This window comes from Mucilaginibacter sp. UYNi724, from assembly GCF_054057495.1.
Genome location: NZ_JBSRZI010000003.1, coordinates 228,709 through 286,379 on the forward strand (window position 1 = coordinate 228,709; position 57,671 = coordinate 286,379).

Annotated in this window: 53 protein-coding genes (2 of these 53 only partly in view); 28 read left to right on the forward strand and 25 right to left on the reverse strand. The window is 43.0% G+C overall.

Annotated features, from left to right (window positions below):
* From gltB to ACVW0P_RS06370, 3 genes are all read left to right on the forward strand, one after another.
* A protein-coding gene (gene gltB / locus ACVW0P_RS06360) for a glutamate synthase large subunit (protein ID WP_457131331.1) crosses the window boundary here: on the forward strand, window positions 1–3,033 show its 3' portion. 1,491 nt of this gene lie to the left of the window's left edge; only the last 3,033 of its 4,524 coding nucleotides appear in the window; its start codon lies off the left edge, out of view; it ends in the stop codon at window positions 3,031–3,033.
* A gap of 8 nt (window positions 3,034–3,041) precedes the next feature.
* On the forward strand, window positions 3,042–4,523 hold the full coding sequence (locus ACVW0P_RS06365; protein WP_354429674.1) for a glutamate synthase subunit beta: 1,482 nt from the start codon (window positions 3,042–3,044) through the stop codon (window positions 4,521–4,523).
* Between the two features lie 188 nt (window positions 4,524–4,711).
* The gene (locus ACVW0P_RS06370) at window positions 4,712–5,761 is read left to right on the forward strand and encodes an acyltransferase family protein (RefSeq protein WP_457131332.1); all 1,050 of its coding nucleotides are present in this window, start codon (window positions 4,712–4,714) and stop codon (window positions 5,759–5,761) included.
* A 4-nt stretch (window positions 5,762–5,765) separates the two neighbouring features.
* On the opposite strand, the gene ACVW0P_RS06375 is transcribed toward ACVW0P_RS06370, so the two are convergent.
* The 4 genes from ACVW0P_RS06375 to ACVW0P_RS06390 are packed head-to-tail and all read right to left on the reverse strand — an operon-like array spanning window position 5,766 to window position 11,732.
* Window positions 5,766–6,428 carry a YdeI/OmpD-associated family protein gene (locus tag ACVW0P_RS06375; protein ID WP_457131333.1) on the reverse strand — a complete coding sequence of 221 codons (663 nt, stop codon included), beginning with the start codon at window positions 6,426–6,428 and terminating at the stop codon, window positions 5,766–5,768.
* Between the two features lie 3 nt (window positions 6,429–6,431).
* On the reverse strand, window positions 6,432–9,947 hold the full coding sequence (locus ACVW0P_RS06380) for a TraB/GumN family protein (RefSeq protein WP_457131334.1): 3,516 nt from the start codon (window positions 9,945–9,947) through the stop codon (window positions 6,432–6,434).
* A 60-nt stretch (window positions 9,948–10,007) separates the two neighbouring features.
* Window positions 10,008–10,538 (reverse strand): RNA methyltransferase, encoded by a 531-nt coding sequence (locus tag ACVW0P_RS06385; RefSeq protein ID WP_457131335.1) that lies wholly within the window; start codon window positions 10,536–10,538, stop codon window positions 10,008–10,010.
* 24 nt (window positions 10,539–10,562) lie between these two features.
* Window positions 10,563–11,732, reverse strand: a complete 1,170-nt coding sequence (locus tag ACVW0P_RS06390; protein WP_457131336.1) for a galactokinase — start codon at window positions 11,730–11,732, stop codon at window positions 10,563–10,565.
* A gap of 148 nt (window positions 11,733–11,880) precedes the next feature.
* Here ACVW0P_RS06390 and ACVW0P_RS06395 point away from each other — a divergent pair, with 148 nt between their 5' ends.
* The gene (locus ACVW0P_RS06395) at window positions 11,881–12,174 is read left to right on the forward strand and encodes a YciI family protein (RefSeq protein WP_354429686.1); all 294 of its coding nucleotides are present in this window, start codon (window positions 11,881–11,883) and stop codon (window positions 12,172–12,174) included.
* A 113-nt stretch (window positions 12,175–12,287) separates the two neighbouring features.
* On the opposite strand, the gene ACVW0P_RS06400 is transcribed toward ACVW0P_RS06395, so the two are convergent.
* The 3 genes from ACVW0P_RS06400 to ACVW0P_RS06410 all read right to left on the reverse strand — a co-directional run bounded on the left by ACVW0P_RS06400 (window position 12,288) and on the right by ACVW0P_RS06410 (window position 16,546).
* Window positions 12,288–12,677 carry a hypothetical protein gene (locus ACVW0P_RS06400; RefSeq protein ID WP_457131337.1) on the reverse strand — a complete coding sequence of 130 codons (390 nt, stop codon included), beginning with the start codon at window positions 12,675–12,677 and terminating at the stop codon, window positions 12,288–12,290.
* 74 nt (window positions 12,678–12,751) lie between these two features.
* A complete protein-coding gene (locus ACVW0P_RS06405; RefSeq protein WP_457131338.1) occupies window positions 12,752–13,624 on the reverse strand; it encodes an aldo/keto reductase in 873 nt (290 codons plus the stop codon).
* A 207-nt stretch (window positions 13,625–13,831) separates the two neighbouring features.
* Window positions 13,832–16,546, reverse strand: a complete 2,715-nt coding sequence (locus ACVW0P_RS06410) for a carboxypeptidase regulatory-like domain-containing protein (RefSeq protein WP_457131339.1) — start codon at window positions 16,544–16,546, stop codon at window positions 13,832–13,834.
* A gap of 176 nt (window positions 16,547–16,722) precedes the next feature.
* Between ACVW0P_RS06410 and ACVW0P_RS06415 the strand changes: the two genes are divergently transcribed.
* Window positions 16,723–17,202, forward strand: coding sequence for a CYTH domain-containing protein (locus ACVW0P_RS06415; protein WP_457131340.1), 480 nt, complete (start codon window positions 16,723–16,725; stop codon window positions 17,200–17,202).
* A gap of 57 nt (window positions 17,203–17,259) precedes the next feature.
* Here the strand turns inward: ACVW0P_RS06415 and ACVW0P_RS06420 are convergent, their stop codons facing one another.
* Window positions 17,260–17,469 carry a hypothetical protein gene (locus ACVW0P_RS06420; RefSeq protein ID WP_354429694.1) on the reverse strand — a complete coding sequence of 70 codons (210 nt, stop codon included), beginning with the start codon at window positions 17,467–17,469 and terminating at the stop codon, window positions 17,260–17,262.
* A gap of 476 nt (window positions 17,470–17,945) precedes the next feature.
* Here ACVW0P_RS06420 and ACVW0P_RS06425 point away from each other — a divergent pair, with 476 nt between their 5' ends.
* The gene (locus ACVW0P_RS06425; protein ID WP_457131341.1) at window positions 17,946–18,455 is read left to right on the forward strand and encodes a hypothetical protein; all 510 of its coding nucleotides are present in this window, start codon (window positions 17,946–17,948) and stop codon (window positions 18,453–18,455) included.
* A 93-nt stretch (window positions 18,456–18,548) separates the two neighbouring features.
* Here ACVW0P_RS06425 and ACVW0P_RS06430 read toward each other — a convergent pair whose 3' ends face one another.
* The 9 genes from ACVW0P_RS06430 to ACVW0P_RS06470 all read right to left on the reverse strand — a co-directional run bounded on the left by ACVW0P_RS06430 (window position 18,549) and on the right by ACVW0P_RS06470 (window position 20,568).
* Window positions 18,549–18,722 carry a hypothetical protein gene (locus ACVW0P_RS06430; RefSeq protein WP_354429698.1) on the reverse strand — a complete coding sequence of 58 codons (174 nt, stop codon included), beginning with the start codon at window positions 18,720–18,722 and terminating at the stop codon, window positions 18,549–18,551.
* Between the two features lie 13 nt (window positions 18,723–18,735).
* The gene (locus ACVW0P_RS06435) at window positions 18,736–18,909 is read right to left on the reverse strand and encodes a hypothetical protein (protein ID WP_354429700.1); all 174 of its coding nucleotides are present in this window, start codon (window positions 18,907–18,909) and stop codon (window positions 18,736–18,738) included.
* Window positions 18,910–18,950: 41 nt separating this feature from the next.
* On the reverse strand, window positions 18,951–19,172 hold the full coding sequence (locus tag ACVW0P_RS06440) for a hypothetical protein (protein WP_457131342.1): 222 nt from the start codon (window positions 19,170–19,172) through the stop codon (window positions 18,951–18,953).
* Window positions 19,173–19,244: 72 nt separating this feature from the next.
* Window positions 19,245–19,472, reverse strand: a complete 228-nt coding sequence (locus ACVW0P_RS06445) for a hypothetical protein (protein ID WP_457131343.1) — start codon at window positions 19,470–19,472, stop codon at window positions 19,245–19,247.
* A gap of 72 nt (window positions 19,473–19,544) precedes the next feature.
* Window positions 19,545–19,772: a hypothetical protein gene (locus tag ACVW0P_RS06450; RefSeq protein ID WP_354429705.1), complete on the reverse strand. Its 228-nt coding sequence runs from the start codon at window positions 19,770–19,772 to the stop codon at window positions 19,545–19,547.
* A gap of 72 nt (window positions 19,773–19,844) precedes the next feature.
* Entirely contained in the window at window positions 19,845–19,991 is a 147-nt protein-coding gene (locus ACVW0P_RS06455) for a hypothetical protein (RefSeq protein WP_354429706.1), read from the reverse strand.
* 72 nt (window positions 19,992–20,063) lie between these two features.
* Complete coding sequence (locus ACVW0P_RS06460; protein WP_457131344.1) at window positions 20,064–20,186, reverse strand: hypothetical protein; 123 nt, start codon at window positions 20,184–20,186, stop codon at window positions 20,064–20,066.
* Window positions 20,187–20,236: 50 nt separating this feature from the next.
* Complete coding sequence (locus ACVW0P_RS06465; protein WP_354429710.1) at window positions 20,237–20,380, reverse strand: hypothetical protein; 144 nt, start codon at window positions 20,378–20,380, stop codon at window positions 20,237–20,239.
* 41 nt (window positions 20,381–20,421) lie between these two features.
* Window positions 20,422–20,568 carry a hypothetical protein gene (locus tag ACVW0P_RS06470; protein WP_457131345.1) on the reverse strand — a complete coding sequence of 49 codons (147 nt, stop codon included), beginning with the start codon at window positions 20,566–20,568 and terminating at the stop codon, window positions 20,422–20,424.
* A 332-nt stretch (window positions 20,569–20,900) separates the two neighbouring features.
* Here ACVW0P_RS06470 and ACVW0P_RS06475 point away from each other — a divergent pair, with 332 nt between their 5' ends.
* Entirely contained in the window at window positions 20,901–22,340 is a 1,440-nt protein-coding gene (locus tag ACVW0P_RS06475) for a tetratricopeptide repeat protein (RefSeq protein ID WP_354429713.1), read from the forward strand.
* Between the two features lie 4 nt (window positions 22,341–22,344).
* Here ACVW0P_RS06475 and ACVW0P_RS06480 read toward each other — a convergent pair whose 3' ends face one another.
* From ACVW0P_RS06480 to ACVW0P_RS06500, 5 genes are all read right to left on the reverse strand, one after another.
* The gene (locus ACVW0P_RS06480; RefSeq protein ID WP_457131346.1) at window positions 22,345–22,638 is read right to left on the reverse strand and encodes a hypothetical protein; all 294 of its coding nucleotides are present in this window, start codon (window positions 22,636–22,638) and stop codon (window positions 22,345–22,347) included.
* Window positions 22,639–22,863: 225 nt separating this feature from the next.
* Window positions 22,864–23,238, reverse strand: coding sequence for a helix-turn-helix domain-containing protein (locus ACVW0P_RS06485; protein WP_457131347.1), 375 nt, complete (start codon window positions 23,236–23,238; stop codon window positions 22,864–22,866).
* A gap of 156 nt (window positions 23,239–23,394) precedes the next feature.
* Entirely contained in the window at window positions 23,395–25,683 is a 2,289-nt protein-coding gene (locus ACVW0P_RS06490; RefSeq protein ID WP_457131348.1) for an ATP-dependent helicase, read from the reverse strand.
* Window positions 25,684–25,766: 83 nt separating this feature from the next.
* Window positions 25,767–26,342, reverse strand: a complete 576-nt coding sequence (locus ACVW0P_RS06495) for a DUF4166 domain-containing protein (protein ID WP_457131349.1) — start codon at window positions 26,340–26,342, stop codon at window positions 25,767–25,769.
* Window positions 26,343–26,355: 13 nt separating this feature from the next.
* Window positions 26,356–26,739, reverse strand: a complete 384-nt coding sequence (locus ACVW0P_RS06500) for a hypothetical protein (RefSeq protein WP_457131350.1) — start codon at window positions 26,737–26,739, stop codon at window positions 26,356–26,358.
* Window positions 26,740–26,996: 257 nt separating this feature from the next.
* On the opposite strand from ACVW0P_RS06500, the gene ACVW0P_RS06505 reads away from it, so the two are divergent.
* A complete protein-coding gene (locus ACVW0P_RS06505; RefSeq protein ID WP_457131351.1) occupies window positions 26,997–29,018 on the forward strand; it encodes a thioredoxin domain-containing protein in 2,022 nt (673 codons plus the stop codon).
* Between the two features lie 79 nt (window positions 29,019–29,097).
* On the forward strand, window positions 29,098–29,598 hold the full coding sequence (locus ACVW0P_RS06510; RefSeq protein WP_354429724.1) for an FKBP-type peptidyl-prolyl cis-trans isomerase: 501 nt from the start codon (window positions 29,098–29,100) through the stop codon (window positions 29,596–29,598).
* Window positions 29,599–29,722: 124 nt separating this feature from the next.
* Here ACVW0P_RS06510 and ACVW0P_RS06515 read toward each other — a convergent pair whose 3' ends face one another.
* Genes ACVW0P_RS06515 through ACVW0P_RS06525 form a run of 3 tightly spaced genes read right to left on the reverse strand, consistent with a single transcriptional unit; the run spans window position 29,723 to window position 33,661 of the window.
* The gene (locus ACVW0P_RS06515) at window positions 29,723–30,439 is read right to left on the reverse strand and encodes a hypothetical protein (RefSeq protein WP_457131352.1); all 717 of its coding nucleotides are present in this window, start codon (window positions 30,437–30,439) and stop codon (window positions 29,723–29,725) included.
* A gap of 3 nt (window positions 30,440–30,442) precedes the next feature.
* The gene (locus ACVW0P_RS06520; protein ID WP_457131353.1) at window positions 30,443–30,868 is read right to left on the reverse strand and encodes a PH domain-containing protein; all 426 of its coding nucleotides are present in this window, start codon (window positions 30,866–30,868) and stop codon (window positions 30,443–30,445) included.
* A gap of 27 nt (window positions 30,869–30,895) precedes the next feature.
* Window positions 30,896–33,661: an outer membrane beta-barrel protein gene (locus ACVW0P_RS06525; RefSeq protein WP_457131354.1), complete on the reverse strand. Its 2,766-nt coding sequence runs from the start codon at window positions 33,659–33,661 to the stop codon at window positions 30,896–30,898.
* Between the two features lie 242 nt (window positions 33,662–33,903).
* On the opposite strand from ACVW0P_RS06525, the gene ACVW0P_RS06530 reads away from it, so the two are divergent.
* The 19 genes from ACVW0P_RS06530 to kduI all read left to right on the forward strand — a co-directional run.
* A complete protein-coding gene (locus ACVW0P_RS06530; protein WP_457131355.1) occupies window positions 33,904–34,992 on the forward strand; it encodes a fatty acid desaturase in 1,089 nt (362 codons plus the stop codon).
* 154 nt (window positions 34,993–35,146) lie between these two features.
* The gene (locus tag ACVW0P_RS06535; RefSeq protein WP_457131356.1) at window positions 35,147–36,682 is read left to right on the forward strand and encodes a TolB family protein; all 1,536 of its coding nucleotides are present in this window, start codon (window positions 35,147–35,149) and stop codon (window positions 36,680–36,682) included.
* Window positions 36,683–36,705: 23 nt separating this feature from the next.
* Complete coding sequence (locus tag ACVW0P_RS06540) at window positions 36,706–37,620, forward strand: sugar phosphate isomerase/epimerase family protein (protein ID WP_457131357.1); 915 nt, start codon at window positions 36,706–36,708, stop codon at window positions 37,618–37,620.
* Between the two features lie 70 nt (window positions 37,621–37,690).
* On the forward strand, window positions 37,691–38,245 hold the full coding sequence (locus ACVW0P_RS06545; protein ID WP_457131358.1) for a gluconate 2-dehydrogenase subunit 3 family protein: 555 nt from the start codon (window positions 37,691–37,693) through the stop codon (window positions 38,243–38,245).
* Complete coding sequence (locus ACVW0P_RS06550; protein WP_457131359.1) at window positions 38,245–39,960, forward strand: GMC oxidoreductase; 1,716 nt, start codon at window positions 38,245–38,247, stop codon at window positions 39,958–39,960. The genes ACVW0P_RS06545 and ACVW0P_RS06550 overlap by 1 nt, the downstream gene beginning before the upstream one ends.
* A gap of 179 nt (window positions 39,961–40,139) precedes the next feature.
* A complete protein-coding gene (locus tag ACVW0P_RS06555) occupies window positions 40,140–41,819 on the forward strand; it encodes a GMC oxidoreductase (RefSeq protein ID WP_457131360.1) in 1,680 nt (559 codons plus the stop codon).
* Window positions 41,820–41,841: 22 nt separating this feature from the next.
* Window positions 41,842–43,281, forward strand: a complete 1,440-nt coding sequence (locus ACVW0P_RS06560; RefSeq protein ID WP_457131361.1) for a Gfo/Idh/MocA family protein — start codon at window positions 41,842–41,844, stop codon at window positions 43,279–43,281.
* 30 nt (window positions 43,282–43,311) lie between these two features.
* Window positions 43,312–43,884, forward strand: coding sequence for a gluconate 2-dehydrogenase subunit 3 family protein (locus ACVW0P_RS06565; protein ID WP_354429745.1), 573 nt, complete (start codon window positions 43,312–43,314; stop codon window positions 43,882–43,884).
* A gap of 124 nt (window positions 43,885–44,008) precedes the next feature.
* On the forward strand, window positions 44,009–45,178 hold the full coding sequence (locus ACVW0P_RS06570) for a Gfo/Idh/MocA family protein (protein WP_457131362.1): 1,170 nt from the start codon (window positions 44,009–44,011) through the stop codon (window positions 45,176–45,178).
* 3 nt (window positions 45,179–45,181) lie between these two features.
* Window positions 45,182–46,234 (forward strand): sugar phosphate isomerase/epimerase family protein, encoded by a 1,053-nt coding sequence (locus tag ACVW0P_RS06575; RefSeq protein ID WP_457131363.1) that lies wholly within the window; start codon window positions 45,182–45,184, stop codon window positions 46,232–46,234.
* 34 nt (window positions 46,235–46,268) lie between these two features.
* Complete coding sequence (locus ACVW0P_RS06580; protein WP_457131364.1) at window positions 46,269–46,703, forward strand: c-type cytochrome; 435 nt, start codon at window positions 46,269–46,271, stop codon at window positions 46,701–46,703.
* Between the two features lie 40 nt (window positions 46,704–46,743).
* A complete protein-coding gene (locus tag ACVW0P_RS06585) occupies window positions 46,744–47,994 on the forward strand; it encodes a nucleoside permease (RefSeq protein ID WP_457131365.1) in 1,251 nt (416 codons plus the stop codon).
* Between the two features lie 2 nt (window positions 47,995–47,996).
* A complete protein-coding gene (locus tag ACVW0P_RS06590) occupies window positions 47,997–48,881 on the forward strand; it encodes a hydroxypyruvate isomerase family protein (protein WP_457131366.1) in 885 nt (294 codons plus the stop codon).
* A gap of 54 nt (window positions 48,882–48,935) precedes the next feature.
* Window positions 48,936–49,811, forward strand: coding sequence for a sugar phosphate isomerase/epimerase family protein (locus ACVW0P_RS06595; RefSeq protein ID WP_457131367.1), 876 nt, complete (start codon window positions 48,936–48,938; stop codon window positions 49,809–49,811).
* 25 nt (window positions 49,812–49,836) lie between these two features.
* Window positions 49,837–50,601 (forward strand): 3-keto-disaccharide hydrolase, encoded by a 765-nt coding sequence (locus ACVW0P_RS06600; RefSeq protein ID WP_457131368.1) that lies wholly within the window; start codon window positions 49,837–49,839, stop codon window positions 50,599–50,601.
* 168 nt (window positions 50,602–50,769) lie between these two features.
* Window positions 50,770–54,915 carry a two-component regulator propeller domain-containing protein gene (locus ACVW0P_RS06605; protein ID WP_457131369.1) on the forward strand — a complete coding sequence of 1,382 codons (4,146 nt, stop codon included), beginning with the start codon at window positions 50,770–50,772 and terminating at the stop codon, window positions 54,913–54,915.
* A gap of 116 nt (window positions 54,916–55,031) precedes the next feature.
* Window positions 55,032–55,775 carry an NIPSNAP family protein gene (locus ACVW0P_RS06610; protein WP_457131370.1) on the forward strand — a complete coding sequence of 248 codons (744 nt, stop codon included), beginning with the start codon at window positions 55,032–55,034 and terminating at the stop codon, window positions 55,773–55,775.
* Window positions 55,776–55,783: 8 nt separating this feature from the next.
* Entirely contained in the window at window positions 55,784–57,235 is a 1,452-nt protein-coding gene (locus tag ACVW0P_RS06615; protein ID WP_457131371.1) for a phytoene desaturase family protein, read from the forward strand.
* A 68-nt stretch (window positions 57,236–57,303) separates the two neighbouring features.
* A protein-coding gene (gene kduI, locus ACVW0P_RS06620) for a 5-dehydro-4-deoxy-D-glucuronate isomerase (RefSeq protein WP_457131372.1) crosses the window boundary here: on the forward strand, window positions 57,304–57,671 show its beginning. It continues 463 nt past the right edge of the window; 368 of the gene's 831 nt are visible here — the first part of the coding sequence; the start codon lies at window positions 57,304–57,306; its stop codon lies beyond the right edge, outside the window.

Consider the following 57,671-nt stretch of genomic DNA (forward strand, 5'->3'; position numbering starts at 1 on the left):
CCAATCGGCTCTATGGGTACAGATGTGCCGTTGGCGATATTGTCTGATAAACCACAGCACCTTTCCAGCTACTTTAAGCAATTTTTCGCCCAGGTTACCAACCCGCCGATAGACCCTATCCGCGAGCGTTTGGTAATGAGTTTGGCTACCTTTATAGGTAACAATGGTAACTTGCTTGACGAGGATAAAATGCACTGCCATTGCGTTGTGCTTAACCACCCGATCTTAAAGAATCACCAGTTGGAGAAACTGCGGTCGATAGATACCGGGATGTTCCACGCTAAAACGCTGCAAACCTATTACAATGCAGACGGTAACGCCGGGTCGATGCAAAAAGGTATTGCCAGGCTTTGCCGCTATGCCGAAGATGCCGTTGATGATGGCTTTGAGGTATTGATATTGAGCGACCGTGCAATCGATTCCGAACACGCGCCTATCCCGATGCTTTTAGCGGTATCTGCAGTTCATCACCACCTGATCAAGAAAGGCCGCCGTGGCGCGGTAGGTATCGTAGCAGAAACCGGTGACGTTTGGGAAGTACACCATTTCGCTACTTTGCTGGCTTTTGGTGCTACGGCCATCAACCCGTACCTGGCACTGTCAACCATAGAAACGTTAAAGAACAACGGACAGTTAGAAACCAGCCTTGATATCAAAACGCTTAACAAAAACTATGTAAAATCGGTTAACGATGGCTTGCTGAAGATTTTCTCTAAAATGGGGATCTCTACATTGCAATCATACCACGGTTCGCAGGTGTTCGAGATCTTGGGATTGAACAAAGAGGTGGTAGACCATTACTTTACCGGTGCGGTTACCCGCATAGAAGGTTTAGGACTGGACGAGATCGCTAAGGAATCTCTTTGCAAACATAAAATTGGCTTTAACAGCCCTAAAACAGATAACCATTTATTACCCGAGGGTGGTATTTACCAGTGGAAACGCCGAGGCGAAGCCCACTTGTTTAATCCAACCACGGTCCATTTGCTGCAGCATGCAACCCGCAGCAATAGCTACAATGTATATAAGAATTATGCTGCCGCGATAAACGAGCAGTCAGATAAGCATTACACCATCCGTGGTTTGCTTGATTTTGCCCATCACCGCGAGGCCATTAGCATTGACGAGGTTGAACCGATAGAAAACATCATGACCCGTTTCGCGACTGGTGCCATGTCGTTTGGGTCTATCTCGCACGAGGCACACAGCACCATGGCTATTGCCATGAACCGCATTGGCGGCAAAAGCAATACCGGCGAAGGTGGCGAAGACGAGATGCGCTACGAGAAAATGGCTAACGGCGATTCGATGCGCTCGGCTATTAAACAAGTAGCATCAGCCCGTTTTGGGGTAACCTCAAATTACCTGACCAATGCCGATGAGTTACAGATAAAAATGGCGCAAGGCGCAAAGCCGGGCGAAGGTGGGCAATTGCCGGGCCACAAGGTTGACGACTGGATAGCTAAAACGCGCCACTCTACACCGGGTGTAGGTTTGATATCGCCGCCGCCACACCACGATATTTACTCTATCGAGGATCTGGCACAATTAATTTTCGATCTTAAGAACGCCAATCGTGCCGCACGTATCAACGTTAAGCTGGTATCAAAAGCAGGGGTAGGCACCATAGCAGCGGGGGTTGCAAAAGCACACGCGGATGTTATTTTAATTGCTGGATATGATGGCGGTACAGGTGCATCACCAATAAGTTCGGTTAAACATGCCGGCCTACCGTGGGAACTTGGCCTTGCCGAAGCACACCAAACATTGGTACGCAATAAACTGCGCAGCCGCGTGGTGTTACAAACAGACGGTCAGTTGAAGACAGGCCGTGATTTGGCTATCGCCACCTTAATGGGTGCCGAGGAGTGGGGTGTTGCAACCGCTGCCCTTGTTGCCGGTGGCTGTATCATGATGCGTAAATGCCACTTGAACACTTGCCCGGTTGGTGTGGCCACACAAGACCCTGAACTGAGAAAGTTATTCAGCGGTAGCCCGGATCACGTCGTAAACTTGTTCCGCTTTATGGCCGAGGAGTTGCGCGAGATTATGGCCGAGCTTGGTTTCCGTACCATTAACGAAATGGTTGGCCGCGTACAGTTCCTGAAGGTTAAAGAAAACTTAAAAAGCTGGAAAGCGAAAACCATCAATTTGTCGGCGATACTGCACCCGGTTACGGTAAGCAAAGGCAGCACGCTTTATAACAGCGAAAAACAAGACCACGGAATGGATGAGATCATCGACTGGGAATTGTTGAAAGCGGCTAAAGCAGCTCTGGAAGATAAAACACCGGTGTTCGCTACGTTCGATGTCATCAATGTAAACCGTACCATCGGCACGCTGTTATCAAACGAAATTTCGAAACGGTATGGTTCTGCAGGCTTGCCCGACAATACAATCAACTATAAATTTAAAGGATCGGCAGGGCAAAGCTTTGGTGCTTTCGCTGCAAAAGGGATCTCTTTTGAGCTGGAAGGCGAAGCGAACGACTACGTAGGTAAGGGGCTTTCGGGCGCGCAATTAGCCATCTATCCATCCGCAAACGCGACTTTTAAACCTGAAGATAATATCCTGATAGGTAACGTTGCCTTATACGGCGCAACAAGCGGCGAGTTGTATGTAAGAGGTATGGCCGGCGAACGTTTCGCGGTTCGTAACTCGGGCGCCACAACGGTTGTAGAAGGCATTGGCGACCATGGTTGCGAATATATGACCGGCGGCCGCGCGCTTATCCTGGGCGAAACCGGAAGGAACTTCGCGGCAGGTATGAGCGGTGGTTTAGCATGGATCTATAACCCTAACGGCACCTTTGCAGAAAACTGCAATACCGAAATGGTTGACCTTGATCCGTTATCCTTAAAAGACGAGGAGCAGATAACTACCTTGCTGAAGAAACACGTTAGTTTAACCGGCAGCAAGTTGGCGCAAAGCATCCTTAAGAACTGGGGTAAGGCATCAACGCAGTTCGTGAAAGTATTCCCTAAAGAGTACAAAAAAGTGTTAGAAAAATTAGAATATCAAACCGTAAGCTAAATATCATAATGGGAAAAGTTACAGGATTTCAGGAATTTAACAGGGAGCTTCCCCAAAAAACGCCTGTTGTTGAAAGGGTAAAAAACTATAATGAGTTTGTTGGTTTGTATTCTGATGAAAAACTAAACCAGCAATCGGCGCGCTGCATGAACTGCGGCATCCCGTTCTGCCACTCGGGCTGCCCGCTTGGCAATGTTATCCCCGAGTTTAATGATGCGGTGTACCGCAAAAACTGGGACGAAGCGTACCAGATCTTATCGTCTACAAATAACTTCCCGGAGTTTACCGGTCGTATTTGCCCCGCGCCATGTGAATCTGCATGTGTACTGGGTATCAACAAGCCACCGGTAGCTATCGAGGAAATTGAAAAACATATCATAGAGGTTGCCTACTCTAAAAACATGGTTAAACCCGTTGCCCCGTTAATTAAAACAGGTAAAAAGGTAGCTGTGATAGGTTCAGGCCCTGCAGGTTTGGCTGCAGCCGCGCAATTGAGCAAAGCAGGCCATGCCGTTACTGTTTTTGAACGTGACGACCGCCCGGGTGGTTTATTACGTTACGGTATCCCCGATTTTAAACTGGAGAAATGGGTGATTGACCGCCGCATCCAGATCATGGAAGAGGATGGCATCGAATTTAAATGCAACGCCGAAGTGGGCAAAAACGTAGCTGCCGATGAGGTGTTGCGTAACCACCACGCGGTAGTATTAGCAGGTGGTTCAACCATCCCACGTAACTTACCTATCCCCGGCCGCGAGTTTAAAGGTGTTTACTTCGCCATGGACTTTTTGAAACAACAAAATAAACGTGTAAGCAGTATAGCTGTTGAAGTTGAAGATATTTTTGCTACAGATAAAGATGTGGTTGTGATAGGTGGTGGCGATACCGGCAGCGATTGCGTGGGTACATCAAACCGCCAGGGCGCACGGTCTGTAAGGCAGTTTGAGGTGATGATACAGCCACCGGAGCAGCGCACAGCGCACATGCCTTGGCCAACTTACCCAATGGTGTTAAAGACCACCAGTTCGCACGAGGAAGGTGTTGAGCGTTCATGGGGCATCAACACTAAAGAGTTTTTAGGCGACGCTGACGGCAACCTAAGGGCGCTTAAAGTGACCGATGTAAGCTGGGAGATAGATGTAATGGGCCGCCCCATCAAATTTAACGAGGTGGAAGGCAGCGAGCGAGAGATTCCTTGCCAGCGCGTATTCCTGGCTATGGGTTTTGTGAACCCGCAGTTTGAAGGTACGCTTGAGCAGTTAGGCGTCGAGCTGGATGAGCGTAAGAACGTTAAAGCTAAAGAAGGTGTTTACCGAACCAACATAAGCAAAGTATTTGCAGCAGGTGACATGCGCCGCGGCCAATCGTTAGTTGTATGGGCAATATCTGAAGGCCGCGAGGCTGCCCGCAAGGTAGATGAGTTTTTAATGGGCCACTCTAATCTGGAGAGTAAAGACGCCGTAAACCAATTTGACCAGGTATTTTATTAAGAATAAATCAGTTATAAACCCGGGCCCTTGTCAGTTAATTCTGCAAGGGCTTTTTTGTTTAAAGTGATTAGCGGGCACGTACGCGCTACCAACGGGAATTGTTGAATTTGAACGATTTTTATTAACATTCGGTGATTTTTTTAAATTATTTATGAGAACGTATAAATTGATTTCCATTTTCAAACACAATGACTAAGTTTACACAAAAAACAACCGTGCTTCATACTCGAGATAATTTATTAAAGAGCAGACTTTTATGGATTGATTATTCAAAAGGAATTGGAATTATATTGGTTGTTTATGGCCATGTGCTTAGAGGTCTATATGAAAGTAAAATTATAAAAAAAAGCTACTTTTATTACTCAGACAATTTTGTTTATAGCTTTCATATGCCGCTTTTTTTTATATTGTCTGGCTATTTTTTTTTAAATTCTTTCAAAAAAGACAACTCCAAATTTTTAATAAATAAGGCAAAATCGCTGCTTTATCCTTTTGTAATATGGTCTTTGTTACAAACACTTATCGAAGTTTTATTAAATAAATTTACAAACGCTAAAACACCCGCTACTGCTTTACTTACTTGCCTGGTAATTCCCCGCGCTCAGTTTTGGTTTTTGTATGCGTTATTTTTTATTAACTGTATAAGTTTCGTGTTTTATAAAATTATTTTCCGGTATGCGCTGATTTTCTCATGTTTATTTTGGTTGGCTATGTTTTACCTCAACGTTGAACTTGATCCATTTAAAAATATATTTAAATACTTAATATTTTTTAATATCGGCATATTCTTTTCAGAATGGAAAGATAGATTTTTACCCTTAATAACTCAAGGTAAGTGGTTACTGTTCGTAATATTACTGTTCGCAGCTGTCGAATACTTTTATTTGGCAGAGCAGCCTGGGCTAACCTATTTATCAAATATATTATTTGTATTTACAGGTGTTTTAGGGTCGTTGGTAGTAATGCAATTCGCAAACAAACTATCGAATTTTAATGGGTTTAACGTTTTTAATGATTTAGGAAAAGCATCTATCGGTATTTACCTGATACACATCATTGTTGGTAGTGGGACAAGAATAGCCCTTATTAAAATATTAAAAATACACGACCCTGTGATCAATGTTATCCTGGGGACCGTGTTAGGAGTAACTATTTCTTATTTTGTTTACTTAATTTGTATGAAACGATCTTACCTTTCTTTGTTGTTTAAATTCCCGGAGAAAAAAATCCTTAATTGATAGGCTATTTTTCAGACGGGTTTTTCTTTCCTGCCGAGAGCATTTCTATCATTTTAGCGATGCGGTTTGCGCGGGTTTGTTCCTGTTTGGCACTCAGGATCCAAATCAAATACTCCTTACGGTGCGACCATGCAAACTTCTCATACAAGGCCATCGCGGCAGGCTCGTGGGCCAAGGCTTGGTGCAGGTAGGGCGGTAGGGTAATCAATTTTTTATCTACGTCGATGTAGACAGAATAATCGTTTTCGTTACGGATGGATTCCTTGCTGGCACCCGAATGTTTAACCAGATGCTCGGGGCGGAAACGGAGGGTGGTCCACACATTATTGATGGCTGCAGATGCCACCGGGCGCAGGCCGTAGGGTTTTGCTACTTCCCAACCGCTCATCATTTCAAGGTCGCTATCTATGCCGGAATTTTTCTTGGGGTAGATAACCCATAAAACCGTTTCATCATTTAAAAAAGGGTTTAAATCGGCAAAAGCAATGGCCAGTTCGGTGCTGTTCTTTACAAAAACTTGGAGGCCATTGAAGTTTCCTTCGGCCGCAAAAGATAGGGTAGTGCCATTTGGTAATGGCTCAAGGGAAGCAAGGTATTCTTCGGGCGAGTTCAAGATCAGCCAATGCTGACCCGGCTTCATAAGCAGTTTTTTGGCAAGGGGACTCATTGGTTAATTTGTTATGTTGTCCACGCTTTCTTTATTGGCCTTTTTTAATTTCGGGATCATTTTTTTCGCGTGAATCCTCCAGTCCGATTTTTTGTCTTCCCAGTCTGTATAAGCGCGATAAATATCGAAATCTAATTTAGTAGACCCTGTTTTGTATGGGCCACATACAGCCGTATAATGGGAATCACTATCATAGCCCGAATCAAATTTAAAAACAAAATACTGGTTTTCCTTTTCGGGAATAATACCTAATAGCTTAATATTGTTGGCACTTCCTTCATCTTCGTTTTGTACATATTGGTATAAGGATAATTTTGCAAATTCTTGCTGTGTGCGGTATCTTACCGGTGCCATGGCAAGTTTGCCGCTTTTATTTAAGGCATCTAAAATATTATATCTTGCATCAATGCTGTCAAGCAACCTGTTAATAACTAATTGACTTACCGGCAGGTTGTTGTCTAAACGGGTAACTGCTGCGTAACTTACCTCGCCATTATAGTTGTCTTTTTTTATGATGGCTGCAGTGAAATTATCGGTAACGGGCTTGCCTTTAATATCACTCATCAGTTGAAGATAAATGTTTATACCGTACTTCCATTTATACATAGCTGTATCCGCCAGGTAGGTTTTAAGGTCCTGGTTGGCATACCGCGTAAGATCGTTAAAATGCGATGTTACCAATGATGTGTATTTGTTTTTGTGCGATCTGCCAAGCATGTTTTGAGATAGCGACAGTATATTTCGGCGATATTCCGGATAACGAAGTAGCGGTAATATTTGCGTGTAATTTGCTGCAACATATTCCAACGAATCTGTAAGCGGCATAAATATTTGATAATTAAGCCCGGTATTAGAAATAGGCTCTTTTTTTAACAGATCCAGATAGGCGTCGTAGCCTTTTAAGCTGTCCACCTTTACCACAGCACCAAGTACCGATGCTTTTATGTAATCACTTTTAGTGCTGTTAAAAACACTTATCAGCGTATTTAATGCTACCGGATCTTTAACTTTTGCTATCGCTTCTATTAGTTCTGTACGTGCGCCATTATCGGTTGTGTCGTCGCTGTAAGTCTTTTGAACGGCGGCTAACAGATCATTTATTTCGGTTTTATCAAACTTATAGTATGACAGGGCACCTAATGCATATTTGTATGTTGCAGAATCTGTGCTCAGCAGGTCATTAACAATAAGTTTGGACTTAGACGTGCTTAATGATGCGGGAGGGCCGGTTGTAGTTGCTTTTAGTGAATTATAAAATCTGTTTGCATCGCCTGAGAAAAGTTCTTCGCCGGCAGTATGGCTCATAAATGTAAATACATCATTGTTGTTGATGAATAAGCGGGTACGGGATTTTTCTTTGTTAACTTTACCTTGGGTAACCAGTTCCCATCCTTTAATACCATTAACGGTTACGGTATCTTTTTTTGTAAGGCTATCGGTGTATCCAACAAAATTGTGCAGGAGTTTACTATAAACCGAATCGATGTTTGGTGACCTAAAGTACTTGCTGAAAGTTGCATGTTCTATGCCAAACACCCCACCCGATAGCACATTGGTAGAAAATACCGACTCGACCATGCGCAGGTAAGAATTATAATTTTTTGAAGAATCTGTGGGGGTAATGATATGGTTGAAAATTTTGGTGGTGTACCTGCCGCCGCCAAATTTATAGGTGCCGGGTTCAGATTTTGCGTATGGTGTGAATTTAAGCGTTTTAAAAAAGTCAAACCCTTTGCCGATATCGGCACCATCAAGATTTTGCTTTAGTATCAGGTAAATACGGTTCCCCCTAACAAAAAGCTGCGATTTGCAGTTATAATCTTTAAGGCTGAACTCAAATTCGCGCCCCTCTACTCCCTGTAAAAAAACAGTGCGGATCTTTTTTATGACCGCGCCTTTTGATTTCAATTCAGTAGTTACGCTCTCAAATGCCTTGCTTTTATCTGCCAGGTACGTCCCCTTGGGATAATCGTTGTACCGCACCAAGTAATTGATGAGATTTACACTATCGGTAGCAAGATAAATACTTAGTTCAAAAGTGTTATCGGGGTTATTAGGGCTTTGGATATTTTGCTTTACTACAATTGGCTTCATTGGCAGGTCTATACTAAAGGCAGCGGTATCGTTTTTATAGCTTATCCACTTTTTATCAGGCAATATTGCCGGCTTGAAAGTTTTAAAAGAGTTAAAAAATTTATTTGCGTAGGCCGAATTGACGCTGGCCGGGTCGTTACCTGCGTAAATACAATACAAGAAATTATTATCAGATATAAAACGATAGCGAACGGTAATGTGCTTTTTATTTTCTACAACTATTTCGGTTGTTTTTAAACCGTTGGTCAAAAATACTTTGTTACTTATGAGGCGCTCTTCCTTTTTACTGATATTTTTTATGATACGGGCAATAGCCTCATTAGCTGTAGATTTTCCATTGAGGAGGGCATAGGTCCCCAAAAACATATCATTACCCATATCCGGAAATATTACAGCTTTTATATCATATGAGGGGCTCGCTTTAATGGGTTCGAATGGGAAGTCAATCGAGTAACCCTGTTCTCGGTTCATGTATGTTTTCCATTTCAGGTTGGTATAGTCCGCATTAAATTTGTTGGCAACCCCTGTAAAGGTAGCGGTTACCGGGGTAACCATATAACCGGCTGCCCTTAATAATGCAATTAGCCCGTTATCACCTGGTAAATGCGCTACACCCACGGCCGAAAAAATAGCATCGGTTGCCATACGTCTTATTATGCTGTTAAGCATTACGTTGTTCCTTATTACAAGAATAGAATCCTCGAGGTGATCCTCGCCCAGGTAATTCACAATTTTGTCGATATCGCCATCGCTGTAAAGCTTTATCATATCTTCTGTCTGCTCAAGCTCTTCCTGCTCGTCGCCATCAATTACATCCTGCAGCCTCGTTTTTAACTTGTTGGTTTCGGATAGCCCTTTTAATTGTTCCCTGCTATCTTCTAAACCGTATATGGTTTTGCCCATTCCCCTTGCAACACCAAAAAGGTAAGCATCAACAAAGGCCTTTTTATCATCTGGTTTTTCTTTTACCGCCTGCATCATAGATTCGGCTTGTATTGGGTCAATATCGCCCGGCGGATAGCCATTTTTTGCTTCAAAACGTTTGGCAAACTTTGCGTAGTCGTCTTTACTTAATAGTTGGCGCAAGCTACCTGTGGTATCTTTATTGCTTATGGTTTCAAACATTTGTTTGATCACTGTATCAGGGTGTATCTCCAGCGCAAACAACGGGCAATTTTGTATCGCAAGCATTACCGAATCGCTAAAGCCAAAAACGCGTTTATCTTTTACATGCATGGTGCCGAAAAGATAAGACGGTTTAGCCATCCCTTTCCCGTTGATTTTCCAGAGCAGGCTGTAATGTGGTTTTTGCTGAGCAAAAGAACCTGCCGCAATCATGATAAACAGGATTGTGAACGTGAATTTTTTAAGAGTAAAAAAGAAAGTTGGGTTTTGTTGTAGCGGGGAGGTGTAAAAGTTTGTCATTAAAATTTTATAAGGTACGGTCCCTATAAAAATATAACATTTTTTTTATCCGCAGTAAAATTACACGACTATCTTCGAGAAAAAATCCCAAAGGACTATCCCTGCGGATACTACGATATTGAAGGAGTGTTTTGTGCCAAACTGGGGGATCTCGATACAGGCATCGATGCTTTTCATTACCTCGTCGCTTACACCGTTTACTTCATTACCGAAGATAAGCGCATACTTTTCATTTGGGGCAGGGATAAAGGTGTTGAGCATAATGCTGTTTTCTGCCTGTTCGATAGCAATTATCTTATAACCATCTGCGCGCAGGGTTTCAACAGCTTGCAGGGGTGTTTCAAAATACGTCCAATTGATGGATTGCGTAGCGCCGAGGGCAGTTTTTTCAATTTCGCGGTGAGGTGGTTGGGCGGTTATACCACAAAGGCAAACCTGCTCCACCGCAAACCCGTCAGATGTACGGAAAATGGAGCCGATATTATGCATACTGCGCACGTTGTCCAGCACAACAGCCACAGGTAATTTATCCTGGGCTTTAAATTCATCTACGGTAGCACGGTTTAATTCGTCGAGTTTTAGTTTGCGCATAACATTGAATAGTAAACCGCGAAATTACGATTTTACTACTTCATTCAATATACCCACGCCATCGCCAATTAGTGAAGCATAAACAGATGGTGCGTAACCGATTTTGTTGGTGTAATATTCGGTCACTTCTTCGCTAAACTTATCAAAGGCTTCTTTTTTTACCAATGCAATGGCACAACCACCGAAGCCTGCACCCGTCATCCGTGCACCGGCAACATCGGGGTTGGTTTTGGCGTAGTCTACAACAGTATCCAGTTCCACGCCGCTTACCTCGTAAAGATCGCGCAGGGATTGGTGCGATGCGTACATCAGCCGGCCAAACTCAGCAAGGTTATTATTGCTTAGTGCTTTCGCGGCCAGTTTTACGCGGTCATTTTCTTCTACCACATGTTTGGCGCGGCCTTGTACGGTGGCATCGGTTATGAGGTGTTTGTATTTTTCGAAGGTTTCGCTGTCAATATCGCAAAGGTGATTAATGTCCAGTTGCTGCTTTAAGGCGTCAAGGGCGGTTTGGCATTCCTGCACGCGCTCGTTGTATTTAGATTCGGCCAGTTTCCGGGGTTTATTTGTGTTGATGATAGCCAGCAAGTAATCGCCAAGGTTACTGTCAACCGCCTGGTATTCCAGCGTGTCGCAGTTTAGCATAAGAGCTTTGTCCTTTTCGCCAAAGGCAACGGCAAACTGGTCCATAATGCCGCAGTTTACACCAATGAATTTATTCTCTACAGATTGCGATAGCTTCACCAAATCTAACCGGCTATAGTCGGCTGTAAAAAGGTCGTTCAAAGCAAATGCGGTAACTACCTCAATAGAAGCCGATGAAGAAAGCCCGGATCCAATAGGGATATCGCCATAAAACAACATATCCAATCCTTGCAGTTTTTTGCCATCATTTAAAAAATGGGCAATTACGCCAACAGGATAGTTGTACCAAAATTCACCATTTTTTTTATGGTCGCCATTTAGCGATACTTCGGCTTGTTCGCTAAAATTGAGGCTTTTAAAACGGAACACATTTTCGTTATTGGGAGATACCAACAAGTAAGAACCGAAAGTGATAGCACACGGCATAACCAAGCCACCATTATAGTCAATATGCTCGCCAATAAGGTTTACCCGGCCGGGCGAAAAATAAGTTTCGGTTGCTTCTTTACCGTATTGCCTAACAAATTCTTGTTTCAGGTCAGCTCTCATAAATTGGTTTTATAGTTGGGGAAACAAATATTGTAAATTATACAGTTATTCCGTAACGATAAGCAAAAGTTTTTTATCTCTATAATTTGCTTGCTAAACCAAACTTGCGGTTATTTGTTAAATAACCCATAAATAAACACATTAGAGCATGAATCAATATCTTGTTACCGGCTACGATCATACAGACGAAGGCGCGCTTGAACGCCGCATGAACATCCGCCCGCACCACCTTGATGGCGCCAAAAGTTTAAAAGAAAGCGGTAATTATGTTTTGGGCGGAGCGATATTGAACGACGAGGGCAAAATGATAGGTTCGGTAATGGTGCTGCAATTTGAAACCGATGAGCAACTGGAGGCTTGGAAACAAAGCGAACCATACATCACCCAAAAGATATGGGAAACGGTGGATGTAAAGCCGTTTAAAGTGGCAACCGTTGGATAAGGTGAAGAGTTAAAGTCAAAAGTTTAAAGTCAAAAGTTAGAAGTCGGAAGCAAAAAGCTTAAAGTTGTTTTGCGGTTTAGGCAAGGCTCAATAACCTATCTTTTAACTTTTGACTAAATTTTCCCTTCATATTCCCAATTGCCTGTGGAGTTTCTTTTATAGATCACAGTCTGGTTGGTGCCTTCGGCTTTAAAGTTAAATTCAAATGTTTGTTCGGACGGGTCATCTGGCAGGAATTGTTCTATGATGCTATCGGCAACTAAACGTGCCGTATCTTCCCTGGGTTGCTGCTCGATTTTATTTTGCAGGGTAGCCTGATAATCTGCAAAGGTGGCAAAGACGGGCGCGTTGCCATTAAATTCGCGTGCGGCATTAAAAGCGGCTTTTTCGGCTTGTTGGCGGTATTCTTCCATTGCTTGTAGTAAGCTATCAGCGGCTATTTCTGGTGTGCCATCTGCAGCATGCGAATAATAACTGTTCAATATTTCCTCTTTGCTTTTCATCGGCACAAAAATACGTATTAACAAAAAAGGATGCTGATTAATTTCAGCATCCTTTTTGTTAATATTCAAATAGATTATCCGACCGGTGGCGAAATGCCGTCCAGTTCGTCAATGTCCTCTGCATCTAAGACCACGTTGGCTGCTTTCATGTTTTCTTCTAAGTGGGCTACGCTTGATGTACCGGGTATCAGCAGGATGTTTTTAGAATGGTTTAATAACCAGCTTAAAGCCACCTGGTGTACAGTTGCGCCATGTTTTTCGGCCACTGCCTGCAGTTTTTCCTGTGCAGCCACATTGCCCGCATTTAACGGAAACCATGGAATGAAAGCGATATCGTTATCCTCGCAATAGTTTAATACGCCTTCCCATTTGCGGTTGTCAACGCTGTACATATTTTGTACCGATACCACTTCAAAATAGTCTTGCGCTTTTTTAATATCGTCGATACCAACCTCTGATAAACCAATATGGCGAATTTTGCCGTCGGCTTGCGCTTGTTTTAGAAATTCAAAGCTTTGCTCGGCAGGTATATTGGGGTCTATACGGTGCAGCTGGTAAAGATCTATCTGGTCAAGTTTCAGTCGTTTTAAACTGCCGTCTAAAGCTTCTTTCAAATGCGCCGGACTTGAATTTACGGGCCATTGGTCGGGCCCGGTGCGTAGCAAACCGCCTTTTGTGCCAATTATAAGATCGGCAGGGTACGGATATAAAGCTTCTGCTATCAATTCTTCAGAAATATGGGGGCCGTAGCTATCTGCTGTGTCTATAAAGTTTACACCAAGCTCTACCGCGCGTTTTAAAACACGGATGGCCTCATCATTGTCTTTGGGCGGCCCCCAAATGCCTTTGCCTGTAATGCGCATAGCGCCGTAGCCTAAGCGGTTAATCTCAAGATCACCGCCTATGCTAAATGTTTTAGGGAATGTTATTGTTGTTGCGTCACTCATAATGTTAGTTCTTATGGTAAAATGAATAAACGCTAAGTAAGGCTTATTGTTCGGTGCAGGGGTTCACGGAAGTGTCATATCCAACTTAAAAGCCGGAAACTGTAGTTAATCACAGCGGGCGGATTAATTATTTATCGCCCCATAATTTGGGATTGGTTACCCATAATATGAAAATATATTTCGATTTTACCAGTTTAAAGTGCCAATCTATTTTACAGTATACCTAAATATATAGCGACCGAGGTTTCCTTCGGCATCCATGCCTTCAATAACCGCGCGGTAGCTGCCTTTGCTATCCGAATTGAAATATTCGAAGGATGTTAAGCCGGTTTTGTCTGTTTTTATCTTAGGGCTCCAAAAAATAGTGCTGCGCAGATCGCCACCAAAAGCACCTTGTTTAAGCGGGTCGTATTTTGGCGAATAAAATTCGCGCGGAATGCTATACCCCTGGGCGTTATAACTTAGTAAGTTGCCTTTTGGAAGCATTTCCTGCAATTGCGCAAAGGTTATTTTTGATTTCTCTATTTTGCGGGTGATGATAGAAATAATACCATCAGACATGTAATTGCGGTTTATATTGCTCAATCCATCAGATTTAAACACCTCTATGGTTTCTACATCGTCACCACGGTAGCCGTTAAGTGTTTGGTAATCTACCGGGCTGCCATTCAAAAATACCTGCATAGGTTGTTTATTTTGATTGGAAATGTTTTTGGTGAAAAAGAGTTGGTTGTTCTCGGCGGTGACGCCTAACAGCATTGCAGGTAAACATATGTACAGGTTAGGGCAATCTTTAAACCTTGCGCCGGTAAGCTGCTGATCGGCCATGACAGGCAGGGCAGATAGCGTACCATAATCATTATGGGTTGGCTTTTTTACCAATGAGGTAGAGCGGATGGTAACCTCTTTTAAAATGTGCAGGTTTTCATACTGGCGTTTGCTGTTTAGCATCAATGGCTTGTAAGCGCTATCAATGTTAGTTACCTCATCTAAAGCGTTCACGTTTTTTGTTGCGGGTTGATAGCTGTCGCCATTTACCGATATCATTAGGTTTTTACTACTAGGGTTGTTGCGCGCGCTTATAATTACCTGTGCCGAATCAGGAAAGGTTAACTTAGGGAACCTGAAATTACCCGACATATCGGCAACTGTTTCGGCAAAATAATTTTTAGCCGGGATCTGGATGCGTAGGTTGCCTTTAGAAATTGGCATCCCCGTGTTATTACGTAAGATTCCGTTAACCTCAAGGCCCTGTTGCTCTGGCGTAAGGTAAACCTGCGGGAATTTGCCGGTTATGATGTTACGATAGGAGATGCGGCGGTAACCTTGAGTAAGCATCAATATATCGAGGTTGGCATCTACGTTAGGGTCTTTACTTATAAAATAATAGTTCGGTTTTTCGATGTAGCCTTTAATTTCTGAGGTAAGCAAAAGGTTGCTCATAATAGTGGTTTCGCTTTCTTCGTCAACCGGCACTTTGGTTTCATCAGTAACAGCTACCGAAAACTCACCCTCTACAGGTGTTGCATTGTTTTTTGCTGATACAGCAAACTTTACTCTTTGCCTTACTGAAAACGCCTTACGATCTGGCGCTATAGTCAGGTTAAGCATGTCGTTACGTTTGATGAAAACAATACGTTCGGCAAGTGCAATGCCACGTTCGCTGAACAAAGTAAGCTGTAAGAGCCCTGTTGGGAACTTGCTTTTTGGGATAGCCGCGCTGTACGTTGCTGTTTGTAAAGCTGTTTGTGCTGCAAAATAGATTGCCCCACCGCTTTGTGCTGCTACGTAATATATTTTGCCCTCGTTTGCCTTAAAGTAAGGGTCGTTGGCTGATAGCTTAATGTTTATATTATCGGGATCGTTGCTATATACAGACAGTGTAATGCCGGCTGGTTTTATACGCGGAATATCATACGCTGTGGTTACCCCATCGGCGAAGGTGATATTGGCTTTATAGGTTTTACCATCTTCGGGCATTAGCGCAAAAACACCCATGCCCAGGTGCGCAGTTTCTAAATTAGTAACCACCGTACCGGTATTATCAGTAATTGTACCTTTAATATTTACGCCAAATCCATCTGTATTAATGGCTTTAAACGCAACTTTTGAGCGTACGCCCAAGGTGAGCTCACCCCCCTCTGGGAAAAACTGCACGTCGCGGTCAGCACTTGCTGCCGTTAACGGGAATTTGTTAAGTGTTTCTTTTTTATTGGCAAGTTCTATATTGGTTGTTAAGGTGGCGTTCTTTAAAGCGGCAGCAGATGTTTCGGTAAGTACCACATTCAATACACCGTTAGCATCGGTAGTACCCTTGCCTTTGCTCAGCTCATCACCGGTGGGGTTGGTTATAGTCCAGTTTACTCTTTTGTTGGCTAATGCCTCGCCGGGCTGTTTGTAAATAATTGCCGCGCTAACTTTGGGCTGGCCTGCTACACGGTTAAATGAAATGCTGGTATTAACCTGGGCTTGTATAGCATTGCCAATAGCAATATTTTTATTGTAGTAATAATCTGTTTCAAAGTTGCGCATCCAGGCGGTGTAGGCCCTTAAATGGTAGTTACCTTGTTTATAAACATCGGGCGATAGGATGATGTTGCCATGCGCCACACCATTTACCACAGGCAATTTAACCAGTTTCATGATAGAATCCTGCCCGGCGATATCTATATACACAATATTACTGAGGTTTGATGGTTGGTGTTTGTCGAGCGTTACATAGGCTTTAAACCAAATGGTATCGCCCGCGGCGTAATAAGGTTTATCTAAATGCAGGTAAACCTTTTCTATAGGGAAGTTGGTAATATAGTTGGCCGTTTTGGTAATAATGGTACTAAGGGCAACGGTATCACGTTGGGCAAAGGCGGGGGCAAATAAACAGGTGGCCAGCAATATGGTCAGCGCAATTTTTTTCAGGCTCATTATAATAATTAAAGTAGCGTGGCTAATATAAACATTTAGCTTTACCGCATGTTAGGCGGTATTTGGTTTTAACATTTCATTAACGTTTTAGCCAACGAAGTGCCGATAAATGTACCGTATAATCGGATTTTTAAAAATAGTATTATTGTAAATTAAGTGCTACAAACTATAAGCGTATGCCAATAGAAATAGAACGGAAGTTTTTGGTAAACCATACCAAGTGGGAGCAGGTTGTAAAACCACAGGGCAAATTATATAAGCAAGGGTACATATTAAGCGAAGAAAAGCGGACGGTAAGAATCCGTGTTACAAATACAGCCGCTTACATCACGCTAAAAGGTGCATCAACAGGCATCAGCCGCAGCGAATATGAATATACAATCCCCGTTGATGAGGGTAACGATATACTGCAAAACTTTGCCACATCGGCCATTGAAAAAATACGTTACAATATTAATTACGCAGGGCATGTATGGGAGGTAGACGTATTTAGCGGCGTAAACAACGGGCTTATTGTTGCCGAAATAGAATTAGATAGTGAAAACGAACCGTTTGAAAAACCCGGTTGGGTAGCAGAGGAAGTAAGCCATGACAGCCGTTATACTAATGCAAGCCTGTCTGTACACCCATATATAGGTTGGCAACAGCTAACCTAAAATTACGGCATAAAAAAACCTGCCTCTGTAAGGCAGGTTTTTTTATTGGAGATAATATTATTCCCAGCCAGAACCTTTTTTTGCATTACCTGCTTTAACGTGTTCTTCTGCTGTTGCTTTGCCCATGATAGCTGCCATTTTGTTACCTTCTGCATCTTTACCTGTAGCAATGTATCTGCCAGATTTGATGTCGATAACCGGATCGATCATTGGAACATTTTTAGTTTTAGTCTTTACTGAATACGCGGTGATTCCTGAAGCTGCCATGTTTAGTTTTTTTTAAGTTTTAATTGTAACTGGATTAATTATGTTTTGTTTTTATTATCTGTCAGTTTGTTTAGCACCCTAACAGGCAATGTTTATAATAATGAAGGCAATATATGTATTTATACTTAACTAACAAATTATACAAAAGGTGATTTTTTTGCACATATTAGCGGATAAACGTCCGAATAGTGGAATTTACGGCTATAATTGAAACTCCGTTTAAAGTAAGCGTATCTCACAAAGTCTGTTTATCTAACACAGCTATAGCCACCTGGTTGGCCAATACTACGTCGCCTCTACCGAATTTAACTTAATTATTAAAGGCAGAGCGCGTTAAACTGTTTATGGCTTAGTTAATGAGCCCTTTACCTTGAAATTTAAGTATCAGTATATTTCAACTAAAATGATGCTTATATTAGTATGTATCGAACTTTTTACCAAGTATGGCGTTTATCAATCAAACAATAATATTTAGCATGAAACCATACACTATATTAAGTATGTGCGCGCTGGCCCTGGCTTCGTGTACAGGCAACGGAAACAAAGTGACAGACACTACTAAAACTGTGGCAGAAGACACTTCTAAAGCGACTACGCTAAACGCACCGGCGCAAAACATGGAGTATTGCTTTTTGCGTACCGAGGGTACGAGTAACCAGGATACCACAGCGGTACATTTAGTTATTAATTCAGAAAAAGTAAGCGGCGAAATGCAATGGCTGCCAAAAGAAAAGGACGCACGTAAAGGCACCCTTGAGGGTACAATGAAAGGTAACGATATTAAAGCGGTGTGGACGTTTACGCAGGAGGGGATGAAAGATACAATGGCTATTGCTTTTCAACTATCTGCGCAGCAACTTGGCCAAAAACCATTTAAGGTTGTTAAAGATGGCCGCCAGGAAACTGACGGTGCCGCGGGTTATACTATAATATATAAGCTTGATAATTGCAGCAAGTTTAAAACTGCTGATAAGCCGGCGCTATAATATAAACTGATTTAAGTACTCTTACTTTATTGTATGCCTCGTTATTTATAGCGGGGCATTTTTATTTATGTTGATGCCTGGGTATTAAAAAACTTAGTCGGCAGTGCCTATGTCTGATTTTGGTGCATTGCTGCTTTTAACAGAAGCTGTTACCGCATCTTGCTGCAATTTATTAGCCTCGGTTTTGGTATCAGTTTTAACTGTAAGCGAAAATGCGGTTACTGCTGATGTTAATATTAATGCTGCGGCTATGATGATTTTTTTCATGATATGATTATAATTAATCGGCTGAGCCTACGTCTGATTTTGGTGCTGCTGTGTTTTTAACAGATGTAGTAATAGCGTCTTCTTGTAATTTGTTAGCGTTTACTTTGTTATCCGTTTTAGTAGTAAGCGAAAATGCAGTTACTGCTGATGTTAATACTAATGCTGCGGCTATGATGATCTTTTTCATGTTTGTTGTATTTGTTGGTGAACAGTGTTGATGGTAAATAATTAGTCTGCGGTGCCTACGTCTTTTTTGTTATCGGCAGTACCAACGTCTTTTTTGTTTTTAGCATCTGCTGTGCCTACGTCTTTCTTGTTATCAGCTGTACCTACATCTTTTTTATTGTCTGCAGTACCAACGTCTTTTTTGTTTGTGAAAGTTGCTGCGTTAACTGTAGTTGCTGTTACTGTACTGAATATGATTACTGCTGCTATGATTAATTTTTTCATGATCGTTATATTTTGTGGTTGTATTATTTGTTTTTATGTGTGGTTGTTATTTAATTCTGTGGTTGTTGTTAATTAGTCTGCAGTGCCTACGTCTTTTTTGTTATCGGCTGTGCCTACATCTTTTTTGTTTTTAGCATCTGCAGTGCCTACGTCTTTTTTGTTATCAGCTGTACCTACATCTTTTTTGTTTTTAGCATCGGCGGTGCCTACATCTTTTTTGTTTGCTAGAGTTGTTGCGTTAACTGTAGTTGCTGTTAAAGCACTGAAGATGATTGCTGCTGCTATGATTATTTTTTTCATGATCGTTATATTTTGTGGTGGTATTATTTGTTTATATGTGTGGTTGTTATTTAATTCTGTGGTTGTTGTTAATTAGTCTGCGGTGCCTACGTCTTTTTTGTTATCGGCAGTGCCTACATCTTTTTTGTTTTTAGCATCTGCAGTGCCTACGTCTTTTTTGTTATCAGCTGTACCTACATCTTTTTTGTTTTTAGCATCGGCGGTGCCTACATCTTTTTTGTTTGTTAGAGTTGTTGCGTTAACTGTAGTTGTTGTTAAAGCGCTGAAGATGATTGCTGTAGCTATGATTAATTTTTTCATGGTGGTTATATTTTGTGGTGGTATTATTTGTTTATATGTGTGGTTGTTATTTAATTCTGTGGTTGTTGTTAATTAGTCTGCGGTGCCTACATCTTTTTTGTTGGCTACTGTGCTTTTTTCAAAAGTTGCAGTTGGTTTAACCTCGGCGTTTTTTGTGCATGATGGTAGTACGCCTGCGCTTAAAATGATGATTGCTGCTGCTATGATTGATTTTTTCATGTTCGTATTTTTAATTAGGGGTGTTTAATGTTATGATGTTAATTAATTAATCGGCAGTACCGATGTCTTTTTTTACAAGGGCAAGGCTTGGGTCAATTGTATGATGGCGGTAGGCTTTACACTAACCTGTTTTGTGTATGATGGTAAAACCGCTGTTGTTAAAATGATTGCTGCTGCTATTATTATCTTTTTCATAACTGTGTTATTTTTATCTATTAGGGGTATTTATAATTTGAAATGGTTAATTAATCGGCGGTACCAACATCTTTTCTAAATGTGATGTTGTTTTGCTCAATTGTTGCAGTTGGTTGTACATTAACCTGTTTGGTGTATGATGGTAAAACCCCTGTTGCCAGGATCAATACCGTGGCGATAATTAACTTTTTCATGTTTTGTGTTTTAATATTTTTTTATTACTGCTTATCTAAAATTAGTCTGCGGTACCAATATCTTTTCGGATACCTGTCGTCGCCTTTAAAAACATATCCATTGTTGTGCGCATGCTTGTTGGTTTAACGCAACTTGATATTAATATCCCACTAAGTAGAAATACGTATGCCAGTACTGTCTTTTTCATATTATTTTATCCCGTTAATTAGCCAATTTTATTTAGCCTTTAAGCAACTTTTAATTATACAACCATTTGCTATAGTTTAACTATTTTTTACTAACTATTAGTTAATGAAATAGCTATATTTTAGCGGTTATCGTATATTACAATAACGTGTTAATAACTGTGTAACTTCTTAAGAATCAGTAAATTAACATCACAAATATAATTATGTTTTTTAATTATCACGCAATGTTGATAAAAAAAAATCTTGCTGTTTTTTACTAACTTTAACCCAATGAAACATAGTTTGTAATTATTTTATAACTTTCACCATTATATCAACGTATAGAGCCCTAATGAATAAAATTTTTACGCTGCTTGTTGTGTTTCTTATTAGCTGTACTGTTGCACGCGCCGTGGATAAAAACGACGTTGCCGCGCAGGATACTAATGAGGTGAATAAGCTTAATAAGTTGGCTTATGATAACCGTGGTACCAACCCCGAGCAAACGGTTGCCTTTGCTACCAAAGCACTGGCCATTGCCGAAAAGGCAGGTTACGAAAAAGGCATGGGCGAAGCTTACCGCGTGAGGGGGATAGGTAATTTTTATTTAAACCAGGCAAGTGCCGCTATTCGCGATTATTTACAAGCACTTGCAAGTTTTGCAAAAATTAAAGATCTGCGCAGCGAGGCTAAGGTTTACAATAACATCGGCAACCTATATCTCGACAATAATTACACGAGTTCGTTAGAATATCTGAAAAAAGCGCTCGCAATAGGCCAAAAACTAAATGATCAGCAACTTATTGGTTCAACGTATCTAAACATTGGTAACGTTTATTACCGTAAGAAGATTTTTCACCAGGCATTAAGTTATTATGATAAGGGTAACAGTATATTTTTAGCTATAAAAGATACTTTTAATACTATACAAGCCTTACAAAACAGAGGGGTTATTTATTTCAACCTTAACCAGTTTGATAAAGCCGAGCAGCTTTTGTTAGCAGCCAATAAAGCAGCGAAGGAAAAAGACCTGAACAAACCGGTAGCCAGTACTAACCTTACGCTTGCATCGCTATATATAGCACAAGGCCGCTTTGACGAGGCTAATAAAGTAGTATTAGAGGGGCAAGCTTACTCTAAAGCTCTAAAAGATGAGAAGTTGGAATCTGACTACAATTATACCAATTACCAGTTGCAAGCTAAGCAAAAGCATTACGAAAAGGCCCTCACATATTTACAAACGATATTTCGGCAGGATAGTACCATTTACGCATCTAACGAATCTACTCAGATAAATATGCTGCAGGAACAATTTAAGCAGCAGGCAAGGCAGCGAGAGAATGAACTAACCATTCAACGCCAGCAAAATGACCGGATCAAGTTTTGGGCCGTTACAGTAGTAGCAGGCCTTTTAATGGTGGTAATAGTATTGCTGGTGAGCAACGTTAAACGCAAAACGGTAACCAATACAAAACTTACTGAACTGAATGAAGAGGTATCGCGGCAGAAAGATAACCTGGATAGGGTAAACCATCATCTTGAAGAAATTATTGATGAGCGTACTAAAGATTTGCAGATTAAAAATAAGAAACTCTCCGAGTATTCATCTTACCTCTCGCACCAGATCCGAGGCCCAATCGCAACGCTGCGTGGTTTAATGAATCTGGAAAAAGAAGGCCTTGTTGATGAGAAAGAGTGTATAAATATGATGGACAAGTGCGTTTCAGATATCGACCAAAAGATAATTGAAATGAGCGAAATGCTTAATGATACCAGCAGGACCACAGTTTAACTTGCTACTGTAACCCTGGGTAGGTGCTGTGGATCTGCGCCTCAAACAATCCCAAATACATACAATACCTTGATATCATTTGTAATATAAGCAATTGCCTGTGCCTTTTGTAACCTTCAGTTTCAAACGCTAAGGTTTCGTTACCGGCAGTAACAAAAAACCTAACCTCGCCCTCGCGCGGTTTTAAATGCGAACGGAATAGCCCGAATGCTTTAACTTTTAACTTGCTGCGGCGGTCATGTATAGTTCCAACTGTTTGCTGGTCGGCGTTGGCAATAGATATCATGTAGTTTGACATAGTAGATCTGCTTCTGTGTTTACCTATGCCTGTACAATTATAAATCCAATTGAGGTAATTGGGTGAGTATTAAATAGAAAACGGCAATAAATCGAACTTAATTTTCATTTAACGTAATTAATTAAGATTAGCTTAAAATAATTAAACAAAAGTCAAGGGTTTTCGATTTATTACCGTAATAAAACAGCTACTAACTGTTGTATATATTGAACAGTACCTAATTAATTAGATTGCTATATTGCCTTTGCTCAGCAATTCTTCATAAAGTAAAATTACTTTACGTTGCAAATTGGTGATCTCAGCTTCCCTGTCAACCAGTTTTTTCTGGATGATGCTCAGGCTTACATCTTGTGTGCTTGGCTCTTCGGTATACTCAAGCGACAACAGGTTAACAACACTCACCTCAAAAATATTGGCAATTTGCTCCAGTCTCGATAGGTTGATATCCGTGACACCCGTCTCTATTTTCGAAAACGCGGGGATAGATATACCTAAACGGTTTGCAACATCTTCCTGGCTCCAGCCATGCTCGTGGCGCAGGGTACGGATGTTTTTACCGGCCGATTTATTTGTCTTCTTTTTTATAGTCTCGCTCATCATATACATAATAATAGTTAATTAAGGAAAAAGGGTATTAACTATTAACCAAACGTAATGCCAATATTAAATAAGTGCTTATTGTGTACAATTAACGCATAGTTAATGTTTCGCCAAAAAAAACTGTGGAATTAAATCTACAAAAAGTGGGAATAAAGGTTATTCCACCCCACTTATTATACTGAGTTTGGCAAACTTTAAAAGCAATTGTTTCTGGCCTATCTCCTTAAAAAAGATAGTTGCCTTAATGTCTGGCTTGCTGCCTTCAAGTGTAAGCACCTTGCCAAAACCAAAACGCTCATGTTCTACCTGCATGCCTACTTGTAAGTTTGAGGTATCCGACGGCTTAAAATCAGCAGATGGCACGTGTGCCTTAGCTAATATAGAAGTGGTTTTAACAGGTGGCGCGGCAGCAGGTTTGGGCTTGGCATAGGTGTCGTTTTTTCGGCTCCAGGTGGTACGTTCGTCATCGTATGCCGAGCCCCCTGCAGAAGCTGCCGGCCTTGCAGTAAAGTCCAGTTCCAGGTACTTGGCATCTATTTCATCTAAAAACCTGCTGGGCTCGCAACTAATAAGCGTGCCGAATTTAAAACGCGACGTGGCATAACTGATGGTTAATTTAGATTCGGCACGGGTGATGGCCACATAAAATAGGCGGCGCTCTTCCTCAAGATCACTGCGCGAGTTAAGTGACATTTGCGATGGGAACAGATTTTCCTCTAACCCCACAATATGCACTTGTGGAAATTCTAACCCCTTGGATGAGTGGATGGTCATCAACGATACGGTGTCGGCATCTTTGTTTTTGTCCTTGTCATCATTAGTTAAAAGTGCCACATCCTGCATGAAAATATCCAGGCCTTTTTCTTCAATATCTTCCCGTTCAGAGAACTCTTTGATCCCGTTCAACAGCTCCTGGATGTTTTCGTATCGGTTAAGTCCCTCAACAGATTTGTCCTCATAGAGGTCTTTAAGTAACCCCGAGTGTTTTGCGATATGTAATGCAGCCTCATAGGCGCTTTGATTTTTGGTGATCACCTGGAAGCTTTGGATCAACGTGGCAAACGTGTTTAGCGATGCCGGTGCCTTCTCAACATAGCGGTTTGCCTCCAGTATAACATCGAAAGGGGTAAGGCCGTTGCGGTCTGCCGCTACGATTATCCTATCCATGGTGGTATCGCCAATACCACGTTTTGGGTAGTTGATAACACGCTTTAGCGCTTCCTCATCATTGGGGTTAAAAGTAAGCCTGAAATAGGCTATCAGGTCTTTGATCTCTTTACGCTGATAAAACGACAGGCCACCATATATTTTGTATGGGATGCCGTTTTTACGCAAGGCTTCCTCCATAGAACGCGACTGCGCATTGGTACGGTACAGGATGGCAAAATCGTGCCAGTTAAGCCCATTTGAGGTGCGCTGGTACATAATTGCATCAGCAACCTGCTTGCCTTCCTCGTTATCGCTAAAGGCGCGCATCACCTTTATTTTGTCCCCGGTTTCCTTTTCAGAGAAAACGTTTTTCTTTAGCTGCTCTTTATTGTTGGCAATAATGCTGTTGGCAACATTTACAATATTTTGAGTAGACCGGTAGTTTTGCTCCAGCTTAAATATTTTAAGGTCGGGGTAATCTTTCTCAAAATTGAGTATGTTTTGGATGTTTGCCCCACGGAAAGCATAGATACTTTGCGCATCATCGCCCACCACACAAAGGTTTTCGCTAACGGCGGCAAGCGTTTTTACAATTTTGTATTGCGAGTGGTTGGTATCCTGGTACTCATCCACCATTAGGTACTTAAACTTGTGCTGATATTTGTTCCTTACATCCGCATGGTCTCTCAGTAATTCGTTGGTTTTCAACAGCAAATCATCAAAATCCATGGCCCCTGCGCGGTAGCAGCGTTGCGCGTAAGTTTCGTATATCTTACCTATTAGCGGTCGTTTGGACGATTCATCGTCGGCCTGTATTTGCGCGTTGTTTTGGTATTCGGCAGGGGTGAGCAAGCTGCTTTTTGCTGCCGAGATACGGTTTAAAACCGAATTGGCGCTATACAGCTTATCATCCAGCTGCATCTCTTTTAAAATAGCACGCAATACGCTTTTGCTATCATCGGTATCGTAAATGGTGAAGTTGCTTGGGTAACCAATTTTATTGGCCTCCACCCGTAAAATTTTGGCAAATACCGAGTGGAAAGTACCCATCCAGATGTTTTTAGCTTCGGGGCCAACCATCTGTGTGATACGTTCGCGCATCTCTTTGGCGGCCTTGTTGGTAAACGTAAGTACCAGTATATTAAAGCTATCTACCCCCTTGCGTATGAGGTGCGCCACCCTAAATGTGATAACCCTTGTTTTACCCGAACCCGCGCCGGCAATGATCATTACCGGGCCATTGACCTGTTCTACAGCTGCCTTTTGTTCGGGATTTAACCCTGCTAAATAATCCAAATCCTATTCCTCTTTTCTTGTACCGCGAAATTAGTTATTTGCACGGGAAAGCTAAATAAATTGGCAAGGCAATTTTTAAACAATTAACAAAATAACTGTTCCATGTTTTTCATTGGAACTACCTTTACCATGCCCTGGTAATTAATCATACGCCCAAATGGTTTAAATCCTATTTCTACATTTACATGAACGCTATCACCAGAATCTGTACCGATGGCAAGCACAGTAGGGGTGAAAAATGGAGGAAGTGAAATGCCCAAAACGGTTGCGGCTACATCGTAAATGACAAGGGTGCCGCCTAAGACTTCGGCGCTGAGATAGATGTTGATTATTTTAAACCGTTCTACCAATAGTTCGCCGTCCATCCATTGTTTAGAAATCACTCTTTTATTGTCCAACCGCCTGCTCCAAACTTCGTTATTCGCAAACGGAGTTACTATCAATTCGGCCTTGGCTGCTTCAGAACTTTGAGGGAGATCGGCAATTTTGCCGAACAATTTATTTAAAAGTCCTTCACCACGCGTTACTTTAAATTGCCCTAAGGCGCGGGTGTTTGTTTGGGCCCGGTGAAACGCGTGCAAGTTTGGAGCTAAGTCATCATAAGCATCACCAAGCAATTTTTGATAGAGGCTTTTGTTGCCTGCATATACTTTGCTCATTGATAATTGCCCTTTAATAGTAGCATGAATGATCCAGCCAAATGGATAAAGCCAAATAATATCGTTCCATAAATTTACCCATAAAAAAATCAGGTATTAATTTGCCTTGCGTGATGTAATAGACGGAACCGAAGGGCCCTAAAATCTTGCCGAGCCAGCCCACGAAAATAAGCGGCCAGTAAGCAGTTGGGTTTAATGATGCAAAGTAATAGGCAATGCCATAAACGCCAACCAGCATGCCCACGCAACGTAAAGTGATAAGCAGGAAGTTAGTAGGCGTGTTGCCAAATAGGATAATCTGCGGATAGAAGGAAATGGCAGCGCCCCAAAAGATGTTATAGACAGCGGCAAGAAACATTATGAATTTCGCCCATTTAAGTTTGGTAGTAGGTTGCATACTTAACGTATTAAATTATCAGTCAAAGTTAAAACATAAATATTGAATTTTCAATATTTACTGAAAGATAATTACATTACTTAAGCTTTTTTTTATTCCGTCAACTTTTAAAGAGGTTAAAAGCAAATCCGTTACCTTTTTTTCGCTGCGAAGAGAGGGTGGTCGAGCGAAGCAATGACCGGGTGAGTAAATATCGAAGCCCCACTCCATTTGCACATCCTTAAAACAATTATCAATTTAGCCAATTATCTAAGTACATGAATAAACTCGCCAACTCTACCTCGCCATATCTACTGCAGCATGCCAATAACCCGGTTGACTGGTACCCATGGGGGGCAGAAGCGCTGCAAAAAGCTAAGGACGAGAATAAATTGATACTGGTGAGTATTGGCTACTCGGCTTGCCATTGGTGCCACGTGATGGAGCATGAGAGTTTTGAGGACGAGGCCGTAGCCGGGGTGATGAACGAGTATTTTGTTTGTATAAAGGTGGATAGGGAGGAGCGCCCCGATGTAGACCAGATCTACATGAGCGCCATTCAACTCATGAGCGGCCGCGGTGGCTGGCCCCTTAACTGCATTTGCTTACCCGACCAAAGGCCTATTTACGGTGGTACGTACTTCCGTAAAAACGACTGGACAAGCCTGCTGTTTAACCTGGCCGATTTTTATAAAACCAAACCCGAAGAAGCCGAAGAATACGCTGTACACCTAACCGATGGCATCAAACAATACGAATCGGTTGCTTTTGTTACCGAGCAGCCGCAGTACACAAAAGCCGACCTGGAAACCATATTGGCAACATGGCGCAAATATATCGACCCGGTTGAAGGTGGCTTTGGTGGCGCGCCCAAGTTCCCCATGCCGAACAATTCGCTGTTTTTGATGCGTTACGCGCATTTGATGAAGGACGAGGCACTGGCCCAAAATGTTAACCTTACGCTAAAGAAAATGGCCTTCGGTGGTATTTACGACCATATTGGCGGCGGTTTTGCCCGTTACGCGGTTGATGGGGTATGGCATGTGCCGCACTTCGAGAAAATGCTGTATGATAACGGCCAGTTGCTTAGCCTTTATGCTGAGGCCTACACCTGGAACCCCGATCCGCTTTATGAAACGATAGTTGACGAGATCATCACATTCATCAGCCGGGAATTAACATCGCCCGAAAATGGCTTTTACTCAGCTTTAGATGCCGATAGCGAGGGTAAAGAAGGCACGTTCTACATTTTTACCAAAACTGAAATAACAGAGATACTGGGCGATGACGCCGATATATTCAATATCTACTACCACGTTACCGATGATGGCAACTGGGAGGAAGAGGAGTCGAACGTTTTCTACCGCCGCGAAGAAGATGCCGAACTTGCTAAGTTGCTTGGCCTAACGGTTGAAGATCTGGTAAATGGGGTATCCGCATCCCGCCAAAAAGTTTTGGATGCACGCGGTAAACGAATCCGCCCGGGATTGGATAACAAGATTCTTGCATCATGGAACGGCCTGATGCTAAAAGGCCTTTGCGAATCTTATCGCACATTTAATAATCCCGAATACTTACAGCTTGCATTAAAAAACGCGGCGTTTATAACAGGCAGTTTAATTTCCGGCGCAAAAGTATCACGTGTATATAAAAAAGATGACTCCCTCTCCGAAGGAGAGCGCCCGGGAGCGGCCTCTTTCCTTGACGATTATGCCAACGTCATCGATGCTTTTATCTCCTTGTACGAGGTTACCTTCAACGAAGCATGGCTTATCCTGGCTCAAAAGCTTGCCGATTACACGCTTGCCCATTACTACAATGCCGAGGGCGGGATCTTTTTTTACACAGCAGATAATGATGAGATGCTGATTGCCCGAAAATCGGAAATTATGGATGGGGTTATCCCGGCATCAAACTCGGTAATGGCGCGAAACCTTAAAAAGCTGGGGCTGTTTTTTGATAATGAGGGCTACCTGGAGGTATCAGCACAGTTGCTTCGCAACATTGTACCGCATTTAGCAAAGTACGGCACCGCTTATTCCAACTGGAGCATCTTGCTATTAGAAGAAGTTTTTGGTACTTATGAGGTTGCTATTACCGGCAACGATGCTGAAGTTAAGCGCATTGAAATGGAACAAAATTACATTCCCAATAAAATTATCTTGGGGGGTAAAGATGGAAGTTTACCTTTGCTGGCAGAAAAGTTTAGCAGCGATACACGGATATTTGTATGCAGGGATAAAACATGTGGTTTGCCGGCATACAATATCAGCGAAGCATTAAAACAAATAAATAATTAATTCCTTATATAAATAAACAGGTATTGTGATAACCCGGCTAACGCGGGGATGGAGTTCCAGGCCTACTAAAAATTATTAGATGAAAATTCAACAAGAACACGTAGTATCATTAACATACGACCTGTATGTTAAAAAAGAGGACGGAACAGAAGGCTTGCAGGAAAGCGCTACACAAGAGCAGCCGCTTACCTTTTTGTTTGGCGCAGGCCAGATGATCCCAAAATTTGAAGAGGAATTAAGCACCCTGTCTACAGGTGATACTTACGATTTTCATATTAAATCAGCAGAAGCCTACGGCGAATTTGACGAAGAAGCTGTAGCTAACCTGCCAAAAGAAATGTTCCAGGGACAAGAATTGCCACAAATTGGCGAGGTTTTGCCTTTGCAGGATAACAACGGCAACCGTTTTCAGGGCCAGGTTGTATCTATTAACGAGGATACTATAATTGTAGACCTTAACCACCCAATGGCAGGCCAGGACCTTCACTTTAAAGGTGAGATCCTGAATGTGCGCCCGGCAACTCCGGAAGAGTTATCGCACGGCCACGCGCATGGTGCGGATGGTCATGAAGACCACTAATATGCGCACCCCGGTACCCTCAGGGGAGGAAGTATAACATCACATAAAAGAAAACGCCGAATAAAACTTCATTCGGCGTTCTTTAGTTTTACTATTTTAGGTCACCCTTTATGAGTATGGGGGATCAATCAAAATCTAAATGTTGTTTGCTGTTCACTTTGCATCTAATGATCACCCGGCAGGCAATTGCTTCGCCGTTTAAGGTAGCGGGTGTAAACACAATGTCGGCGGGATCGGGCAGTTTGATGTTCATTTTAACCGTTTTAAAGGGTATGCCTGATGCATTGGCGGCTATCAAGTTAACTTTATAATCGGCCAAACGGCCACCGGGGCTTATTAAAAGCTCAACCGTTGCAATAACAATATCCCTGTCAATTTCTTTATAACCGTCCGGTAAAGTAAATAGGGCCAAATAGGGCAGATAACCATAAAAAACGCCGCCAATTTTTATAGGCTTGGTAACCTTATCTCCCTCTTTAAGTTCCTTATCTACAAAGTACCTAAGGCGCGATGTAGTGTCTTCCTTCGCCTCATAAAAAAGGCGGTTATTGGTATAGTCATATGTTTGTATGATTACGCCATTGCGGTCTGCAAACTTCCAAAGGCCTGTTCTTTTATCTTTATCATAAAGGCCTGTAGCAACAACAACCTTATTTTTATATAGCGCTTTAAATAAACCACAGCGTGTGTTTACATCCTTAGCCAGTACTTTGTAAACTTCGGTAACATCGGTGGTAAGTCTGCGTTTTACCTCAATAGTATCCTGTGCAAAACAGTTAACGGTAAATAGCAGGGCGGCAAACAGTAGGAGGTAACGTTTTAACATTTTAGTAGGTAGCATTGGTTAAACGGTATTACGAATATACTCGATAGCCGGGTTTATGGTTTGCAGATCAGCAATAAATTCTTTTTTATTGATGGGCGATATCACCACCGAATCAAATTTGTTATAAAACACCTCATACCTGTCAAATGAAAGGGCAGGGGCGCTTAAAATGGTTTTGGTTGATGTTATCTTGCGGATGTCTTCTATCGGGATGGTAAGGTTCACAAAAAAGCCGCATTTAACTTTTAAGGTATTGTCGGCCGTTATGGTGTAGCGGGTATTTAGCAACGGGATAACAATAACGCCCGTTAGTGCGATGAGTAACATTGCCGAAAGGTACAGGCCGTTAAAAATGTAACTCACCTCCATAATCAATAGCAGACCAATTACAATATAAATTATAAAACCCTTTTTGGTAGGGTAAACCTTATCCCCGGTTGTCATTTTATAAAGATAAGTAAAAACCTAAAATTATGCACCACCGCCACGTCGGCCACCACCGCCACCACCACGCCCGCCGCGGCCACCACCTCCGCCGTTACGGCCCTGCCTTCCCGCGAATTGCTGCAGGCGCATGGTAAATGAGAGCATAAAGTACCTTCCCAAACGATTGGTACGTGTATCAATGATCTGGTTACCGCTAACCGAACGTGTTACACCCGTGTTTTGGTTGAAAAGATCAAACGCCTGGAAACGCAGGGCTGCCAAATGATTTTTCATGAACTGATACTCCACATAAGTACTTAGCAGGGTAGGGTTGGCCTTAACGGTGCTGCTAAAACCACTGTTAAAGGATTGGGTAAGGTTGTAGCCCAACACCAGGTTATAAAAAAAGTAGTTGCGGCCATCCAGTCCCAAAGTCCATGTTTTCGCATCCGAACTTAGGAAGGTAGGGATGCTGTTACGGGTTTTATTGATGCTGTAATTACCGCTTATTTCGGTATCCATCAGGCTGTCGATATCGATCCGGACCTTAGCGCCCTGGTTAAATACCCAATTTTTGGCCAGGTTACGGTTGCCTTCGGTAAAGTTGATATTGTTATTGTAGTTAACCCCGCCGTTTAAAGTAACGGTGAATTTGCGGTTGGCAAACGGTTTAGAAAAAGCATAATTACCATTGGCAGAGTAAAAACCGCTGGTATTTAAATACCTTGTTTCCTGCTTAGTGCTATCTATAGTTTGCGGTTGTGTACTGGTAACAATTTTATTTTGCGTGGTGCTGAATGATAGATTGGTAAACAACGAGTTGCCGCTTGTAAGGTCGAACTGGTTGTAGCGCATGTTGATGTTGTTGGTAAACTCAGGTTTCAGATCAGGGTTACCGTAAATACGGTTTTGCGGGTTCGAAAAATCGGGCTGTAGCTGCAATTGCGTAAACGATGGCTGGTTGTTGTTGCCAGTATAATTAACAGATAGCGAGTGGTTCTTTTTAAAGTTATAAATAAACCTTGCCGTAGGAATATAATTGAATGTGCTTGTCGAAGTAGCAAAATTATGCGATTCGCCGTTCAACGTAGCGGGCTGCACAGCAAGGCCAATGGTGTAATTATATTGGGGTTTTATCCCCCTGATGTTCAATCCAAAACGGTTGGTGATGAACTGGTAGTTATAAACGGTGCTAAGCGAATCGATATAGGTTTGCGCTTTTGTTGCACTGTCTATGCGGTAATTCAACCGGTTATTATCGGTATTAGAATAATTGTAAGCGTAGTTTGCCTCCAAATAAGTTGTCTTGCCGATAGGTTCGGTATAGCTCAGGCTAACGTTTGCCCTTTTTGAGCTGTTGTTGGTGTAGATCTGCTGATACGGCGGCGTAGTTGCGTCTTTTGGCTCTGTTATATATTCCTCGTATTGGTCCTGGTCGTTCTTGGAAAAATTGAAACCGGAGTTGATGCTGAAGTTACGGCCCTTCCTTTTAAATTTATGATTAAACAACACAGTTGCACCACCACTTGGCGAGTTGCCGTTTGTTAAAGTTAACTCGTTTCCATTTATCTCGATGTTCTTGCGGGTGTTATTAAAAATATCCGTGTTATCGCTGTTTGATGAATTGTAAGAATAGCTGGGATTTATTTTAAGATAGTTGGCTGTATCTATCCGGTACTCGAGGTTAAAATCAAAACGGTGGTTGATGTTGTTGGTTTTGCCCACGCTGTTGTCGTTGTTGATAATTACACCGGTTGGGAAGGTAACCAGCTGTTGCGATGTGCTGGTGGTCAATTTATCCCTGTCGGCAAAGCTGTAACTGCCATAAGCCGTTACTTTTTTGCCCCATTCATCACGATAGTTAAACCCTAACGAGCGGTTGGTGGTAATGCTATTTGCAGTGCTGATGCCACCCGCTGCTGCTGCGCCACCACCACCACCTCCGCGGCCGCCACCCCCACCGCCTGCACCAAGGTTAAACGAATTAGTATTGGTGTTATTCCACGTGCCGATAAGGGACACCTGCCTGTCTTCTTTAAATGCATTGGCCGATAGCTTGGCAAGGTAGCGGTCGTCGTTACCAACACCCACCGTAGCCTGCCCAAATTTACCGGTGCGTTTGCCCTTTTGTATGGTTATGTTCAGGATCTTCTCCGGCTCGCCGGTTTTTATGCCGGTAAGGTTGGCCTGGTCGCCGTAATCATCAATCACCTGTATGTTCTCTACAATATCGGCAGGCAGGTTCTGAGTAGCCGTTTGCACGTCGCCGCCAAAGTAATTTTTGCCATTTACGCGCACCTTGGTCACCTGCTTGCCGTGGGCGGTTACGTTGCCATCTTTATCCACTGTAATGCCCGGCATTTTTTTGATCAGGTCTTCCACCTGCGATCCCTCGCGTACTTTGTAGGCCGCGGCATTATACTCAACCGTATCTTCCTTAATTACTATTGGTACTACTGCCGCTGTTATGGTAACACCATTTAATCTGTTTACCTGCACTTTTAATTTAACAGGGGCAAGCTGAATGGGTTTGGTATCGTTATCCATCACATACTTGCGGGTAAACAACTGGTAGCCAAGCCCCGAAATAGTTACTTTAAAGTTTTTCGATTTCACCTGCGCAAAGTGGAATTTGCCATTTATATCGCTGCCAACAACAACACTATCCGTTGCCGAGGTGAGCTTTACGGTAACGCCGCCTACATTTCCAAGTGTATCTGTAACTGTACCGTTCACATCGCGCGCTTGTTGAGCAGATACCCTTCCGAAAAAGAATACGCCTAAAAACATAAATAGGAAATATTTTGCCATTGCCGTCGTTATTTAGCTTTACGACAGTGAATGTATTGCGAAAGTTTAACCTTTATAATAATCGTCATATGATTGTTGCAAGGAGTTTGCTGTCGCCATATAATTGTTGCAATGAGAGAGACATTTAACTGATAATTTAATTATACTTTAATTTTTTTATCGGGTTTTAAAAACCAATGGCTATCTTTAGTCCGTAAATTACCTTTGATTAACCTAATTAATTAATAAACCCAGAGATACGAATGGCATTTATACATGATGTGCTACAGGAACCATCTTACGGATGGAAAAACGCAGACGGCGAGCTTTCTAAGCCTACTCCAAAGCAGATATTTTCAGAATTTTTTTCACGACTAAATATATTTAAAGATAAAAAAAACTGGCTCTCTTTTATGAGTTGGGGAATGGTGTTGTTTTTAGCCCCGTTCTTGTTTTTGTTCCTTTTTAAATACTTTTCTATCCAGGGTCTTGTTATAGCCTTTGTTTACAGCATGATGGTTATGGGTACCCACGGTACCATCTGGTACCACAGGTATTGTACGCACGGCGCGTTCAAGTTCCGCAATAACTTTTGGCGTTTTGTAACCCAAAACCTTACCCTTAAAATTATTCCTGAAGAGATCTATGCGATATCGCACCACGTGCATCACGCGTTATCTGATACCCCGGGCGACCCATACAACGCGCAGGGCGGTTTTCTGTACTGCTTTTTAGCAGATGCCAACCACCAACCTGTTAATCGTAACCTTGATGAAAAAGGCTTTAACCGTTGTATCACTTTAATGAAACACACAGGTGTTACCTGTAATACTTACCCGCAGTATAAAAAATGGGGTTCAATAGCTAACCCTTTCCATATGGTACTTGGCGTTATTGCCAATTGGGCATTTTGGTTCACCGTATTTTACCTGCTTGGCGGCATTGGCTTAGCTTGCGCGATATTTGGCGCGGCCGGTTTTTGGGCTGTAGGTGTACGTACCTTTAACTACGAAGGGCACGGCAAGGGCGAAGATAAACGCCGCGAAGGTGTAGATCATAATTTTAAAGATATGTCGGTTAACCAGCTTTGGCCGGGTATTGTTGCCGGCGAATGGCACAATAACCACCACTTGTACCCAAAAAGTGCAAGGTCGGGGTTTAAGCCACACCAGGTTGATAGCGCTTGGTATTACATTAAGTTTATGCACATGATAGGTGCAGTAAGCCACTACCACGATTCAAAAAAGCAATTTTATAAAGATTACATAAAAGCCGGGCCTTCTAAGGTCGTTTCCGAGCCGGTTGTGTGCCCAACAACGGGCAAGCAGATCTTCGCTACCGAGGTCAATTAATAATTGACGATAATATTTTAGCCCGCTAACATGGGTTCACAATTAAAAGGGGTACGAAAGTGCCCCTTTTTTGTTTAAAAGCGTTTTTTGCGCTGTGATTTTTAAAAATGAATATATAACTTAGGCAACCAATTATTCATAACCTAAAATTCTGATGTTTAAAAAAGCTATTTGTGTGTTTGCCGGCTTGCTGGCAACTGCTGTACTTGCTGCGGGCGCTTATGCGCAAAGCAAGCCTGTTGGTATTTTTGATGGGAGTGCTGATATAGGAAATGTTAAACACAAAGGTGCTGTTATTTATGAAGCCCTATCACAGCAATACACTGTTACTGCATCGGGCACAAACATTTGGTTTGATAAAGATGAGTTTCATTTCGTGTGGAAAAAAATGAAAGGCGATTTTATTTTGCGCACCAATGCTTCCTTCATAGGTAAGGGCACCGAGGCTCATCGTAAGTTCGGCTTAATGGTACGCAAGTCGTTAGCAGGCAATTCGGCACATATAAACGCAGTTGTGCATGGCGATGGTTTAACATCCTTACAATATAGAAAGGCAACAGGCGATAGCACTCGCGAACAAAAGGCAGACATAACAGGTGCAGAAGTGCTACAGTTAGAAAGAAAAGGCAATACCTACACCATGTCTGTAGCCCGTAATGGCGACGTATTTGGACCCGAACAAAAGATAGATCTCGATTTGGGTGATGATGTTTACGTAGGCATATTTGTATGCTCGCATAATGCTAACGTAACCGAAAAAGTCGTTTTTAGTAACGTTCGTATTGTAATACCGGCCCCGGCAAATTTAGTTACTTATAAATCTTATATCGGTAGCAGTGTCGAACTGCTTGATATGGATACTTATAACAGCCGTATCATTTATCAGTCGCCAAAATCGTTACAGGCACCAAATTGGACAACCGATAACAAATCGCTTATTTATAACAGCGAGGGCACGCTTTACAATTTCAACCTGGCTACTAATACGCCAAAAGCTATAAATACAGGTAAGGCAAAAAATAATAATAACGACCATGTTCTATCGTTCGACGGTAAATGGCTTACTATTAGCAGTGGCGATGGTGGCCCGTCAACAGGATATGTTGTGCCTGTAACAGGTGGCGAAGCGCGCAAGGTCACGTTTGAGAAAGGCGCGTCTTACATGCACGGCTGGTCGCCGGATGGTAAATACCTTGTATTTTGTGGCGAGCGCGGTGGCGAGTATGATGTTTATCGCATCCCGGTTTCAGGCGGCGCCGAAGAAAGGTTCACTACAACCAAAGGCCTTGATGACGGCCCCGAGTACACACCCGACGGCAAGCATATCTATTTTAACTCGGTACGCTCTGGTTTAATGCAGGTTTGGCGCATGGATGCTGACGGCAGCAACCAAATGCAGATAACTAATGACGGTAATAACAACTGGTTCCCGCACGTATCGCCAGACGGTAAATGGATCGTATTTATAACTTTCCTTAAAGGCGAAGTTGAGCCCGGCGATCACCCTTTTTACAAGCATGTTTACATCCGTGTAATGCCAATAGGCGGGGGCGAGCCAAAGGTGGTTGCGTATCTATATGGTGGGCAGGGCACTATCAATACGCCGTCGTGGTCGCCTGATAGTAAGCATATTGCCTTTATAAGTAATACCAGTTTGCTGTTTCCAACGTTTCCAATTAGTAAAAACTAAGTTCAACTAAATCTCAAAATATAATGAATCCATCACGCAGAAGTTTTTTAAAAACAGGGGCCATTGCAGCCACAGCGGCGGCAATAATGCCTAAAAATATATTTGCCGCCCCCGGCCCGATACAAAGGGTAGGTTTACAGCTATATTCGGTACGCGATGCCATGATGAAAGACCCTGCCACCACGTTGAAGAAACTGGCCGATATGGGTTACCAGCACGTAGAACACGCCAACTATATAAACCGCAAGTTTTACGGGTGGACAGCAAAAGAATTTAAAAAACGTCTGGACGACCTGGGCATGCAAATGCCAAGTGGCCACACTGTGATGACGCCGGCACACTGGGATGCCGCCACAAATGACTTTACCGACGTTTGGAAATATAATGTTGAAGACGCAGCCGCTATGGGCCAAAAATTCGTGATCAGCCCGTGGATGGACGATAAAGTTAGGCACGATACCGACCTGCTGAAGCGCACAATGGATCAGTTCAACAAAAGCGGCGAGCTTTGCCAGAAATTCAACATGAAGTTTGGCTACCACAACCACGATTTTGAATTTACTACCATGGTAGGCGATATCCGTCTGTTCGATTATATCATGCAAAATACGGATCCTGAAAAGGTATCGCAACAGCTGGATATTGGAAACATGTACGGCCGCGAGAACAATGCAGCAGGTATCATCGAGAAATATCCGGGAAGGTTTATCTCGATGCACGTTAAGGATGAGGTGAAAAGCGCGGATAAAAATGAAGGCACCGGTTACGAAAGTACTATCCTTGGCAAAGGCGTTTTACCTGTTAAGGATGTGTTGAAAACTGCCAAAAAAATAGGCGGAACCGTTTACCTCATCATCGAACAGGAATCTTACCAGGGCCTTGATCCGATAGATTGTGTAAAAATTGACTTACAAACCATGAAAAAGTGGGGATATTAAGGAGTAAAAACTACCTTACACCCCTGTAAACGTATTTATAACATTTAATTACTCACCATTGAATTTAAATATGAACCGGCGAATCGCCATCAGGAACATGGCCCTAATTTTAGGCAGCGCGGCAATTTTGCCGTCGTGCCTAACGGATAAGGGTAAACCTGTAGTACAGCTAAAAAAGCTTAAGGTAGATGCCGACCAGGAAACACTGGTTAATAACCTTACCGAAACCATCCTGCCAAAAACAGATACCCCCGGCGCTGCCGAACTAGGCATCAACCTGTTTGTTTTTAAAATGATAGATGATTGTTACGATAAAGAGTACCAGGCAGATTTTATGAAAGGCCTGGGCGATTTTGCCGATGCCGCTAAAAAGCAGTTGGGTAAATCGTTTAACGATAGCACTGTTGCAGAGCGTACAACTTTTGTAAATAAAGTTGATAAAAACGCCAAAGACGCTAAGTATAAAGACACTACAAAGCTGATAGCGTTTTACAAAATGGTGAAAGAACAAACTGTATTTGGCTACACCACGTCTAAATATTTTATGACGAAGCAAATAGTTTATGAATTAGTCCCGGGGAGGTATAATGCATACTTCCCTGTTAAAAAGCTTGTAACAGTATAATGGCAAATTTAAATATAGATAGTGTTAAAGACCGTACGTTTGATGCCATAGTTATAGGATCGGGCATGAGCGGTGGCTGGGCTGCAAAAGAGTTTACCGATAAGGGCCTTAAAACGCTTGTTTTGGAGCGTGGCCGCGATGTAAAGCATTTAAAAGATTACCCAACAACAAACTTGTATCCTTGGGAGTTTCCGCATCACGGCGTAATGCCCGATGATGTGCAGAAAGCTAACCCTATTGTAAACCGTTGCTATGCCTTTGGCGAAGATGCGGCACACTTTTTTGTAAAGGATGCCGAGCACCCTTATGTGCAGGAAAAACCTTTCGACTGGATCCGCGGGTACCAAACAGGCGGTAAATCATTATTATGGGCGCGCCAAACCCAGCGCTGGAGTGAGTTTGACTTTGAAGGGCCCGCTCGCGATGGTTTCGCGGTAGACTGGCCTATCCGGTACAACGATATTGCACCGTGGTACAGCTATGTAGAAAAGTTTGCCGGCATTTCCGGTAATCGCGATGGTTTGGCAGAACTGCCCGATGGCGAATTTTTACCTGCCTTCCCGCTTAACGCGGTGGAGACTTACTTTAGCAATTACGTTAAAAAAACATACAAGAACAGGCATGTGATAAGCGCGCGTTGTGCACACTTGTCAAAACCCAACCAGATCCATTTGGACCAAGGCAGGGGGCAATGCCAGGAGCGTACGCTTTGCCAGCGCGGCTGCCCGTTTGGTGGCTATTTTAGCGCCAACTCATCTACCATCCCCTGGGCGTTACGCTCAGGCCATTGTACTTTGAGGCCGCATTCGGTTGTGGAGTCTATCATCTATGATGAGAAAAAAGGCAAAGCGACAGGCGTTCGCGTTATCGATGCAAACACCAAAGAAGCTCTAGAATATTATGCCAACGTTATTTTTGTTAACGCGGCGGCGCTGAACAGTAACCTTGTTTTGCTAAACTCAACATCTAGCCGTTTCCCTAATGGGTTGGGTAACGATAGCGGTACCCTGGGTAAATACGTTGCGTTCCATAATTACTCGGCACATATCAATGCCGAATATGATGGCGCAAAAGAATGGACAACCGATGGCCGTAACCCGGCTGGTGGTGGCTACATGCCGCGTTTCAGGAATGTTTACAAACAGGAAACTAACTTTTTACGCGGTTACGCGGCAGGTTTTAGCGCCTACCGCTATGAGCAGCACAGCAGCGAAGGCATAGGGCAGGGCCTGAAGAACAACCTTGTTAAAAAAGACCTGAGCGGCTGGCATGTAGGATCGCACATGATGGGCGAAACCATCCCTAAAGAAACAAATTACGTCGCTTTAGATAAATCGTTGAAAGATCCATTTGGCATCCCTCAATTAAGGATCTCTGTTGAATACGATGATAACGACGAGAAGATGAAGAAGGATTATATTGAGCAGATGACAGAGATGTTTACCTCGGCAGGCTTCAAAAACATCCAGGCATCAACAGACCATAGGGCGCCGGGACTGGATATCCACGAAATGGGTGGGGTACGTATGGGGAAAGACCCAAAAACATCAATGCTTGATAAATGGCACCGCCTGCACGCCTGTAAAAACGTTTACGTTACAGATGGTGCAAGCATGACATCAACAAGCTGCCAAAACCCATCGCTTACCTATATGGCCTTTACCGCCCGAGCGGTTGACCATTATATAGGCGAGCTAAAAAAGGGGAACGCTTAAAGAGTTTGCAGCAGGCGTTTGGCAGCTTGCAATGAATAACTGCTGAATGCAACCTTAAAACTGCCAACTCATTCATTGTGTGTAAAAAACACAATGAAAAAAGTTTGGAAAATAATTATTATTCATACATTAGACGGAACAACCAATTACTATAACATTTTATTAAACGCTATACTTTTATGTCTACAAACACTTATGACGCTATCGTCATTGGTTCAGGAATTTCTGGTGGCTGGGCCGCTAAAGAACTGACCGAGAAGGGCTTAAAAACCCTTATGTTGGAGCGCGGTAAAAATATCGAGCACATTAAAGATTATGTGAACGCTAACAAAGGCCCGTGGGAATTTGAACACAGGGGCGGCCGTACACAGAAAATGATCGAGGATTATCCCGTTTTAAAGCGCGATTATCCCTTAAATGAAGTCAATCTGGATTACTGGACCAATGAAAAAGAAAGTCCGTATACAGAAATTAAGCGTTTCGATTGGTTCCGTGGGTACCACGTAGGTGGCCGTTCATTGATGTGGGGCCGTCAATCATACCGCTGGCATGATACCGATTTTGAAGCTAATGCGAAAGACGGCATCGGTACCGATTGGCCTATCCGTTATAAGGACCTGCACGACTGGTATGGTTATGCAGAGCGCTTTGCAGGTATCTCAGGAAATAAGGATGGCGTACCTATCCTACCAGATGGCGATTTTATGCCGCCAATGGAAATGAATATCGTAGAAAAAGATGTTCAGAAACGTTATAAAGAATTTTATAAAGATACACGTCACTTTGTAATTGGCCGTACAGCCAACATCACTGTGCCGCATAACAACCGTACAAATTGCCAGTACCGTAACAAGTGTTGGTTAGGCTGTCCGTTTGGCGCATATTTCAGCACGCAATCGGCAACATTGCCTGCGGCTGTGGCAACAGGTAACTTAACCCTTCGCCCATGGTCTATCGTAACTAAGATCATTTACGATAAAAACACCAAAAAAGCCAAAGGAGTAGAAGTACTTGATGCCGAAACAAACAAAACGTATGAATTCTTCGCTAAGATAGTTTTCGTTAACGCATCGGCACTAAACAGCGCCTGGGTGTTAATGAATTCGGCTACCGATGTATGGGAAGGCGGCTTAGGCAGCAGTAGCGGCCAGCTTGGTCATAATGTGATGGACCACCACTTAGGTGTTGGTGCGGGTGGCCGTGTAGAAGGTTTTGAAGACAAGTACACCTTTGGCCGCAGGGCTAATGGTATATACATACCGCGTTACCGTAATTTAAATGGCGAAAAACGCGATTACATTCGTGGGTTTGGTTACCAGGGTGGCGGTAGCCGCAGCGGTTGGAGCCGTGATATTGCCGAACTAAACATCGGTGGTGATTTCAAAGACGCTTTAACAGAACCCGGATCGTGGAGCTTTGGTATGGGCGGTTTTGGCGAAACACTTCCTTACCATGAGAATAAAATAACACTCGATAAAACCAAGAAAGATAAATGGGGATTGCCGATACTGGCATTTGATGTAGAGTGTAAAGATAACGAGCGTAAGATGCGTATCGATATGATGAACGATGCAAAAGAAATGCTGGAAAACGCTGGTGTTAAGGATGTACAAACATATACATCAGACCCGGTATTAGGCCGTGGTATCCACGAAATGGGTACAGCACGCATGGGCCGCGATCCAAAATCATCTGTACTTAACGGCAACAACCAGGTTTGGGATGCCAAAAATGTGTTTGTTACAGATGGCGCGGCAATGACATCATCAGCTTGCCAAAACCCATCGCTTACCTACATGGCGCTTACTGCCCGTGCAGCTAACTTCGCGGTACAGGAACTTAAAAAAGGTAATATTTAACAGTATTGAAATTCGACTAACAATGACTGAAAAGAAAGAAACCACAACGAACGAAAGTTCAACCCCCTCGAGAAGGGATTTCCTTAAAACGGGTGCATTAGCAGCCGCAGGCTTTATGATAGTACCACGCTTTGTATTAGGCGGTACCGGTTATACAGCACCAAGCGATATGCTAAATGTTGCAGGTATAGGTGCCGGCGGTAAAGGCGAAAGTGATATCGCGAACTTTGCAAAAAGCGGTAAGGCTAACATTGCTTTCTTGTGTGACGTTGACGACCGTAGCGCAGCCAAATCAAGGGCCTCGTTTCCTAAAGCGAAGTACTATAAAGACTGGCGCGAGATGTATGATAAAGAGCACAAGCATTTTGATGCCGTATCCGTATCAACTCCCGATCATAATCATGCTATTATAGCTTACAATGCTATGGCGCAGGGCAAACACGTTTACGTGCAAAAGCCCTTGACGCATGATATTTGGGAAGCCCGTTTATTAACGGATGCTGCCAAAAAATTTAAAGTAGTTACACAAATGGGTAACCAGGGCGCATCAAATGATGGTACCCGTTTAATGGCCGAATGGTATGACGCAGGCCTTATTGGCGATGTAGATACTATTTACTGCTGGACAAACCGCCCGGTATGGCCGCAAGGCATCAAATGGCCTGATCCAAGCACCAATATCCCTAAAGAACTTGACTGGAACCTTTGGTTAGGTACAGCGCCTAAAAAGGATTACGTTGAAAAACTTGTTCCTTTCAACTGGCGCGGCTGGTGGGATTATGGAACCGGCGCCCTTGGTGATATGGGTTGCCACCTTGTTGAAGCACCTTTCCGTGTGTTAGGCCTTCAGTACGTTAAAGATGTACAGGCAAGTGTAGGTGGCGTTTATGTTGATTCGTTCAGAAAAGGAAGTTTCCCTGAAAGCTGCCCTCCGTCAAGCCACATCACATTAACATTCCCTAAAACCGCTAAAACAAAAGGCGATGTAACCCTGCACTGGATGGACGGTGGTATCCAACCCGAAAGACCTGAAGAACTTGGGCTTAACGAAAAATGGGGTGGCGAAGAAGGTAACGGTACGTTATTCATTGGTTCCAAAGGTAAAATGTACGCCAGTACTTACTCTGATGCGGCCACTTTGTTGCCGAAAGAGCGTACGGCAAGTGCAAATGCGCCGCAAAAATACAAACGTGTACCGGGTGGCGCTAACGGCCACTATGCGCAATGGGTAGAGGCTTGTTTGGCAGGTTATGGTAAAATGGAAGTAAGTTCTCCGTTTGAAGTTGCCGGCCCGCTTACCGAAGCATTACTGATGGCTAACTTAGCTGTTCGCGGTCACGATCTTAAGGGTGGGGCATTTAAATACAAATGGGATAACGATGCCATGAAGGTTACCAACTTTGATGATGTTAACCAGTTTGTTAAACGCCAATACCCGGCGGGTTTTGAGCTAAAAGCATAATCATTAAATCAAAATTCAATAATTAAAAAAATGAATAGAAGAGACGCAATAGGCAGAGTAGGTTTGATACTTGGAGGAACGGTTATAGGTGCCGAGTTCTTTATATCCGGCTGTAAATCTGGCAGCAAGGTTAATACCGATGACCTTTTTGCAAAAGAAACCACCGCATTTTTAAATGAGGTTGGTGAAACTATTTTACCTGAAACCAAAACCCCAGGTGCTAAAGCAGCAAACGTTGGTGGTTTTATGGCTGTAATGGTAAGGGATTGCTACACAGAGGCTGATCAGAAGATCTTCAAAAAAGGTTTATCTCAGTTGGATGAAGCAACCGACAAGAAGTTCAAAAAGACTTTTATGGAAGTTGATGCGAAGCAACGCGCCGAGGTATTAACTGCCCTTGATAAAGAAGCAAAAGAATACTCAAAAACTAAAAAACCTGAGGACGCTAACCACTACTTCACTATGATAAAACAATTAACCCTGCTGGGTTTCTTTACATCAGAAGTTGGTGCTACCAAAGCGTTACGTTACGTGGCGGTCCCGGGTAAATATGTAGGCGATTACCCTTACAAAAAAGGCGACAGAGCCTGGGCGCTTTCATAGCAAGTTATAAAATAAGCCTTTTCGCTCCTGCGGAAGGGCTTTTATTTTCATTCTAAATTTTATACTTTTAAAACCGCTCTGCCGCATATGGCAAGGCAGGCTTTTAACAGTTTATTTACATAATATGAGTAACAGAAAATTGCGCATGGGCATGATTGGCGGCGGCAAGGATGCCTTTATTGGCGCTATCCACCGTATTGCAGCCAACATGGACGGCCAAATTGAATTGGTATGCGGTGCCCTAAGCATGCATGCCGATGTAGCACAAGAAAGCGGTAACATGCTTTTTTTAGCGCCCGACAGAATTTATAATACTTACGATGATATGTTTAAAGCAGAAGCGCCAAAGCCGGCTGATGAACGTATGGACTTTGTAACCATTGTTACACCAAACTTTGCCCACTTTGCCCCGGCAATGCAGGCTTTAGAGAATGGCTTTAACGTGGTTGTAGAAAAACCCGTAACCTTTACTTTAGAAGAAGCCCAACAGCTAAAAGCTAAGGTTGAAGAAACCGGGCTGATGCTGTTGCTTACCCACACCTATGCGGGTTACCCAATGGTAAAAGAAGCAAAGCAACTTGTAAAAAGCGGCAAGCTTGGTAAAGTAAGAAAGATCTATGTTGAATATATCCAGGGTTGGTTAAGCCGCTTATCTGAACGTGAAGGAAATGCTGGCGCTGCTTGGCGTACAGACCCCAAAAAATCGGGTAAAAGCGGTTGCATGGGCGATATTGGCACACACGCCGCGCACCTTGCCGAATATATTTCTGGTTTGAAGATAACGGAGCTTAACGCTTCATTAAATATTGTGGTTAACGGCCGTATGCTGGATGATGACGGTGCCGTGCTTTTACGTTTTGAAGAAAACGCGACAGGTACACTAATTGCATCGCAGGTTGCAGCAGGGGAGGAGAACGCCCTTAAGATCCGTGTTTACGGGGAAGAGGGAAGTTTAGAGTGGGCACAAATGGAGCCTAACACACTAACCGTAAAATGGATAGACAGACCTGCCGAGACCTTAAGGGCAGGCAGCAATTATGCCGATAGGTTATCTACATACGCTACATCAAACTGCCGCACACCGGGCGGACACCCGGAAGGTTACCTGGAAGCTTTCGGTAACTTATACCGTAACTTCGCACTGGCGCTTAGTGCCAAAATTGAAGGCCGCGAACCTCAGCCCGAGTGGCTTGATTTCCCTTCTATCGATGATGGCATCCGCGGCATGGCATTTATAAATAACGTTGTTGCCTCAAACGCAAGCAACGAAAAATGGACAAAATATACTATCTAACAAATGACTACCATAAAAGGACCGGCCATATTTTTAGCCCAGTTTATTGGTGACGAAGCGCCGTTTAACGATCTGAAGTCGATTTGCCAATGGGCAGCGGGCTTGGGTTACAAAGGCGTACAGCTTCCAACTAATGATCTGCGTTTTATCGACCTGCAAAAAGCAGCCGATAGCAAAACCTACGCCGACGAAATAAAAGGTATTGTGAACGAGGCCGGTTTAGAAATTACTGAGCTATCCACACACCTTCAAGGACAACTGGTAGCAGTTAACCCTGCTTACGACAGCCTCTTCGACGCTTTTGCACCGGCACAGGTTAAAGGCAACCCTGCCGAAAGGCAAAAATGGGCGGTATCGCAGTTACATGCTGCCGCCAAAGCATCAAAAAATCTGGGTTTAGACGCACATGTTACTTTTAGCGGTGCGCTTATTTGGGGTATGGTTTATCCATGGCCGCAACGCCCTGCCGGTTTGGTTGACGCAGCATTTGATGAGCTTGCCAAACGCTGGGAGCCTATCCTGAACGTATTTGACGAGAACGGCATTGACCTTTGCTACGAGATCCACCCGGGCGAAGACTTACACGACGGCGTTAGCTACGAAAGATTTTTAAGTAAAGTTAACAACCATAAGCGCGCTAACTTGTTATATGATCCGTCGCACTTTGTATTACAGGCTATGGATTACCTGGAATATATTGATATTTACCACGAACGCATAAAAATGTTCCACGTAAAGGATGCCGAGTTTAACCCTACGGGCAGGCAAGGTGTTTACGGTGGCTATTCGGATTGGATAGACCGCGCAGGCCGTTTCCGCTCGTTGGGAGATGGGCAGGTGGATTTTAAAGGCATATTTAGCAAGCTAACCCAGCATGATTACAAAGGCTGGGCAGTGTTGGAATGGGAATGTGCATTAAAGAACTCGGAAGATGGTGCACGTGAAGGCGCGCAGTTCATCAAAGACCATATCATCAGGGTAACAGATCGTGCATTTGATGATTTTGCAGCATCGGGAAGTGATGATGCATTCAACAGATCACTAATTGGATTATAATAACATTAATATACAACGCTCTAAAACAACACTCATGAAAAAGATATTCGTAATATTAGGTATAAGTTTAACTGTTGCAGCCTGCGGTGGTAACGCAACACAAGGTGATAAAACCGACAGCGCAGCATCAAGCAATAACAATGCGGTAGCACAGCAAAGCAATGCGGCTAATGATACAGCAGCAAACAAAATTGGTACCGATAATAATAGCGGCACACCAGCCAATAAAGGCGAATCCCTGATGGCAAACAGCGACTGTAACACTTGCCACAACGCGCAAAGCAAAGTAATTGGCCCCGCGCTGGTTGATATCGCAAAAAAATACAAAGATAGTGACGTTGATATGCTTGCCGAAAAGGTAATAAAAGGTGGTAGCGGTAACTGGGGAACCGTTGGTATGACAGGCCACCCAGATTTGCCTATAGCAGATGCAAAAGAAATGGTTAAGTACATCTTAACCGTAAAATAAGTAAACCAACTTAACCAATTAATTTAAACCAATACCAATTATGACCGTAACAACACGCGTTAAGTTATCTACCATGATGTTCCTGGAGTTTTTTATCTGGGGTGCATGGTTTGTAACTTTAGGCCCCTTTTTAGGGAGTACACTACACGCTACCGGCGCACAAACCGGGGCAGTTTTTTCAACTCAATCATGGGGGGCTATCATTGCTCCGTTCATTATTGGTTTAATTGCCGATAGGTATTTTAACGCCGAACGTATCTTGGGTGTGTTACATATTATTGGTGCGGTTTTAATGTACCAGATGTATAAAGCGGCAGATATCGCTGTGTTTTATCCCTATGTGTTAGGCTACATGGTTATTTATATGCCAACACTGGCACTTGTAAATTCGGTTTCGTTTAACCAGATGGGCGATCCAGAAAAGGAATTTTCATCTATTCGTATCTTCGGTACAATGGGTTGGATCATTGCCGGTTTAGCCATTAGCTATCTGTTCCATTGGGATTCACCAGATGGTATCAGCGCCGGTTTACTGCAAAAAACATTTTTAATGGCGGGTATTGCTTCGCTGATATTGGGCTTGTTTAGCTTTACATTGCCTGCAACACCGCCAAAGGCGGCTACAGGTAAAGTAACGATATCAACCTTGCTTGGTTTAGACGCTCTAAAACTTTTAAAGGATAAAAACTTTGCGGTATTTTTTATCGCATCTATATTGATCTGTATCCCACTTGCTTTTTACTACCAGAATGCAAGCGCGTTCTTAACGGATATTAAAGTTGATAATCCAACCGGTAAAATGACCATCGGCCAAATCTCTGAAGTGTTATTCCTGCTTTGTTTGCCTATTTTCTTTAAGAAATTCGGCTTCAAGTGGACTATCCTCGTAGGTATGCTGGCATGGGCTGTACGTTACGTGTTGTTCGCTTACGGTAACGCCGGCGAATTAAGTTTTATGCTGATCATTGGTATCGCGCTTCACGGCGTATGTTACGATTTCTTTTTCGTATCAGGGCAAATCTATACCGATTCAAAAGCAGGCCCGCAGTACAAAAGCGCTGCACAGGGTATGATAACGCTGGCAACTTACGGTATCGGTATGCTTATCGGTTTTTATATTGCGGGTTTAATATCCGATAGCTACAATTCACCAGCCGGCCACGATTGGAAAATGATCTGGTTGATACCTGCAGGTATTGCAGCTGTAGTATTCCTGTTATTCATCACTTTCTTTAAAGATGAAAAAACAATAGCGGCAGTAGATTCAGCCAAAGGGCGTTTAGAAGTATAACCATGGCTAATACAAACAGAAGATCGGCTATAAAGAGTTTGCTTGCAGGGTCTGCGGCAATTGGCGCATCGGGCATGCTGTCGTCTTTTAAGTCGGAACAAAAAGAAGCCATGGCTGATAAATTAAAAGGGAATATTAACCATGCGGTTTGCCGCTGGTGCTACGGCGATATATCTGTAGAGCAGCTTTGCGCTGCCGCAAAAGACATCGGTATAAAAGGCATTGACCTGGTTGGCCCTGAGGATTGGCCTACACTTAAAAAGCACGGCCTGTTCTCCTCTATGTGTAACGGTGCCGAAATTAACCTTACGGATGGTTTTGGCGATACGCAATTCCACGCGCAGTTGCACAAGCAATATACAGCCATGATCCCCAAGGTTGCGGCAGCGGGTTATAAAAACCTGATCTGCTTTAGTGGCAGCCGTCGCGGTAAAACTGACGAGGATGGATGGAAGAACTGTGTGGAGGGTTTAAAACCAATGGTGAAACTTGCCGAGCAGCACAACGTTGTTTTGGTTATGGAACTGTTGAATAGCAAAATTGATCATAAAGATTACCAGTGCGACCATACCGCCTGGGGGGCCGAACTTTGCAAGCGGTTAGGATCGGAAAACTTTAAGCTGCTTTACGATATCTACCATATGCAGATAGATGAAGGCGACGTTATCCGTAACATCCGCGAGCATCACCAGTACATTGCGCATTATCATACAGGTGGCGTGCCGGGCCGTAACGAAATTGATGAGACCCAGGAACTTTTTTACCCAGCCATTATGCGCGCGGTATTAGAGGTTGGGCATAAAGGTTTTGTAGCGCAGGAGTTTATACCGAAGCAAAAAGATAAACTGGCATCGTTACGCAAAGCGGTACATATTTGCGATGTTTAAACCATAAGGCTCTTACCGGGTCTATTAATGATACATCAACCAATTTAAAATATAATGACAAGTAGAAGAACATTTTTAGCACAGGCGGGCTTAGCGTCGGCAGGTATGGTGCTTGCACCATCTTTGTTATCTGCAAAAAGCCTAAACGGCGTTGGTATACAACTATACAGCCTGCGCGATCAGTTACCAAAAGATCCTAAAGGCGTAATTGCCAAAATTGCTAAAGCAGGGTATAAAGAAGTAGAAACCTTTGGTTACTCATCTGAAAACGGCTTTTGGGGATTTAGCGCAAGAGAATTTAGCGCCGTATTAAAAGCCAACGGGTTGAAAACCCCAAGCGGCCACTACGGTATGGACGAGTTTTTTGGCACCGGAAAAATGGATATTTTTAACAGCTACATAAAAGCTGCTCACGCTACCGGCCAAACTTATATCGTGATTCCTTCTTTAAACCACGACTTTATTAAAACAGCTGCCGATTTTAACTCGATAGCAGACAAGATGAACAAAGCTGCTGCCGTTTGCAAAAAAGAAGGTTTAAAATTAGGTTACCACAACCATAATTTTGAGTGGGAAAAGGTAGAAGGCACAACTTTTTACGATACCATTCTTGCTAAAACAGACCCATCATTAGTAGCAATGGAAATGGATATTTACTGGGTAGTACGTGCCGGTCACGATCCGATATCCATCTTTAAGAAACACCCGGGCCGTTTTGCCATGGTACACGTTAAGGATATGGATAAAACCAACCCTGAACTGAACACTGAAATAGGATCTGGCAGTATTGATTTCAAAACCATATTGGCTAAAGCGAAACTTGCAGGTATTAAACACTATCTGGTAGAGCAGGAAAATTTTACCGATATAGATCCTTATGTAAGTATCGCCAAAAGCAGTGCTTATTTAAAACATAAACTGTACATATAAGCCAATCATCAAACCATAACACATTATGAAGTATAAAGTAATATTGACCGCGTTGCTAACAGGCACAGCCTATATGGCAAACGCGCAAAACAAGCCGGAAGATACCGAAAAATGGGAGCCGGTGCCTAAAGTGGTAACCGCAGGTAAGGTAACAACAGAGGCCCCATCAGACGCTGTTGTGTTATTTGATGGCAAAAACGGCCTTAACGAATGGAAAGATGTTGCCAGCGGCGGCGATGCCAAATGGGATGTTAAAGGTGATGTATTAACCGTAAACAAACAATCTGGCAATATCGAAACTAAGAAATCATTTGGCAATTACCAGTTACATATCGAGTGGAAAGTACCTGCAAGCATTGCCGGTACAGGCCAGGCACGTGGTAACAGCGGCGTTTTCTTAGCCTCGATAGGTAAAGGCGACGATGGGTACGAACTGCAGGTTTTAGATTCGTACAACAATAAAACTTACGTTAATGGTATGGCTGGTAGCATATACAAGCAATTTATACCATTGGCAAACCCAACCAAGCCACCGGGCGTTTGGAACACTTACGATGTGATCTGGACCGCTCCAACATTTGATGGCGATAAAGTTAAGACACCTGCACGTGTAACCGTTTTATTTAACGGAGTGTTGGTAGAAAATAATATCGAACTTTTAGGCCCAACCCAATACATTGGCACACCTGGTTACAGAAAAGCACACGGCCCTTCGCCTATTAAGTTACAGGCGCACGGCGACAAAAGCGAACCGCTTAGCTTCCGTAATATCTGGGTAAGGGAATTATAAGTAGCCCTCCAAAAATATATATAAATGCCCACCCTGAAAACGGTGGGCATTCTTGTTTTGCGGCCAATTTGTTTTTTTTAAAATCTTGAACTTATTACAACCTACCTCGTATAAGCAATTATAAACCAATATACCCAATAATTTACTATTTATTACAGCCGGTATTTAATGTACAAGCATTTTATATTTTTTATCCTGATGTTTTGCGCAATCAGCAGCTTTGGCCAAAACCAAAACCTGAAGTTTGAGCATATTGGCACGGGCGAGGGCTTATCGCAAATAAACGTAGCTGCGATTATACAAGATAGCCGCGGGTTTATGTGGATAGGCACCCGAGATGGCCTTAACCGCTACGATGGCTATACATTTACCACTTACAGGCACGATGAGCAAGACCCCGGTTCGCTTAGCAGCAGCATGGTAGCCGATGTGGTAGAGGATAAGGAAGGTAACATTTGGGTGGCAACTATCATTGGCCTAAACAAGCTGGAACGTAAAACAGGGCGCATCATCAAATATAAGCACGATGATAAAAATACCAATACCATATCCAATAACATCCTCCACAAACTTGCGGTTGATGAAAAAGGCAACATTTGGATAGCGGGCCAAGGAGGGGTAGATTACCTGGACACCCACACCAATAAAATAAAGCATTATAATCACGATTATAACAAGCCGGGTAGCCTTACCGATAATGATGTGAGCTACGTTTACATGGATACTGCTAAGGATATTTGGATAGGTACGTTTTCGGACGGGTTGCAGGTTTTTGATAAACGCACCAATACCTTTAAAAGCTTTATGAATAATTTGCAGGATGCCAAAAGCATCTCCGGCAACCAAATCAGTTGTATTTTTGAGGATGCAAAACACCGCCTTTGGATAGGTACACAAAACGCAGGACTTAATGTACTTAACGGCCAAACAAAAACTTTTACCAGGTATCAATACGATCCTAAAAAAAACGGGCTTGCCAGCAACACTATTTATTGTTTAAGTGCCGATGATAACGGTAATATTTGGATTGGCAGCGACAATGGTGGCCTATGTATTTTAAACCCTGAAACAGGTATTGTCAACAATTATAAGCACGATGATATTGACAAAAGCAGCATAAATGGCAATACCCTTTACAGCATTTGTAAAGATAGGATGGGCAATATGTGGCTGGGCGCATACAGCGGCGGTATCAACATCTTTAAACGCAATACGGCTAGTTTTTCTCATTATAGGCACAGCTCGTTAAGCAATAGCTTGTCGAACGATTTTGTGTTGGCGTTGTACCAGGATAAAGACAAAAACCTGTGGGTGGGCACCGACGGTGGGGGATTAAACAAATTCAACAGTAATGAAGGGAATATCACTCATTATACTCAAAGCAAAACGGGTAAAAATAGTATTGCAGGAAACTATGTGCTCACCGTTAACCAGGATCACGATGGCGATTTGTGGATAGGCACATGGGGCGATGGATTAAGCATATTTAACTCAAAAACTAATATTTTTACTAATCTTAAAAATAACCCCGCCAACCCCAACGGCTTACCGGGCAATAATATTTACGCGCTCATACATTCTAAAGACCGTACCACCTGGATAGGGACTTATAACAACGGCCTGAGCCATTACGATAAAAAGACCAAAGTATTCACCAATTATAAGTTCGATAGTAACGACCCGCGCAGCCTTAGCAGCGATAAGGTTTACTCCCTGCTCGAGGACAGGAATGGCAACCTTTGGGTGGGCACTTTTGACGGGGGGCTTAACCTGTTGGACAGGGCTGCGAATAAATTTATCCGCTACCAATACAGCGCCAAAAAGAACAGCATCAGTAATGATAATGTCCCCGATATGTTCGAGGACAGTAAGGGGAATATCTGGCTCAGTACCTTCTCGGGACTGAATTTGTTTAATCCGGTCACCAAACACTTTACCGTTTTTAATAAAAAAGATGGCTTGCCAAGCGATATTATCTATGCAGCGCGCGAGGATGACAGTGGCAAAATTTGGGTAAGTACAAATACCGGCCTATCTATGTTTGATCCGGTTAAGCGAACATTTAAGAATTATAATGTTGAGGATGGCTTGCAGGATAATGAGTTTAAATCGCACTCCGCATTTAAGGGGCAGGATAACAGGCTTTACTTTGGCGGGATAAACGGTTTTAACGCTTTTACACCCGGTCAGATCTTAAAACCGCAAGGTTTTTCACCGGTGGTTATTACCGCCTTAAGGCTATTTAACAAAATAGTTGCCCCGGCCAAAAGTGCTGAAGACCCATCGCCCCTTAAACAGGATGTTGCCGATACAAAAAGCATTACGCTCAATCATACGCAATCAATTGTGTCGCTTGAGTTTGCCGCGTTAGATTATTCAGCAGTTGATAAAAAACGATATGCTTACATCTTAGAAGGATTTGATAAAGAATGGAATTACGTGGGCTCGCGTAACACGGCAACGTACACTAATTTACCTGCGGGCACCTATACTTTTAAACTGAAGTATCAGAATACTGCAGGCGCATGGTCGCCGGTTACCACTGGTTTAGAAATCATTACCATCCCGCCGTTTTGGCTAACCTGGTGGTTTAAAACGCTGGTGTTAATGTTGCTGGCGGTGCTTATTTATACCATTTTTATTTTACGGGTAAGGGCTATAAAATTACAAAAGGCGGTACTGGAAAAACAAGTGGCAGACCGCACCGAGCGCCTTGCCGAAATGAGTAATGACGAGCGTGTTTTACGCGAAGATGCCGAGAAGGCTCGCGAAGAAGCCGAAAAAGCTAATAAAGCAAAGAGTATTTTCCTGGCTACCATGAGCCACGAAATTCGCACCCCGATGAATGGGGTGATGGGTATGGCTGCGCTGTTGTCAAATACGCCGTTAAACAGCGAGCAGCAGGAGTATACTGAAACCATTAAAACCTGCGGCGACGCGTTGCTTAATGTGATAAATGACATCCTCGATTTCTCTAAGATAGAATCGGGCAATATGGAATTGGATGAGCAGGATTTTGATCTGCGCGATTGCATCGAAGCCGTGCTTGACGTATTTGCCGAAAAAGCCGCCCGCTCTAATCTCGATTTGGTTTACCAGGTAGAGCACAATGTGCCGTCACAAATCATGGCCGATGCTTTTCGGTTAAGGCAGGTGCTTATCAACATAGTGGGTAATGCCCTTAAATTTACTGCCAAAGGGGAAGTATTTATTTGCGTAAAATTAAAAGGAGATGCGGATGGTAAGTTCGACTTACTGTTCGAGATCCGTGATACGGGCATTGGTATTCCGCCTGATAAGATCAACAGGCTGTTCAAGGCATTTTCTCAGGTAGACTCAAGTACTACGCGTAAATACGGTGGCACCGGCCTGGGCCTTGCTATCAGCGAAAAACTGGTGAACCTGATGGGCGGCGATATTGATGTGAAAAGTAAAGTGGGGCAGGGAACAACCTTCTCATTCAATATACTGGCTAAGGTTGGCATCAAAGCGCAACGCAATTATGTGCACTTGAATGTAGCCGAGATCCAAAACAAAAAGATTTTAGTTGTTGATGATAATAAGACGAACCGCGATATATTGGAAGAACTATTAAAGCAATGGGGCTTTATTCCTGTAATGGCTGCATCCGGAATGGAGGCTTTGGAGGAATTGGATAAGAATAAAGTTATCGATCTGGTCATATCAGACATGAATATGCCGGGGTTAGACGGCGTAGAACTTGCGGGTAAGATCCGCGAAGAAAACCAGATGCCAATAATCCTGTTAACTTCTATGGGCAATGAGCAGAGCCGTAAAAATAAGCACTTGTTTAACGTAGCACTAACAAAACCTACCAAGCACCAGGCGCTTTACAAACATATTATAGAGCAGCTAAAGATAAACAGCGAGGTGGTTGTTGCCGAACAGGTTGTAAAAACGCCATTCTCCGAAGATTTCGCCAAACAACACCCGCTAAATATCTTAATTGCCGAAGACAACGCCGTAAACCAAAAGCTGGCCAGATATATTTTGATAAAGATGGGATATAAACCCGATCTGGTGGAGAATGGCCACGATGCTATCAACGCCCTGGAAAGTAAAAAGTACGATATGGTGCTGATGGATGTGCAAATGCCGGAAATGGACGGGTTAGAAGCTACCCGCTTTATCCGCCAGAATCTGCAGCATCAACCAACCATTATAGCCATGACGGCTAATGCTTTAATAGAAGACAAGCAAGATTGCCTAGATGCCGGCATGAACGGTTATCTTAGCAAACCGCTGAAACTGCAGGAGCTAATGGATGTTCTCGCTGACTACAACCCTAAATAACAAAGTATCAGCCTAAAGGTGTAAATGCGTTATTTTTGAATAAATTAGCCATCTTAAATATCACCCTTATGCTGTTCTATATAAACGTTTCCCGATGTGCGGGACTAATATTACTTTTGATAGTATCATCTACGATATTAAAAGCTCAATCTGCCCCCACAGGTAATTACTACGAGATTAAAGTTTACCATTTTAAAACCCCGGCGCAAGAAGATGTATTGGATAGCTACCTTAAAAGTGCTTACCTGCCCATGCTGCACAAAAAAGGATTTACAAATGTTGGCGTACTTAAGCCGGTAGAAACTGATACTGCTGACAGGAAAATTTATGTTTTTATACCTTTTAAGAATTGGGGATCGCTTGAAAAGCACAATGTATCTGCAGAAGAGCCAAACGCTTTTGCAGCTAACAATCAGGAATATACTAACGCCGCATATAACAAAGCACCATACAGCCGCATAGAAACGATTATCTTAACCGCGTTTACAACCCGGCCGCGCCCTTTAGCGATAACGTTATCCGGCGATCGCACCAAGCGTGTTTATGAATTGCGCAGTTACGAAAGCCCCACCGAAGCTTTAAACCTTAATAAGGTACGTATGTTCAACAGCGGCGAAACCGACCTGTTCGACCGTTTAGGGTTTAATCCTGTATTTTATGGCAATGTTATTGCAGGCAGTAAAATGCCAAACCTGATGTACCTCACCACTTTTAATGATAAAGCGGACAGGGATAAACATTGGGACGCTTTTGGTAAGGATGCACAATGGAAGGGCCTTTCGTCGCGTAAAGAGTTCCAAAATAACGTATCCAAGGCAGAAATCACATTTTTGTACCCAACAGATTACTCGGATTTTTAAATTTAACCATGGCGCTTGAAAAACGGGATTTTGACGCAATTGTAATAGGCTCGGGTCCCAATGGGTTGGCTGCTGCAATCCTCATGCAGCAAAAAGGCCTTAAAGTTTTACTGCTCGAAGGTAAAAGCGAAATAGGCGGCGGCCTGCGTACCGCTGAATTAACACTACCCGGCTTCAAGCACGATATCTGCTCAGCCATACATCCGCTGGCAGCAGCTTCGCCATTTTTTAAAACATTACCACTGGCCAATCATGGGTTGAACTATGTTTACCCGGAAATTAACGCGGCTCACCCATTAGAGCACGCCAAACCGGCCGTACTCTGTCGGAGTATCGATACTACTGCACAGCATTTGGGCGACGATGAAAAGGCCTATCGCAAGCTTATGGGATTGGTCACCAAAAATTGGCCCTTGATAGATGCCGACGTATTAGGCCCTTTACATTTCCCAAAGCACCCATTCGCATTAGCAAGTTTTGGGCTTGATGCACTGAAACCGGCCACTATGTTAGCTAACCAGTTTAAAACCAAACAGGCTAAGGCCTTAATAGCCGGAATGGCAGCGCATTCAATGCAACCCATCACTAACCTGGCAACTTCCGCAATTGCGATGGTATTGATGGCAACAGGGCACTTAGGGGGCTGGCCTATTCCTATAGGCGGCTCTAACAGTATAGCCAATGCGCTGGCATCTTACTTCAAATTGCTAGGTGGTACCATCCAAACAGATACTTACATCAGATCTTTAGATCAGTTGCCATCCGCGCATGCCTTATTGTTTGACATCACTCCAAAGCAATTGTTAGAGATAGCCGGGCATAAATTCTCATCTATTTACAAATGGCAGCTTGAACGTTACCGTTATGGTATGGGTGTTTACAAGATAGACTGGGCGCTTAGCGAACAAGTTCCTTTCGAGGCCGAAGCTTGCCGCAAAACCGGAACAGTGCACTTGGGCAATACTCTAAACGAGATCCGCGATGCCGAGCAGCAAACCTGGACCGGTAAGCACCCCGATAAACCATTTGTACTACTTGCGCAACAAAGCCTTTACGACAATACCCGCGCGCCAAAAGGCAAGCATACCGCCTGGGCATATTGCCATGTGCCTAACGGCTCCACCAAAAACATGACGGAAATAATCGAAAATCAAATTGAGCGTTATGCGCCAGGTTTTAAAGATGTGATACTTGCCAAACACACCATGGATACCGCGCAGATAGAAGAGTATAATCCCAATTATATAGGCGGCGATATTAACGGTGGGGTGATAGATCTTGGTCAGTTATTTACCCGCCCGGCATTGCGATATTCGCCTTACAAAACATCACATAAGGGGATGTATATCTGCTCATCATCAACCCCGCCCGGTGGTGGTGTGCATGGCATGTGTGGACATTATGCCGCTAAAAAAGCTTTAAAGGATGTTTTTAATATATCGGTAGATAAACTAAATTAATCGGAAAAGCCTAAGGTATTCACACTCAAATATTATTTCATTACTTTGCCGTATAAAATACAGCTGCTTTGAAAGTATTACACGGCGTACATCCCCAGGATTTTAAAACCTATCAAACCCAACAAATAAGAGACCGGTTTTTAATGGATAAGTTGGTAAAGCCTAACCAAATTAACCTGGTTTACACACATTACGACAGGATGATCATTGGCTTGGCTAATCCGTTAAGCGAAAGCATTACTTTGTCAAATTACCCGAACCTGTGTGCCGACTATTTTTTACAGCGCCGTGAAATAGGCATCATTAACGTTGCCGGCGATGGCGAAATTACTGCCGATGGTAAAACCTACAAAGTTAACAAACTCGATTGCCTGTACCTTAGCCGGGGTGTAAAGCAGGTGAACTTTTCAAGTAATAACCCGGCTAACCCTGCTGT

Coding starts and splice junctions, on each gene's coding strand:
- ACVW0P_RS06615 (WP_457131371.1), top strand. CDS start 55,784: ATGGCGCTTGAAAAACGGGATTTTGACGCAATTGTAATAGGCTCGGGT.
- ACVW0P_RS06500 (WP_457131350.1), bottom strand. CDS start 26,739: ATGCAACCTACTACCAAACTTAAATGGGCGAAATTCATAATGTTTCTT.
- ACVW0P_RS06480 (WP_457131346.1), bottom strand. CDS start 22,638: ATGTCAAACTACATGATATCTATTGCCAACGCCGACCAGCAAACAGTT.
- ACVW0P_RS06570 (WP_457131362.1), top strand. CDS start 44,009: ATGAGTAACAGAAAATTGCGCATGGGCATGATTGGCGGCGGCAAGGAT.
- ACVW0P_RS06415 (WP_457131340.1), top strand. CDS start 16,723: ATGCCAATAGAAATAGAACGGAAGTTTTTGGTAAACCATACCAAGTGG.
- ACVW0P_RS06455 (WP_354429706.1), bottom strand. CDS start 19,991: ATGAAAAAATCAATCATAGCAGCAGCAATCATCATTTTAAGCGCAGGC.
- ACVW0P_RS06375 (WP_457131333.1), bottom strand. CDS start 6,428: ATGAGTCCCCTTGCCAAAAAACTGCTTATGAAGCCGGGTCAGCATTGG.
- ACVW0P_RS06590 (WP_457131366.1), top strand. CDS start 47,997: ATGGCTAATACAAACAGAAGATCGGCTATAAAGAGTTTGCTTGCAGGG.
- ACVW0P_RS06530 (WP_457131355.1), top strand. CDS start 33,904: ATGGCATTTATACATGATGTGCTACAGGAACCATCTTACGGATGGAAA.
- ACVW0P_RS06505 (WP_457131351.1), top strand. CDS start 26,997: ATGAATAAACTCGCCAACTCTACCTCGCCATATCTACTGCAGCATGCC.
- ACVW0P_RS06470 (WP_457131345.1), bottom strand. CDS start 20,568: ATGAAAAAGACAGTACTGGCATACGTATTTCTACTTAGTGGGATATTA.
- ACVW0P_RS06465 (WP_354429710.1), bottom strand. CDS start 20,380: ATGAAAAAGTTAATTATCGCCACGGTATTGATCCTGGCAACAGGGGTT.
- ACVW0P_RS06575 (WP_457131363.1), top strand. CDS start 45,182: ATGACTACCATAAAAGGACCGGCCATATTTTTAGCCCAGTTTATTGGT.
- ACVW0P_RS06550 (WP_457131359.1), top strand. CDS start 38,245: ATGGCAAATTTAAATATAGATAGTGTTAAAGACCGTACGTTTGATGCC.
- ACVW0P_RS06520 (WP_457131353.1), bottom strand. CDS start 30,868: ATGACAACCGGGGATAAGGTTTACCCTACCAAAAAGGGTTTTATAATT.
- ACVW0P_RS06445 (WP_457131343.1), bottom strand. CDS start 19,472: ATGAAAAAAATAATCATAGCAGCAGCAATCATCTTCAGTGCTTTAACA.
- ACVW0P_RS06545 (WP_457131358.1), top strand. CDS start 37,691: ATGAACCGGCGAATCGCCATCAGGAACATGGCCCTAATTTTAGGCAGC.
- ACVW0P_RS06460 (WP_457131344.1), bottom strand. CDS start 20,186: ATGAAAAAGATAATAATAGCAGCAGCAATCATTTTAACAACAGCGGTT.
- ACVW0P_RS06540 (WP_457131357.1), top strand. CDS start 36,706: ATGAATCCATCACGCAGAAGTTTTTTAAAAACAGGGGCCATTGCAGCC.
- ACVW0P_RS06410 (WP_457131339.1), bottom strand. CDS start 16,546: ATGAGCCTGAAAAAAATTGCGCTGACCATATTGCTGGCCACCTGTTTA.
- ACVW0P_RS06380 (WP_457131334.1), bottom strand. CDS start 9,947: ATGACAAACTTTTACACCTCCCCGCTACAACAAAACCCAACTTTCTTT.
- ACVW0P_RS06365 (WP_354429674.1), top strand. CDS start 3,042: ATGGGAAAAGTTACAGGATTTCAGGAATTTAACAGGGAGCTTCCCCAA.
- ACVW0P_RS06605 (WP_457131369.1), top strand. CDS start 50,770: ATGTACAAGCATTTTATATTTTTTATCCTGATGTTTTGCGCAATCAGC.
- ACVW0P_RS06385 (WP_457131335.1), bottom strand. CDS start 10,538: ATGCGCAAACTAAAACTCGACGAATTAAACCGTGCTACCGTAGATGAA.
- ACVW0P_RS06425 (WP_457131341.1), top strand. CDS start 17,946: ATGAAACCATACACTATATTAAGTATGTGCGCGCTGGCCCTGGCTTCG.
- ACVW0P_RS06400 (WP_457131337.1), bottom strand. CDS start 12,677: ATGAAAAGCAAAGAGGAAATATTGAACAGTTATTATTCGCATGCTGCA.
- ACVW0P_RS06560 (WP_457131361.1), top strand. CDS start 41,842: ATGACTGAAAAGAAAGAAACCACAACGAACGAAAGTTCAACCCCCTCG.
- ACVW0P_RS06370 (WP_457131332.1), top strand. CDS start 4,712: ATGACTAAGTTTACACAAAAAACAACCGTGCTTCATACTCGAGATAAT.
- ACVW0P_RS06510 (WP_354429724.1), top strand. CDS start 29,098: ATGAAAATTCAACAAGAACACGTAGTATCATTAACATACGACCTGTAT.
- ACVW0P_RS06585 (WP_457131365.1), top strand. CDS start 46,744: ATGACCGTAACAACACGCGTTAAGTTATCTACCATGATGTTCCTGGAG.
- ACVW0P_RS06485 (WP_457131347.1), bottom strand. CDS start 23,238: ATGATGAGCGAGACTATAAAAAAGAAGACAAATAAATCGGCCGGTAAA.
- ACVW0P_RS06535 (WP_457131356.1), top strand. CDS start 35,147: ATGTTTAAAAAAGCTATTTGTGTGTTTGCCGGCTTGCTGGCAACTGCT.
- ACVW0P_RS06395 (WP_354429686.1), top strand. CDS start 11,881: ATGAATCAATATCTTGTTACCGGCTACGATCATACAGACGAAGGCGCG.
- ACVW0P_RS06515 (WP_457131352.1), bottom strand. CDS start 30,439: ATGCTACCTACTAAAATGTTAAAACGTTACCTCCTACTGTTTGCCGCC.
- ACVW0P_RS06495 (WP_457131349.1), bottom strand. CDS start 26,342: ATGAGCAAAGTATATGCAGGCAACAAAAGCCTCTATCAAAAATTGCTT.
- ACVW0P_RS06555 (WP_457131360.1), top strand. CDS start 40,140: ATGTCTACAAACACTTATGACGCTATCGTCATTGGTTCAGGAATTTCT.
- ACVW0P_RS06440 (WP_457131342.1), bottom strand. CDS start 19,172: ATGAAAAAATTAATCATAGCAGCAGTAATCATATTCAGTACAGTAACA.
- ACVW0P_RS06420 (WP_354429694.1), bottom strand. CDS start 17,469: ATGGCAGCTTCAGGAATCACCGCGTATTCAGTAAAGACTAAAACTAAA.
- ACVW0P_RS06580 (WP_457131364.1), top strand. CDS start 46,269: ATGAAAAAGATATTCGTAATATTAGGTATAAGTTTAACTGTTGCAGCC.
- ACVW0P_RS06525 (WP_457131354.1), bottom strand. CDS start 33,661: ATGGCAAAATATTTCCTATTTATGTTTTTAGGCGTATTCTTTTTCGGA.
- ACVW0P_RS06595 (WP_457131367.1), top strand. CDS start 48,936: ATGACAAGTAGAAGAACATTTTTAGCACAGGCGGGCTTAGCGTCGGCA.
- ACVW0P_RS06430 (WP_354429698.1), bottom strand. CDS start 18,722: ATGAAAAAAATCATCATAGCCGCAGCATTAATATTAACATCAGCAGTA.
- ACVW0P_RS06565 (WP_354429745.1), top strand. CDS start 43,312: ATGAATAGAAGAGACGCAATAGGCAGAGTAGGTTTGATACTTGGAGGA.
- ACVW0P_RS06435 (WP_354429700.1), bottom strand. CDS start 18,909: ATGAAAAAGATCATCATAGCCGCAGCATTAGTATTAACATCAGCAGTA.
- ACVW0P_RS06475 (WP_354429713.1), top strand. CDS start 20,901: ATGAATAAAATTTTTACGCTGCTTGTTGTGTTTCTTATTAGCTGTACT.
- ACVW0P_RS06390 (WP_457131336.1), bottom strand. CDS start 11,732: ATGAGAGCTGACCTGAAACAAGAATTTGTTAGGCAATACGGTAAAGAA.
- ACVW0P_RS06450 (WP_354429705.1), bottom strand. CDS start 19,772: ATGAAAAAATTAATCATAGCTACAGCAATCATCTTCAGCGCTTTAACA.
- ACVW0P_RS06405 (WP_457131338.1), bottom strand. CDS start 13,624: ATGAGTGACGCAACAACAATAACATTCCCTAAAACATTTAGCATAGGC.
- ACVW0P_RS06600 (WP_457131368.1), top strand. CDS start 49,837: ATGAAGTATAAAGTAATATTGACCGCGTTGCTAACAGGCACAGCCTAT.